Source organism: Pantoea sp. B_9 (assembly GCF_008632015.1).
Classification (GTDB): domain Bacteria; phylum Pseudomonadota; class Gammaproteobacteria; order Enterobacterales; family Enterobacteriaceae; genus Pantoea; species Pantoea dispersa.
The window spans coordinates 173,015-229,394 of record NZ_VWVL01000006.1 but is presented as its reverse complement, the minus strand read 5'-3'; the positions used below and the strand labels follow the sequence as shown (position 1 = coordinate 229,394).

Annotated in this window: 55 protein-coding genes and 1 other RNA gene (2 of these 56 cut by a window edge); 29 read left to right on the top strand and 27 right to left on the bottom strand. The window is 58.2% G+C overall.

Features of this window, described 5'->3' with window-relative positions; all coding sequences use genetic code 11:
- Together F3I21_RS18085 and F3I21_RS18080 are read left to right on the top strand one after the other, a co-directional pair.
- Window positions 1–2,871, top strand: partial view of a translocation/assembly module TamB domain-containing protein gene (locus tag F3I21_RS18085; RefSeq protein ID WP_150059481.1) — the 3' portion only. Its footprint begins 900 nt before the window's first position; only the last 2,871 of its 3,771 coding nucleotides appear in the window; the start codon falls outside the window, past its left edge; the stop codon is at window positions 2,869–2,871.
- Window positions 2,872–2,873: 2 nt separating this feature from the next.
- Window positions 2,874–3,227 (top strand): gamma-glutamylcyclotransferase, encoded by a 354-nt coding sequence (locus F3I21_RS18080; RefSeq protein WP_031280151.1) that lies wholly within the window; start codon window positions 2,874–2,876, stop codon window positions 3,225–3,227.
- An 80-nt stretch (window positions 3,228–3,307) separates the two neighbouring features.
- On the opposite strand, the gene ppa is transcribed toward F3I21_RS18080, so the two are convergent.
- The 3 genes from ppa to F3I21_RS18065 all read right to left on the bottom strand — a co-directional run bounded on the left by ppa (window position 3,308) and on the right by F3I21_RS18065 (window position 4,869).
- Window positions 3,308–3,838 carry an inorganic diphosphatase gene (gene ppa, locus F3I21_RS18075; RefSeq protein WP_021509737.1) on the bottom strand — a complete coding sequence of 177 codons (531 nt, stop codon included), beginning with the start codon at window positions 3,836–3,838 and terminating at the stop codon, window positions 3,308–3,310.
- 100 nt (window positions 3,839–3,938) lie between these two features.
- Complete coding sequence (locus tag F3I21_RS18070) at window positions 3,939–4,388, bottom strand: DUF441 domain-containing protein (RefSeq protein ID WP_021509736.1); 450 nt, start codon at window positions 4,386–4,388, stop codon at window positions 3,939–3,941.
- 67 nt (window positions 4,389–4,455) lie between these two features.
- Window positions 4,456–4,869, bottom strand: coding sequence for a lysozyme inhibitor LprI family protein (locus F3I21_RS18065; RefSeq protein ID WP_059012325.1), 414 nt, complete (start codon window positions 4,867–4,869; stop codon window positions 4,456–4,458).
- Between the two features lie 172 nt (window positions 4,870–5,041).
- Here F3I21_RS18065 and F3I21_RS18060 point away from each other — a divergent pair, with 172 nt between their 5' ends.
- Entirely contained in the window at window positions 5,042–6,601 is a 1,560-nt protein-coding gene (locus F3I21_RS18060; RefSeq protein WP_150059504.1) for a methyl-accepting chemotaxis protein, read from the top strand.
- 209 nt (window positions 6,602–6,810) lie between these two features.
- On the opposite strand, the gene fbp is transcribed toward F3I21_RS18060, so the two are convergent.
- Window positions 6,811–7,818 (bottom strand): class 1 fructose-bisphosphatase, encoded by a 1,008-nt coding sequence (fbp, locus tag F3I21_RS18055; RefSeq protein WP_021509731.1) that lies wholly within the window; start codon window positions 7,816–7,818, stop codon window positions 6,811–6,813.
- Between the two features lie 168 nt (window positions 7,819–7,986).
- On the opposite strand from fbp, the gene mpl reads away from it, so the two are divergent.
- Complete coding sequence (mpl, locus tag F3I21_RS18050; RefSeq protein WP_150059480.1) at window positions 7,987–9,342, top strand: UDP-N-acetylmuramate:L-alanyl-gamma-D-glutamyl-meso-diaminopimelate ligase; 1,356 nt, start codon at window positions 7,987–7,989, stop codon at window positions 9,340–9,342.
- A 248-nt stretch (window positions 9,343–9,590) separates the two neighbouring features.
- On the opposite strand, the gene yjgA is transcribed toward mpl, so the two are convergent.
- Window positions 9,591–10,133: a ribosome biogenesis factor YjgA gene (gene yjgA, locus F3I21_RS18045; RefSeq protein WP_058759857.1), complete on the bottom strand. Its 543-nt coding sequence runs from the start codon at window positions 10,131–10,133 to the stop codon at window positions 9,591–9,593.
- Between the two features lie 115 nt (window positions 10,134–10,248).
- Between yjgA and pmbA the strand changes: the two genes are divergently transcribed.
- The 11 genes from pmbA to F3I21_RS17990 all read left to right on the top strand — a co-directional run bounded on the left by pmbA (window position 10,249) and on the right by F3I21_RS17990 (window position 19,787).
- Entirely contained in the window at window positions 10,249–11,589 is a 1,341-nt protein-coding gene (gene pmbA / locus F3I21_RS18040) for a metalloprotease PmbA (RefSeq protein ID WP_150059479.1), read from the top strand.
- A gap of 72 nt (window positions 11,590–11,661) precedes the next feature.
- On the top strand, window positions 11,662–12,048 hold the full coding sequence (gene cybC / locus F3I21_RS18035; RefSeq protein ID WP_104093859.1) for a cytochrome b562: 387 nt from the start codon (window positions 11,662–11,664) through the stop codon (window positions 12,046–12,048).
- A 263-nt stretch (window positions 12,049–12,311) separates the two neighbouring features.
- Window positions 12,312–12,650, top strand: coding sequence for a glycine dehydrogenase (locus F3I21_RS18030; protein WP_010617110.1), 339 nt, complete (start codon window positions 12,312–12,314; stop codon window positions 12,648–12,650).
- Between the two features lie 19 nt (window positions 12,651–12,669).
- The gene (locus tag F3I21_RS18025; RefSeq protein ID WP_021509727.1) at window positions 12,670–13,026 is read left to right on the top strand and encodes an SFCGS family glycine-rich protein; all 357 of its coding nucleotides are present in this window, start codon (window positions 12,670–12,672) and stop codon (window positions 13,024–13,026) included.
- A 2-nt stretch (window positions 13,027–13,028) separates the two neighbouring features.
- Window positions 13,029–13,325, top strand: a complete 297-nt coding sequence (locus F3I21_RS18020) for a DUF4312 family protein (protein WP_021509726.1) — start codon at window positions 13,029–13,031, stop codon at window positions 13,323–13,325.
- 25 nt (window positions 13,326–13,350) lie between these two features.
- Entirely contained in the window at window positions 13,351–14,127 is a 777-nt protein-coding gene (locus F3I21_RS18015; protein ID WP_021509725.1) for a DUF4311 domain-containing protein, read from the top strand.
- Between the two features lie 12 nt (window positions 14,128–14,139).
- The gene (locus F3I21_RS18010; protein WP_021509724.1) at window positions 14,140–14,787 is read left to right on the top strand and encodes a DUF4310 family protein; all 648 of its coding nucleotides are present in this window, start codon (window positions 14,140–14,142) and stop codon (window positions 14,785–14,787) included.
- A 92-nt stretch (window positions 14,788–14,879) separates the two neighbouring features.
- A complete protein-coding gene (locus F3I21_RS18005) occupies window positions 14,880–16,013 on the top strand; it encodes an amidohydrolase/deacetylase family metallohydrolase (RefSeq protein WP_150059478.1) in 1,134 nt (377 codons plus the stop codon).
- Window positions 15,997–17,118: a DgaE family pyridoxal phosphate-dependent ammonia lyase gene (locus F3I21_RS18000; protein ID WP_132464113.1), complete on the top strand. Its 1,122-nt coding sequence runs from the start codon at window positions 15,997–15,999 to the stop codon at window positions 17,116–17,118. The genes F3I21_RS18005 and F3I21_RS18000 overlap by 17 nt, the downstream gene beginning before the upstream one ends.
- On the top strand, window positions 17,115–17,852 hold the full coding sequence (locus F3I21_RS17995) for a KDGP aldolase family protein (protein WP_150059477.1): 738 nt from the start codon (window positions 17,115–17,117) through the stop codon (window positions 17,850–17,852). Before F3I21_RS18000 ends, F3I21_RS17995 begins: the two co-directional genes overlap by 4 nt.
- Before the next feature lie 24 nt (window positions 17,853–17,876).
- Window positions 17,877–19,787 carry a transcription antiterminator gene (locus tag F3I21_RS17990; protein WP_021509720.1) on the top strand — a complete coding sequence of 637 codons (1,911 nt, stop codon included), beginning with the start codon at window positions 17,877–17,879 and terminating at the stop codon, window positions 19,785–19,787.
- 206 nt (window positions 19,788–19,993) lie between these two features.
- On the opposite strand, the gene F3I21_RS17985 is transcribed toward F3I21_RS17990, so the two are convergent.
- Window positions 19,994–20,893, bottom strand: a complete 900-nt coding sequence (locus F3I21_RS17985) for a LysR family transcriptional regulator (RefSeq protein ID WP_021509719.1) — start codon at window positions 20,891–20,893, stop codon at window positions 19,994–19,996.
- A 129-nt stretch (window positions 20,894–21,022) separates the two neighbouring features.
- On the opposite strand from F3I21_RS17985, the gene F3I21_RS17980 reads away from it, so the two are divergent.
- On the top strand, window positions 21,023–21,724 hold the full coding sequence (locus F3I21_RS17980; RefSeq protein WP_150059476.1) for a pirin family protein: 702 nt from the start codon (window positions 21,023–21,025) through the stop codon (window positions 21,722–21,724).
- Between the two features lie 30 nt (window positions 21,725–21,754).
- On the opposite strand, the gene dolP is transcribed toward F3I21_RS17980, so the two are convergent.
- Genes dolP through F3I21_RS17960 form a run of 4 tightly spaced genes read right to left on the bottom strand, consistent with a single transcriptional unit; the run spans window position 21,755 to window position 25,342 of the window.
- Window positions 21,755–22,327, bottom strand: a complete 573-nt coding sequence (gene dolP / locus F3I21_RS17975) for a division/outer membrane stress-associated lipid-binding lipoprotein (protein ID WP_021509717.1) — start codon at window positions 22,325–22,327, stop codon at window positions 21,755–21,757.
- Window positions 22,328–22,341: 14 nt separating this feature from the next.
- On the bottom strand, window positions 22,342–22,929 hold the full coding sequence (gene diaA, locus F3I21_RS17970; RefSeq protein ID WP_021509716.1) for a DnaA initiator-associating protein DiaA: 588 nt from the start codon (window positions 22,927–22,929) through the stop codon (window positions 22,342–22,344).
- 14 nt (window positions 22,930–22,943) lie between these two features.
- A complete protein-coding gene (locus F3I21_RS17965; RefSeq protein ID WP_021509715.1) occupies window positions 22,944–23,339 on the bottom strand; it encodes a YraN family protein in 396 nt (131 codons plus the stop codon).
- Window positions 23,297–25,342, bottom strand: a complete 2,046-nt coding sequence (locus F3I21_RS17960; protein WP_150059475.1) for a penicillin-binding protein activator — start codon at window positions 25,340–25,342, stop codon at window positions 23,297–23,299. Before F3I21_RS17960 ends, F3I21_RS17965 begins: the two co-directional genes overlap by 43 nt.
- 62 nt (window positions 25,343–25,404) lie before the next feature.
- Here F3I21_RS17960 and rsmI point away from each other — a divergent pair, with 62 nt between their 5' ends.
- From rsmI to mdtI, 4 genes are all read left to right on the top strand, one after another.
- Complete coding sequence (rsmI, locus tag F3I21_RS17955) at window positions 25,405–26,268, top strand: 16S rRNA (cytidine(1402)-2'-O)-methyltransferase (RefSeq protein ID WP_058759850.1); 864 nt, start codon at window positions 25,405–25,407, stop codon at window positions 26,266–26,268.
- A gap of 33 nt (window positions 26,269–26,301) precedes the next feature.
- Window positions 26,302–26,678: RNase P RNA component class A (rnpB, locus tag F3I21_RS17950), an RNA gene on the top strand.
- A gap of 557 nt (window positions 26,679–27,235) precedes the next feature.
- A complete protein-coding gene (gene mdtJ / locus F3I21_RS17945; RefSeq protein WP_223815719.1) occupies window positions 27,236–27,589 on the top strand; it encodes a multidrug/spermidine efflux SMR transporter subunit MdtJ in 354 nt (117 codons plus the stop codon).
- A complete protein-coding gene (mdtI, locus tag F3I21_RS17940; RefSeq protein ID WP_150059473.1) occupies window positions 27,576–27,905 on the top strand; it encodes a multidrug/spermidine efflux SMR transporter subunit MdtI in 330 nt (109 codons plus the stop codon). The genes mdtJ and mdtI overlap by 14 nt, the downstream gene beginning before the upstream one ends.
- A 70-nt stretch (window positions 27,906–27,975) precedes the next feature.
- On the opposite strand, the gene F3I21_RS17935 is transcribed toward mdtI, so the two are convergent.
- The 9 genes from F3I21_RS17935 to exuR all read right to left on the bottom strand — a co-directional run bounded on the left by F3I21_RS17935 (window position 27,976) and on the right by exuR (window position 33,344).
- Window positions 27,976–28,950 carry a glutathione S-transferase family protein gene (locus F3I21_RS17935; protein WP_150059472.1) on the bottom strand — a complete coding sequence of 325 codons (975 nt, stop codon included), beginning with the start codon at window positions 28,948–28,950 and terminating at the stop codon, window positions 27,976–27,978.
- Window positions 28,951–29,030: 80 nt separating this feature from the next.
- On the bottom strand, window positions 29,031–29,441 hold the full coding sequence (locus F3I21_RS17930) for a DoxX family protein (RefSeq protein ID WP_010618799.1): 411 nt from the start codon (window positions 29,439–29,441) through the stop codon (window positions 29,031–29,033).
- Between the two features lie 206 nt (window positions 29,442–29,647).
- Window positions 29,648–29,932 (bottom strand): YqjK-like family protein, encoded by a 285-nt coding sequence (locus F3I21_RS17925; RefSeq protein WP_010618800.1) that lies wholly within the window; start codon window positions 29,930–29,932, stop codon window positions 29,648–29,650.
- Window positions 29,929–30,324, bottom strand: a complete 396-nt coding sequence (locus tag F3I21_RS17920; RefSeq protein ID WP_021312955.1) for a phage holin family protein — start codon at window positions 30,322–30,324, stop codon at window positions 29,929–29,931. The genes F3I21_RS17925 and F3I21_RS17920 overlap by 4 nt, the downstream gene beginning before the upstream one ends.
- A 1-nt stretch (window position 30,325) precedes the next feature.
- Complete coding sequence (locus F3I21_RS17915; protein WP_021509708.1) at window positions 30,326–30,631, bottom strand: YqjD family protein; 306 nt, start codon at window positions 30,629–30,631, stop codon at window positions 30,326–30,328.
- Window positions 30,632–30,665: 34 nt separating this feature from the next.
- A complete protein-coding gene (locus tag F3I21_RS17910; RefSeq protein WP_031280146.1) occupies window positions 30,666–31,040 on the bottom strand; it encodes a DUF1090 domain-containing protein in 375 nt (124 codons plus the stop codon).
- A gap of 173 nt (window positions 31,041–31,213) precedes the next feature.
- Complete coding sequence (gene mzrA, locus F3I21_RS17905) at window positions 31,214–31,582, bottom strand: EnvZ/OmpR regulon moderator MzrA (RefSeq protein ID WP_031280145.1); 369 nt, start codon at window positions 31,580–31,582, stop codon at window positions 31,214–31,216.
- Window positions 31,582–32,256, bottom strand: coding sequence for a DedA family protein (locus tag F3I21_RS17900; protein ID WP_021509705.1), 675 nt, complete (start codon window positions 32,254–32,256; stop codon window positions 31,582–31,584). Before F3I21_RS17900 ends, mzrA begins: the two co-directional genes overlap by 1 nt.
- A gap of 335 nt (window positions 32,257–32,591) precedes the next feature.
- Entirely contained in the window at window positions 32,592–33,344 is a 753-nt protein-coding gene (gene exuR / locus F3I21_RS17895) for a transcriptional regulator ExuR (protein ID WP_058759846.1), read from the bottom strand.
- 298 nt (window positions 33,345–33,642) lie between these two features.
- On the opposite strand from exuR, the gene F3I21_RS17890 reads away from it, so the two are divergent.
- A complete protein-coding gene (locus tag F3I21_RS17890; RefSeq protein ID WP_150059471.1) occupies window positions 33,643–35,091 on the top strand; it encodes a tagaturonate reductase in 1,449 nt (482 codons plus the stop codon).
- A 4-nt stretch (window positions 35,092–35,095) separates the two neighbouring features.
- Window positions 35,096–36,586: a UxaA family hydrolase gene (locus F3I21_RS17885; RefSeq protein ID WP_150059470.1), complete on the top strand. Its 1,491-nt coding sequence runs from the start codon at window positions 35,096–35,098 to the stop codon at window positions 36,584–36,586.
- 46 nt (window positions 36,587–36,632) lie between these two features.
- Here F3I21_RS17885 and sstT read toward each other — a convergent pair whose 3' ends face one another.
- The 3 genes from sstT to F3I21_RS17870 all read right to left on the bottom strand — a co-directional run bounded on the left by sstT (window position 36,633) and on the right by F3I21_RS17870 (window position 40,310).
- The gene (gene sstT, locus F3I21_RS17880; protein ID WP_150059469.1) at window positions 36,633–37,868 is read right to left on the bottom strand and encodes a serine/threonine transporter SstT; all 1,236 of its coding nucleotides are present in this window, start codon (window positions 37,866–37,868) and stop codon (window positions 36,633–36,635) included.
- Between the two features lie 228 nt (window positions 37,869–38,096).
- Complete coding sequence (locus F3I21_RS17875) at window positions 38,097–39,068, bottom strand: TerC family protein (RefSeq protein ID WP_150059468.1); 972 nt, start codon at window positions 39,066–39,068, stop codon at window positions 38,097–38,099.
- A 255-nt stretch (window positions 39,069–39,323) separates the two neighbouring features.
- Complete coding sequence (locus tag F3I21_RS17870) at window positions 39,324–40,310, bottom strand: Gfo/Idh/MocA family protein (RefSeq protein ID WP_058776398.1); 987 nt, start codon at window positions 40,308–40,310, stop codon at window positions 39,324–39,326.
- A 137-nt stretch (window positions 40,311–40,447) separates the two neighbouring features.
- On the opposite strand from F3I21_RS17870, the gene F3I21_RS17865 reads away from it, so the two are divergent.
- Complete coding sequence (locus F3I21_RS17865; RefSeq protein ID WP_150059467.1) at window positions 40,448–42,136, top strand: chloride channel protein; 1,689 nt, start codon at window positions 40,448–40,450, stop codon at window positions 42,134–42,136.
- Here the strand turns inward: F3I21_RS17865 and F3I21_RS17860 are convergent.
- A complete protein-coding gene (locus tag F3I21_RS17860) occupies window positions 42,133–42,633 on the bottom strand; it encodes a M48 family metallopeptidase (protein WP_021509697.1) in 501 nt (166 codons plus the stop codon). The genes F3I21_RS17865 and F3I21_RS17860 overlap by 4 nt on opposite strands.
- Window positions 42,634–42,714: 81 nt before the next feature.
- On the opposite strand from F3I21_RS17860, the gene rlmG reads away from it, so the two are divergent.
- Complete coding sequence (rlmG, locus tag F3I21_RS17855) at window positions 42,715–43,833, top strand: 23S rRNA (guanine(1835)-N(2))-methyltransferase RlmG (protein ID WP_150059466.1); 1,119 nt, start codon at window positions 42,715–42,717, stop codon at window positions 43,831–43,833.
- On the opposite strand, the gene F3I21_RS17850 is transcribed toward rlmG, so the two are convergent.
- The 3 genes from F3I21_RS17850 to F3I21_RS17840 form a co-directional block, all read right to left on the bottom strand.
- Window positions 43,834–45,840, bottom strand: coding sequence for an NADPH-dependent 2,4-dienoyl-CoA reductase (locus F3I21_RS17850; protein ID WP_150059465.1), 2,007 nt, complete (start codon window positions 45,838–45,840; stop codon window positions 43,834–43,836).
- 318 nt (window positions 45,841–46,158) lie between these two features.
- Entirely contained in the window at window positions 46,159–46,782 is a 624-nt protein-coding gene (locus F3I21_RS17845) for a response regulator transcription factor (RefSeq protein WP_021509694.1), read from the bottom strand.
- Between the two features lie 99 nt (window positions 46,783–46,881).
- Window positions 46,882–50,556 carry an ATP-binding protein gene (locus F3I21_RS17840; RefSeq protein WP_150059464.1) on the bottom strand — a complete coding sequence of 1,225 codons (3,675 nt, stop codon included), beginning with the start codon at window positions 50,554–50,556 and terminating at the stop codon, window positions 46,882–46,884.
- A gap of 500 nt (window positions 50,557–51,056) precedes the next feature.
- Between F3I21_RS17840 and F3I21_RS17835 the strand changes: the two genes are divergently transcribed.
- The 4 genes from F3I21_RS17835 (at window position 51,057) to F3I21_RS17820 (ending at window position 55,131) form a co-directional block, all read left to right on the top strand.
- Window positions 51,057–51,758, top strand: a complete 702-nt coding sequence (locus F3I21_RS17835) for a response regulator transcription factor (protein ID WP_058759838.1) — start codon at window positions 51,057–51,059, stop codon at window positions 51,756–51,758.
- A gap of 169 nt (window positions 51,759–51,927) precedes the next feature.
- Window positions 51,928–52,959 carry an L-idonate 5-dehydrogenase gene (idnD, locus tag F3I21_RS17830; protein WP_058759837.1) on the top strand — a complete coding sequence of 344 codons (1,032 nt, stop codon included), beginning with the start codon at window positions 51,928–51,930 and terminating at the stop codon, window positions 52,957–52,959.
- A gap of 9 nt (window positions 52,960–52,968) precedes the next feature.
- Window positions 52,969–53,733, top strand: a complete 765-nt coding sequence (idnO, locus tag F3I21_RS17825; RefSeq protein ID WP_058759836.1) for a gluconate 5-dehydrogenase — start codon at window positions 52,969–52,971, stop codon at window positions 53,731–53,733.
- Window positions 53,734–53,811: 78 nt separating this feature from the next.
- On the top strand, window positions 53,812–55,131 hold the full coding sequence (locus F3I21_RS17820) for a gluconate:H+ symporter (RefSeq protein ID WP_058771315.1): 1,320 nt from the start codon (window positions 53,812–53,814) through the stop codon (window positions 55,129–55,131).
- Window positions 55,132–55,162: 31 nt separating this feature from the next.
- On the opposite strand, the gene F3I21_RS17815 is transcribed toward F3I21_RS17820, so the two are convergent.
- Window positions 55,163–55,873, bottom strand: coding sequence for a polyphenol oxidase family protein (locus F3I21_RS17815; protein WP_150059463.1), 711 nt, complete (start codon window positions 55,871–55,873; stop codon window positions 55,163–55,165).
- A 109-nt stretch (window positions 55,874–55,982) separates the two neighbouring features.
- Here F3I21_RS17815 and F3I21_RS17810 point away from each other — a divergent pair, with 109 nt between their 5' ends.
- Window positions 55,983–56,380, top strand: the beginning of a protein-coding gene (locus F3I21_RS17810; protein WP_150059503.1) for a 5'-nucleotidase, lipoprotein e(P4) family. The gene runs 412 nt beyond the window's last position; the window shows 398 of its 810 coding nt (coding positions 1–398); its start codon is at window positions 55,983–55,985; its stop codon lies off the right edge, out of view.

Genomic DNA, 56,380 nt, shown 5'->3' with positions numbered 1-56,380 from the left:
GGCGCGCTGAATCTCGATCCGATTAAAGGCGAGAAGATCAAACTGAACCTCGCCGGGGCGATGCGCGACGAGCTGAAGCTGGGCCTGAACCTCTCTGGGCCGGTGCGTGCCCAGCTGGACGCCGCCGCACAGCCGGCGGTTGCCGGTCTGCCGCTATCGCTCAAACTCACCAGCCCGCAGCTGCGCTGGCCGCTGACCGGTCCGGTGCAGTATCAGGCGGATAATCTCGACTACCAGTTCAGCGGTAAAGCCACCGACTACGTGATGTCGCTGCGCACTGCGGTGAAGGGCGAAGCGATGCCGCCGGCCACCATTACGCTGGACGGTAAAGGCAACGTGCAGCAGTTCAGCCTGGATAAACTGCGCGTGGCGGCGCTGCAGGGCAACATTGACCTCAGCGCGCTGGTGGACTGGAGCAAAGCCATCAGCTGGCGTAGCGAACTGACGCTGGCGGGCATCAATACAGCTAAACAGTATCCTGACTGGCCGGCGAAGCTCGACGGTAAAATCACCACGCGCGGTAGCCTGTACGGCGGTAGCTGGCAGCTCAGCGTGCCGCAGCTGGCGCTGAAGGGCAATGTGAAACAGAACGCGGTGAGCGCCGAAGGCTCGCTGACCGGCAACAGTTACAACCAGTGGAAAATCCCCGGCATTGACATCGCGCTGGGGCGCAACCATCTCGACGTGAAGGGCGAACTGGGCGACGCGCTAAATCTCGACGCCAGTGTCGATGCGCCGCATCTGGATAACGCGCTGCCGGGCCTCGGCGGCGTAGCCAAAGGCACTATAAAGGCGCGCGGTACGCTGCAGGCGCCCCAGCTGCTGGCCGATCTTACCGCCAGCGGCCTGCGCTGGCAGCAGTTGCAGATCCGCCGTGTTACGCTGCAGAGCGATGTGAAATCCAGCGATCAGGTCGCCGGTAAACTGCAGCTGCGCGTAGAGCAGCTACAGCAGGACGCGTTTAAGATCGGCCTGCTGACGCTCAACGCCGACGGTAACGAGAAGCAGCACCAGCTGAAACTCAACGTGCAGGGCGAGCCGGTCTCCGGCCAGCTGGCGCTCAACGGCAGCTTTGACCGCCAGACGCAGCGCTGGCAGGGCAATCTCAACAATACGCGTTTTGACACGCCGGTGGGCGAATGGCGCCTGACGCGCGCGATGACGATTGACTACCTGAACAGCAAACAGAGCGCCACCATCGGGCCGCACTGCTGGCAAAACCCTAACGCGCAGCTGTGCGTGCCAGAGCCGATCGAGGCCGGAGCCAGCGGCCATGCGCATGTGGTGCTGAACCGCTTCGATCTGGCGATGATCAAGCCGTTCCTCACCGATGCCACCCAGCTGAACGGCGTGTTCAGCGGTGATGCGCGCGTGAACTGGACCGCCGACGGCGCGCTGCCGACCGGCACGGTGTCGCTTAAAGGAAACGGCGTAAAAGTGGTGCAGGATGTGCAGGGGAATAACCTGCCGATCGCCTTCGACACGCTCAACCTGAATGCGGCGCTGCGTAACGGACGCGCGCAGCTCGACTGGCTGATTCACATCGTGAATAACGGTCAGCTGAGCGGCAACGTGCAGATCGCCGATCCGGAGAATCGCCGCCAGCTGTCAGGCAACATCGGCATCAGCAACATTTCACTGGCGATGCTCAACCCGGCGCTGATGCAGGGCGAGAAGATCAAAGGCAACCTCAACAGCAATCTGCGTCTCGGCGGCACGCTGCAGCAGCCGCAGATCTTTGGTCAGCTGGGGCTGAGCGATGTTGATGTGGATGGCAGCTTTATGCCGGTCGATCTCACCTCGGCTAATCTCAACCTGGTGTTTAACGGCATGAGTTCCACGCTCAACGGCCTGATCCAGACGCAGCAGGGTAACCTCAATCTGGGCGGCAACGCGGACTGGAGCCAGCTGGATAACTGGCGCGCGCGCGTTACTGCGCAGGGCAGCCGTATTCGCGTTACCGTTCCGCCGATGGTGCGGATGGACGTTTCGCCGGACCTGGCGTTTGAAGCCACACCGGCGGCGTTCAACCTTGACGGCAAGGTTGATATTCCGTGGGCGCGCATCACGGTGCAGGAAGTGCCGGAGAGCGCTACCGGCGTGTCGTCGGATGAGGTGATGCTGGATGAGAACCTCAAGCCGATTCAGCCGAAAACTGCCGCAATCCCAATCAACAGCAATCTGGTGATCCACGTCGGCAACGATGTGCGCCTCTCGGCCTTTGGCCTGAAAGCGCGCCTCAACGGCGATCTCAAACTGGTGCAGGATAAAACCGGCCTGGGCTTAAACGGACAAATCAATATTCCTTCCGGCCGTTTCCACGCGTATGGTCAGGATCTGATTGTGCGTAAAGGCGAGCTGCAGTTCGCCGGTCCGCCGGATCAGCCGTACGTCAACCTGGAGGCGATTCGTAACCCGGAAGCCACCGAGGATGATGTGACAGCCGGTCTGCGCGTCACCGGGCTGGCCGACGAGCCGAAGGTGGAGGTCTTCTCCGACCCGGCGATGTCGCAGCAGGAGGCGCTGTCTTACCTGTTACGCGGTCAGGGACTCAGCAGCGATGGCGACAGCAACGCCTTAACCTCGGCGCTGGTTGGACTGGGGGTTGCACAAAGTGGTCAGGTTATGGGTAAAATCGGCGAGACCTTCGGCGTCAGTAACCTTGCGCTTGATACCACCGGTGTCGGCGACAGCCAGCAGGTGCAGGTGAGTGGTTATGTGCTGCCGGGTCTGCAGGTAAAATACGGTGTTGGCATATTTGATTCACTGGCGACGCTCACTTTGCGTTATCGCCTGATGCCCAAACTCTATTTGGAAGCCGTGTCGGGTCTCGATCAGGCACTGGATTTGCTCTATCAGTTTGAGTTTTAGCAATGCGAATAATTGTCTACGGCAGTTTACGGCGCAAACAGGGAAATAGTCATTGGATGACCAATGCGCAATGGCTCGGCGACCATCAGATTGAAGGGTTTGCGCTCTACAATCTCGGTCACTATCCGGGCGTGGTTGAGGGGGACGGCACGGTGTACTGCGAAGTGTATCGCATCGATGCCAGCACCCTCGGCGAGCTGGATGCCTTGCGCAGCAAGAACGGCGAGTATAAGCGCCAGCTGATCCAGACGCCCTATGGCAGCGCCTGGCTGTACGTGTATCAGCGTTCGATTGCCGGTCGCACCCGCATCGCGAGTGGCGACTGGTTACGGCGCGATGACGCCGCAGAAGCGTAAATAAAAACACCGCCCAGTGGGCGGTGTTTTTTTATCTGCCGATCGCCGTATATAGCGATGCGACAGCGCTGACAGAAAACTTACTTCTTCTGTGCGCGCTCGAAAGAGGAGATGATTTCAGCTTTAGCCGCTTCCGCGTTGTCCCAGCCGTCAACCTTCACCCATTTGCCTTTTTCCAGATCTTTGTAGTGCTCGAAGAAGTGGGTGATCTGCGCTTTCAGCAGTTCTGGCAGGTCGTTCACATCTTTAATGTGATCGTACTCTTTGCTCAGCTTGGTGTGCGGAACCGCTACCAGTTTGGCATCTTCACCTGATTCGTCGGTCATCTTCAGCACGCCCACTGGACGGCAGCGGATCACTGAACCTGGCTGCAGCGGATACGGGGTTGGCACCAGTACGTCAACCGGGTCACCATCCAGAGACAGCGTGTGGTTGATGTAACCGTAGTTGCACGGATAGAACATGGCGGTAGACATGAAACGGTCTACAAACAGGGCGCCAGACTCTTTGTCCACTTCATATTTGATCGGATCGGCGTTGGCCGGGATCTCGATGACGACATAGATATCTTCTGGCAGATCTTTACCTGCAGGCACCTGGTTCAAACTCATCTGGCTTTCCTTCATTAGTCGTAAGTTGAGTGACGGCTATTATAGCCAACTGACTCTGAAAGTATGCCCCCTTTTTGGCGTTTCGGAATGGTCCAGCAGGCTACTTCGTGGTGACAAACAGCGACACAATCCCTGCGGCGATTAGCGGCCCGACCGGCACGCCGCGAAAGAACGCTACACCAATCACCGTGCCAATCAGCAACCCGCCAATCACCGACGGCTGCACGCTCATTAAACTGACGCCGCGACCGCCGAGCCAGGCAACAAATACGCCAACGATAATCGCCACAATGGATTGCCAGTTAGCAAAGGATTTCAGCAGCGACGAGGCCGGCAGCGTGCCGCTTGCCAGCGGTGCCATGACGGCCACGGTGAGAATAATGATACCAATCTGGATGCCTTGCTTTTCGACGTAGGGAAAGAACTGTGCCAGCGGCGTGAGCTTAATCACCAGCAGGATGAGAATCGAAATGGTAACGGCGCTGTTGTGGACGAAGTAGCTCAGGATGGCGAGGCAGATAAGAATGAGGGTCGAGGCGTAGGCAGCCATGGTTTCTCCGTGAATAATGGGCGCGCTGACCGTGGCCAGCGCTAAGCGTGTTTAACGCCCCCATTTATCAACAATCATCGGGATTGGCGCAACTGCCTTTGTTGATTGATTGCAGCATCAGCGCCTGGTTGCGCACCAGACTGACGCCCTGCGCGCCCACTGACAGCGCCGCCATGGAGCCCTGACTGCTGAGGAAATAGCTGCGGCTGGCATCGGTCCAGCTATCACGGTAGGCCAGCCAGGCGCGCTGCGCATTGCGCAGTTTGTCTTTGGGCTCACCGGTTAATTTCTTCATCAGCTGGCTATATTGCGCATTCATCTCTTTGTCCCACGCCTTATTGGCCGTGCTGTAGCACTGCGACATGCCGGTGGTGCTGGACTCTTTATTCAGGCATTGATTGAGCTGCTGATCGATAGGGTTTTGCTGTGCCATTGCCACGCTGGACGCGAACAGACAGGCAAGCGGAAGCCATTTTTTCATCGTTACATTCCTTGCTTTTAGCGCTACGAACTTCAGGAAATCTGAAGCGTAGATGATCGTAATCAGGTTGACCATCAATGAAGGATAAAGTTTCCCCCGGTCACTGCCGATAATCTCTCCGTTTTAGGGCTACTGGATTCTCCCTTTTTTAAAGCGCACGGGAATTATCATGATCACACAGCTATCTATACGCACGGCTTTACTCTCTCTTCTGGCCTTTATGACGCTGCTGCTGCTGGCAGTGAGCGGTATGGGCATCTACGCCATCAATTCCGGCAACCAGTCACTTGACGCCATCAACCGTATTCAGGGCATTGAACTTAACAGCCTGTATCAGAGCAACGCCGATCTGATGCGTGCCCGCGCCAGCGCCGCGCTGGCGGTGCGCAAAATCGAAATCGGCCTGCTGGACGAGGGCGCGACCGTTACCAAACAGGCGCAGGCGGATGTCGCCAGCTCGCAACGCCATCTGACCGCGTTTATTGATGCCGGTACCGTCACCGCGCAGGGCAAAAGTCTCGCCGATGCGGTTGCGGCCGCGTTCAGCGCGTATCAGAAAGGCGCCATGGCACCCATGATGGATGCGCTGCAAAAGCAGTATACCGATGAGTATTACCAGGTGCTGGAAGGCAACCTGTCGCAGCTGGCGGCTAACTATTCCAAGGCAGTGAACGACTTCAGCCTGTATGCCGACGAAGTCTCTGCCGCACGTCTGGCGGCAGCGGCGCACAATGAACTGCAGATGAAGATCATGATTGGCGTCGCCGTCGCGCTGACCCTGTTGCTGATTGCGCTGGCCTGGCTGCTGCTGCGTCGCGCGCTGCTGCGTCCGCTGGACGGAGCGATCCAGCATCTGGAGCAGATTGCAGCTGGCGATTTGTCGCGGCCGCTGCCTGCAGCGGCCAATAACGAAATCGGCCGTCTGAACCAGGCGCTGACGGGAATGCAGCTGGCGCTGCGCAACTCGGTCAGCCAGGTGCGTGAAGCCAGCCTGCAGATTGACGTCGGCAGCCGCGAGCTGTCCGCGGGCACGGTGCATCTGTCGCAGCGTACGGAAGAGTCGGCGGCCTCGCTGGAGCAGACTGCCGCCAGCATGGAGCAGCTCACGGCTACCGTCCGGCTTAACGCCAGCAACGCGCAGCAGGCCAATCAGCTGGCCAGTAGCGTGTCCGATACCGCCGATCGCGGCGCGGAAGTGGTGTGCTACGTGATGGAGAAGATGCGTGAGATCACCCACAGCTCCGATCGGATCGCCGATATTCTCAGCGTGATCGACGGTATTGCGTTCCAGACCAACATCCTGGCGCTCAACGCTTCGGTGGAAGCGGCGCGTGCCGGTGAGCAGGGGCGCGGTTTTGCCGTGGTTGCCAACGAAGTGCGCACCCTGGCCGGGCGCAGCGCCAGCGCCGCCAAAGAGATTCGTGAGTTGATCAGCGAATCACAGACGCGGGTCAAAGAGGGCAGCGACATGGCCACGCGCGCCGGCGAAACCATGGATGAGATCTCCAGCGAAGTGATGCGGGTGACTGCGCTGATGAAGGAGATCTCCATCGCCTCGGAAGAGCAGAGCCGCGGTATTGAACAGGTTAACCAGGCGGTAACGCAGATGGATGAAGCCGCACAGCAAAACGCTGCGCTGGTGGAGCAGGCCAGCGCCGCTACGCAGTCGCTGGAAGCGCAGTCGCAGCAGTTGCAGGCATCCATGGCGCAGTTCCGCGTGGCGACAGCATAATCAGGGTGGGGTCAGGGATGACCGGTAACGTTGCCTACGTTCGCCCTGATGGATGGCGACGCGGGAGAAGATAAAGCGGTAATTTACGCGGTGCGCATAAATGCGCACCCAACATAAACCGTGCCATCAACCTGTAGGGGCGCCATTAATGGCGACCGAAAATCATTTACTGACAGGCTTCACACGCAGGCATTTTAATGCCCGCTTACTTACGCCTGATGTTCGTCCGGGAACTCACGCATAAAGCGTTCAACGTCGTCGACCATCGCATCATTACCGCAGAAGAACGGGCAGCGCTGGTGCAGCGTTTCCGGCTGAATATCGAGGATACGGTTTTTACCGTCGCTGGCTTTACCGCCCGCCTGTTCGGCGAGGAAGGCCATCGGGTTGCACTCGTACAGCAGGCGCAGCTTACCTTTCGGGTGGCTGGCGGTGCTGGGATAGAGATAAATGCCGCCTTTCAGCAGGTTACGGTGGAAATCCGCCACCAGCGAACCGATGTAGCGCGAGGTGTAAGGGCGCTTCGTTGAAACATCTTCTTCCTGGCAGAACTTCAGATACTTTTTCACGCCCTGCGGGAAGCGGATGTAGTTCCCTTCGTTGATTGAGTAGGTGTAGCCTTTTTCCGGGAAGGTCATGCGTTCGTGGCTCAGGCAGAACACACCGAGCGACGGATCGTAAGTGAAGGCATGAACGCCCACGCCGGTGGTGTACACCATCATGGTTGAGGAACCGTACACCACGTAACCTGCGGCAACCTGCTTGTGGCCCGGTTGCATGAAATCGGCTTCAGTGATTGGCGTGCCTGGCTCACTAATACGATGATAAATCGAGAAAATGGTGCCGACGGAAACGTTAACGTCGATGTTCGAGGAACCATCCAGCGGGTCCATCAATACTACGTACTTACCGTTCTCCGAACCTTCAAAGATGACAAACTCATCTTCTTCTTCGGAAGCAATCCCCGCGACCACACCGCGCGCCTTCAGTGCCGCTTTCAGCTTTTCGTTAGCGAACAGATCCAGCTTCATCTGCTGCTCACCCTGCACGTTCTCTACGCCGCTGGCACCAAGAATATCCACCAGACCCGCTTTGTTGATGTCGCGGTGGATGATTTTTGCGCCCAGCTTGATGGAGGAAATCAGCGCCGTCAGTTCACCTGTGGCGTGAGGAAAGTCGTGTTGCTTCTCGACGATGAATTCGCCTAACGTTTTCATAACACATTCCCTGAATCTACGATGGAGTGGCAGCAGCTGTAACAAGCTACCAACGTATGCGTACGCAGTTTAGCCGATTGAACTTCAAAAACCATAGTCCTAATCCGTTTCTTCCCTCCGGACTCGGCGTTACACTGTGCGCCGAACTTTTGAGTAATGGATCTTTTTATGCGCATTCACATCCTTGGGATTTGTGGCACTTTTATGGGCGGACTGGCGATGCTGGCCCGCTCGCTCGGACACGAAGTGACCGGTTCAGATGCCAATGTCTATCCGCCGATGAGCACGCTGCTGCAACAGCAAGGCATTGAATTAACTGAAGGTTACGATGCCTCGCAGCTGGACCCGGCACCGGACCTGGTAATCATCGGGAACGCCATGACGCGCGGCAACCCGTGCGTGGAAGCGGTGCTGGAACGCAACATTCCTTACCTCTCCGGACCGCAATGGCTGCACGATTTCGTGCTGCGCGATCGCTGGGTGCTGGCGGTGGCCGGTACCCATGGCAAAACCACCACAGCCGGCATGGCAGCGTGGATTCTCGAGGCCTGCGGCCTGGAACCGGGCTTTATTATTGGTGGGGTGCCGGGTAATTTCGACGTATCGGCAAAATTAGGAAAAAGTCCATTCTTCGTCATTGAGGCGGATGAGTACGATTGCGCGTTTTTCGACAAGCGTTCCAAGTTTGTACATTACTGCCCGCGTACCCTGATCCTCAACAATCTTGAGTTCGATCATGCCGACATCTTCGACGATCTGCGGGCGATCCAGAAGCAGTTCCACCATCTGGTGCGCATCGTGCCGGGTCAGGGCAAGATCCTGCTGCCGGAACACGATCACAACATTAAGCAGGTGATGGCGATGGGCTGCTGGAGCGAGCAGGAGAGCGTGGGCGATAACGGTCGCTGGCAGGCGAAGAAGCTGGTGCCGGATGCCTCGCGCTGGGAAGCCTGGCTCGAAGGTGAGAAAGTGGCGGAAGTGAACTGGGCGCTGGTCGGCGAACACAACATGCACAACGGCCTGATGGCGATTGCCGCCGCACGTCACGTTGGCGTGAAGCCGTGCGATGCCGGAGAGGCGCTGAACAGCTTCATTAACGCGCGTCGTCGCCTCGAGCTACGCGGCGAAGTGAACGCGATTAAGGTGTATGACGATTTTGCCCATCACCCAACGGCGATTCTCGCTACGCTGGCGGCGCTGCGCAGTAAAGTCGGCGGCACCGCCCGCATTCTGGCGGTGCTTGAGCCGCGCTCTAATACCATGAAGATGGGCGTGAGCAAGAACGAACTCGCTCCTTCGTTAGGGCGTGCCGATGAGGTATTCCTGTTCCAGCCGCACCACATTCCATGGCAGGTCGCGGACGTTGCGGACGCCTGCATTCAGCCGGCACACTGGAGCGCGGACATTGATACGCTGGTGGAGATGGTGGCTAAAGCGGCGCAGCCGGGTGATTCGATTCTGGTGATGAGCAACGGCGGCTTTGGCGGCATTCATCAGAAACTGCTGGAGCGGTTAGGTAAGTAATGCGTGGCCGGTTCAGGCCGGCCCTGGTCCGAGAGGCGATCTGCCCTCATCCCAGCCTTCTCCCGCAAGCGGGAGAAGGAGCCGTCCGGTGCGGACGTCACATTCAGCGCTCGTCCTCCGCTACCTCAGCACAATGCTTTAGCTACCCCAACACTGCGCTTCAACTACCTCAGCACTGCGCTTTATATCCCCTCTCCCGCTTGCGGGAGAGGGTTAGGGTGAGGGCGGGGCAACCGTCCGCAGTGGACTTACGCTTCAGCCAGCTCGCGCAGGTACTGGAAAATCTGGCGGGCGGCTTTTGGCGGCTTACTGGCGGCTTTCTCTTTCTGAGCGTTGCGGATCATACTGCGCAGCTGCTGACGGTCGGCGTGCGGATAGAGATTCAGCACTTCCGCCACCGCGTCATCACCCTGCTCGATCAGCCGATCGCGCAGCTGCTCCAGCTTATGGAACAGTGCAACCTGCTGGTTGTGGCGGTTCTTCAGCTTATCCAGTGCCAGGCGGATTGGTTCTTCGTCGCGCTGACGCAGCATTTTACCAATCAGCTGCAGCTGGCGGCGGCGGCCTTCCTTCTTAATGCGCTGCGCCAGTTCAATGGCGTCACGCAGCTGTTCATCAAGCGGGATCTTATCCAGGGAGTTTTTCCCTAAATCCACTAACTCGGCGCCCAGGCGTTTCAGCTCCTCGGCGTCGCGTTTAATTTCACTTTTACTGACCCAGATAATCTCTTCGTCTTCTTCTTCCTGATTATCCGGCACATCGTCGAGCCAGTCTTCGGGCTGCTTCGTCATCTGTTGGCTCCCTAAAAAAAGAGGCTAATCCTACCAGTTTATCGGGCGACTGCGAAATTGTTCTCTGAGTCTGATAGACTCAATAAATTCATACTTAAGATTAGACGGCAGGTCGATGAACGTATCTACTCAGGTTGCAGAACAACGTAAAGTGTTGGAACAGGCTGTCGCGCAGGCGCTGGAACTGGCGCAAGCCAGCACCGACGGAGCAGAAGTGGCGGTCACCAAAACCACCGGAATCGGTGTCAGTACCCGCTACGGCGAAGTGGAAAACGTCGAATTCAACAGCGATGGCGCGCTTGGCATCACCGTCTATCACCAAAACCGCAAAGGCAGTGCTTCCTCGACCGATCTCAGCCCGGACGCGATTAAACGCACCGTGCAGGCGGCGATCGATATCGCGCGCTACACCTCGCCCGATCCCTGTGCTGCGCCGGCCGACCGCGATCTGCTGGCGTTTGAGGCGCCGGATCTCGATCTCTATCACCCGTGGGAGATCGACGCCGATCGCGCCATTGAGCTGGCCGCGCAGGCCGAGCAGGCCGCGCTGCAGGCTGATAAGCGCATCACCAATACCGAGGGGGGCAGCTTTAACAGCCACATCGGTATCAAAGTCTTTGGTAACAGTCACGGCATGCTGCAGAGCTACTGCTCGAGCCGGCATTCGCTGTCGAGCTGCGTCATTGCTGAGCACAACGGTGACATGGAGCGTGACTACGCCTACACCATCGGCCGCGCGATGGGCGATCTGCAAAGCGCCGACTGGGTGGGCGCGGAGTGCGCGCGCCGCGTGCTGGCTCGTCTTTCGCCACGTAAGCTGCCGACCATGAAAGCGCCGGTGCTGTTTGCGCCGGAAGTGGCCACCGGCCTGTTCGGCCATCTGGTGGGCATGATCAGCGGCAGCAGCGTTTACCGCAAATCCACCTTCCTGCTCGACGCGCTGGGCCAGCAGATTCTGCCGTCGTGGCTGACGATTGAAGAGAAGCCACACCTGCTGAAAGGGCTGGCCTCGACGCCGTTCGACAGCGAAGGCGTACGCACCGAAGCGCGCGAAATCGTGAAAGATGGCGTGCTGCAGAACTGGCTGCTGACCAGCTATTCGGCGCGTAAGCTCGGCCTGCAAAGCACCGGCCACGCGGGCGGCATTCATAACTGGCGCATCGCCGGTCAGGGCCACAGTTTTGACGATCTGGTGAAGCAGATGGGCCGCGGTTTGATCGTTACCGAGATGATGGGTTCCAGCGTCAGCGCCATGACCGGCGACTACTCGCGCGGTGCGGCGGGCTTCTGGGTTGAAAACGGTGAAATTCAATACCCTGTGAGCGAGATCACAATTGCGGGCAACCTCAAAGATATGTGGCTCAATATGGTAACGGTCGGTAACGACATTGAAACGCGCAGCAATATACAATGCGGATCGGTGCTGCTGCCGGAGATGAAAATCGCCGGACAATAAAGACATCGCTTGATGAAAGCAGCCCACAGCGGCTGCTTTTTTTTCGCCTGATAATAATTAAAGGAAAACGTTATGCGTAAGCATGTGATTGCTGTGTTGTCTTTGTCGTTGCTGTTCTCTTCAGCCAGCCTGTTCGCGGCTGACCTGGAGCAGGATATGGATACTCTGAAAGACGGGCTGAGTGTCGTTAAGAAAACCTCTGACGCGCAGGAAATGCACGCTGCACTGGGCAAGATGCGTGCCGCTGCGCAGGATGCAAAAAAATCCACGCCGGAAAAACTGGAAGGTCAGGGCGCTGACAGCGCACAGATCAAGGATTACCACGCCGGTCTGGACTCACTGATTGCCCAGATCGACGTTGTCGACCAGCTGGCGCAGGCTAACAAGCTGGACGAGGCGAAAACCGAAGCGAAGAAACTGGAAGATATCCGTAACGCCAACCATAAGAAATTCCGCTGATAAACCGGGCCAGCCTGCAGGCTGGCCTTATTCCTGCCGCGGCTTCGCGTCATTCCACCGTTTTTATCCCGCTTTTTACCTCATTTCACGCATTTCGTGAGCAATCTCGCATAGTTCGTGCATCGTGCGATCTGGCGCACAGTCGCCCGTGGGATTTCCACTTTGAGGTGGAAATGTTGCGTCTCCACACCGCCAGGCGGACAGCGTAATTTCTTCTCAACGCGAATTATCTGACATTGTCCGCTGTAAACAGGAGTAACAAGGTGAGGAGTGATGCTGTCCCGCTGAAACCGAGCACGCCGGAGGCAATTCAGGCGCTGGCGGATAAGGTGATGAATCAAATCGCGGCGCTGTATGCCGCGCACCACATTGCAGCTAATGCGGTGCAACAGCAAATGCTGGCCTCACATGTCCGCGCCATGGCGGCACGTTCTCTCACCGGAGAGGCGCTGCCGGACGTCGAAGCCGAACTGTTTGAGGACATCTCGCCTGAGACCATGGCGCTGGCGCAGCAGGTGGTGGATCTGTTTGGCAATTTGCCTGTCGAAGAAGCCTGGCTGCTGTCGGTGCATATCGAAGTGGCGAAATCGAACGAAGCATGAATTGAGAGAGGAACGGAATATGGTAACGGTAGTGATTGGCGATCGTCTGGGTAAAGGGCAGAAAGTGGCAGCTGGCGTGGAAAAAGCCGGCGGCCGGGCAGTAGTGGTGCCGGGCGTGGCGGCGGATATGAAACTGGGCGACGTGATGAAAGCGGAAAACGCTGATTTCGGCATCTCCTTCTGCGGCAGCGGCGGCGCCGGTGCCATCACCGCGCAGAACAAGTACGGCTACAAAGCCAAACACGGCATGCGTTCGGTTGACGAAGGGGTAACCGCCATCAACGAAGGCGCCACCGTGCTCGGTTTTGGCTTCATGGATAAAGAAGAGCTGGGTGAGCGTCTGGTTCAGGCCTGGAATAAAAAACACGGCAGCTAAGCATGAAACAACAGTATGAGACGCAGGTCACGGTGCAGGGCAAAGGCGACAGCAAAGCAAAAGCCTTCGCCGATGCGCTCAGCAAGGTGCAGCAGCAGGTGCTGCGCACCAGCCAGAAAATTCTGTTGCGCATTGAACCGCTCGATGTGCGGGTGCTGCGCGCGCAGGAGAGCGTGCGGAAGGAGAAATTTCTGTTCTTCTTCCTCGCGCGTGAACGGCGGAATTACAGCGTGGAGCTGGAAATTACCGTCAGCGTCACTGTGATCGACACCGAGAGCGTGACCTTCACAGCAACGTAAGAATAACGACAACAAGGGTAACATTATGTTTTTAATCATTTTGTTTAAGTCGTTGATCATAGGTGGATTAGTCGGCGTGGGCGTTGGAGCGGGCGCGGCGCGCATGTTCCACGCGCCTGTCACGCAGGGGATGGGTGCCTTCCGTACGCTGGGCGAGCTCAACTCCTGCGAGGGCGATCCGGCTTCGCACTTCTCCTTTGGTCTCGGCTTCTTCTTTAACGCCTGGGCATCCTCCGTTGCCGCGGGCTCCTTCACGCAGGATGTGGATCACCGCATTCTGCCGAACTGGGGAGCGGCCGCACTGATGGTAAAGAACCGCAACGTCGCGGAAACGCTGCATAACCCGAAACGCATGGCGATTGCCTGCGGCATCATCGGCATGATCGTGGTGGCCTTCCTGAACAGTACCGCTTCTGCCGTACCGGCTGCGCTGCAGGTGACTGCGGTAAAAGTGCTGGTGCCGGCGGCGAATCTGCTGGTGAACACGGTGATGCCGGTGATCTTCTGGCTGGCGGCGATAGATGCCGGTAAGAAATCGGGCTTCTGGGCAACCATTTTTGGTGGTCTGGCGCAGTTGATCATGGGTAACGCCGTGCCGGGTCTGGTGCTGGGCATTCTGATCGGTAAAGGCGTGGAAGAGAGCGGCTGGAACAAAGTCACCAAAGTGATGATGGCTGCGATTGTCCTGCTGTTTGTGCTGAGCGGCTTCTTCCGTGGCTTCGATGTGAAACTGCTGCAATCCTTCCAGCTCGGCATCCCTGGCTGGCTCGACATGATCCACAACAGCCTGAGCGGCAAATAAGGAGCCTTCAGCATGAACGAGAACGAAAACAAAGGGTTCTGGTACGCCGACTGGTCTTTCCCGCTGTTTGTCGGCCTGCTCTCCTCCGGCGTATTCGCCGGGACGCACATGTACTACCTGTACGGCATCGGTGCTTTTAACGAAGTGGCATTCGTTTCGATGCTGCGCTCCGGCATGGAAACCGGCGTGTACGGCGCGGTGGCGGCGTTTGGTGCCAGCTTCCTGTTTGCGCGCATCATTGAAGGCTCGCTGGTAGGGATTCTGGATATCGGCGGCGCGATTCAGACCGGCGTCGGCCTCGGTGTGCCAGCGCTGCTGCTGGGAGCCGGTATCGTGTTTCCGGTGGCGAACTTTGCCGCCTCGCTGGCAACCGGGCTGGTGATTGGCGTGGCGATTGGCTACGTGATTATCCTCGCGCGCAAATTCACCATCAACCAGAGCGATTCCACCTACGGCGCGGACGTAATGATGGGCGCCGGGAATGCCTCCGGTCGCTTCCTTGGTCCACTGATTATTCTGTCTGCCATGGCGGCGTCGATTCCGATCGGCCTCGGTTCGCTGGTCGGTGCGCTGCTGTTTTACCTGTGGAACAAGCCGATTACCGGCGGCGCAATTCTCGGTGCCATGGTGCTCGGCGCTATCTTCCCGGTTTCGCTGTAAGCGCGAAATGGCTGCACAATCCCGTAGCGGCGCGATTTATCGCGCAATAAATTGCGCCGCTACGGCATGTGCGCTCTGTAAATGGGGGTTTTATGTTTGATCTGATTCTGCGCCGCGCGCGTCTGTGTGATGAACAGCTGGTGGACATCGCGATTCACGCCGGCAAAATCGCGGCGGTCGGTAAGGTTGACGGCGCAGCGCAACAGGAGCGCGATCTCGGCGGCCGCTACTACGTCAGCGCGGGCTGGATTGACAGCCACGTACACTGCTATCCCAAATCACCGATTTACCACGACGAAGCCGACGCGATTGGCGTGGCGCAGGGGGTCACCACCGTGGTGGATGCGGGCAGCACCGGTGCCGATCACATCGACGACTTTTATCAGCTGACGCGCAGCGCGAAGACCGAAGTGCGCGCGCTGATCAACATCTCGCGCACCGGCATCGTCACGCAGAACGAACTGGCCGATATGGCGCAGATCGACGGCGAAGCGGTGGTGCAGGCGGTACAGCGTCGCCCGGACTTTATCGTCGGCCTGAAGGCACGCATGAGCAGCAGCGTGGTCGGCGACAACGGCATTCAGCCGCTGGTGCGCGCCAAAGCTATTCAGCAGGCGGCGGGCAATCTGCCGCTGATGGTGCACATCGGTAACAACCCGCCGGTGCTGGAGGAGATCGCCGCGCTGCTCACTTCCGGCGACATCATCACTCACTGCTTCAACGGCAAGCCGAACCGCATTCTGTCACCGCAGGGCGAGCTGAAAGCGGCGGTTAAGCAGGCGATCGCGCGCGGCGTGAAGCTGGATATCGGCCACGGCAGCGCCAGCTTCAGTTTTGCAGTGGCGCGCGAGGCGATTGCCCAGGGCATTCTGCCGGACACCATCAGCTCCGATATCTATTGTCGCAACCGCATCAACGGCCCGGTGCACAGCCTGGCGCACGTGATGTCGAAATTTTTCTCCATCGGCATGACGCTGCCGCAGGTGATCGCCTGCGTCACCGTTAATGCCGCAGCGGGTCTGCGTCTGGCCAGCAAAGGGCATCTGAGCGCCGGTTATGACGCCGATCTGACCATTTTTACCGTCAAAGAGGAAGCCCGCCCGTTCGTCGATGCTGAAGGCGAACGGGTCACGGGTGAGCAACATTTGCTGCCGCTGGCTGTGGTGATCGCAGGCCAGTGGCATCTGACTGAGGAAGGGAAAGCGCATCATGTCTTCGATTTATGAGAAATATGACCTGAAACAGGTGATCAACGCCTCCGGCCGTATGACCATTCTTGGCGTGTCGACGCCGTCCGCCGACGTGGTGGATACCGTCAGCTACGGCCTTAATCACTACTTTGAGATCAAAGATCTGGTCAATAAAACCGGTGCCTACATCGCGCGCCTGCTGGAAGTCGAAAACGCGGTGGTGGTGTCCTGCGCCTCGGCCGGTATTGCCCAGTGCGTAGCGGCGGTGATCGTCAAAGATAACGACTGGCTGCTGGATAACCTGCACGCCGCGCCGCTCAGCGTGCCGCACGACATTGTGGTGCCGAAAGGCCATAACGTGAACTACGGCGCGCCGGTGGGCAGCATGGTGGCGCTGGGCGGCGGACGCCTGATTGAGGCCGGCTACAGCAATGAGTGCTCGCCAGAACAGCTGGCGGCGGCCATCACGCCGACCACCGCGGCGCTGCTGTACGTCAAATCGCATCACTGTGTGCAGAAAAGCCATCTCAGCGTCGAACAGGCGGCAGTAGTCGCGCGCAAACACGGTATTCCGCTGATTGTCGATGCGGCGGCCGAAGAGGATTTGCAGTGCTATTACCAGATGGGGGCCGACCTGGTGATCTACAGCGGTGCCAAAGCGATTGAAGGGCCAACCAGCGGCCTGGTGATTGGCCGCAGCCAGTACGTCGAGTGGGTGAAACGCCAGAGCAACGGCATTGGCCGCGCGATGAAAGTCGGCAAAGAGGGCATTCTCGGTCTGACTCAGGCGATTGAAAACTACCTGCTGCAGAGCAAAACCAGCGGTGCCGACATGGTGGCGAAGATGACGCCCTTTATCGATAACCTCAACACGCTGAACGGCGTCAGCGCACGCGTGGTGTGGGATGCCGCCGGTCGTGATATCGCCCGCGCTGAGATCAAATTTGATGAAGTGGTGACGGGCTGGCCGACCGGCGAGCTGGTGCAGGCGCTGAAAAACGGCGACATCGCCATCTATTTCCGCGGCTATAAAGCCAACGAAGGCATTATCGAAGCGGATGTGCGCAGCGTCAGCGCGGAACAGCTGCACATCATCTTTAGCCGCATCCAGGCGCTGCTCAGCGGAGGAAAACGCGCATGAATCTTAACCCCAATTTCTATCAGGGCCGTCTGTGCCTCAACGTGCTGGCCGGTTCAAAGCAGAATGCGCAGGCGATCTGGCAGGCGGCAGAAGGGCATGTGCTGGTCGGCGTTTTGTCGAAAAACTACGCCTCGAATGAGGCCGCGATTGCCGATATGCGCGAGTACGCGGCGCTGATTGATAATGCGCTGTCGGTCGGGTTGGGCGCGGGCGACCCGAATCAGTCGGCGATGGTCAGTGAAATCTCGGCGGAACTGCAGCCGCAGCACGTTAATCAGGTCTTCACCGGCGTGGCCACCAGCCGCGCGCTGCTCGGACAGCCACACACTATCGTGAACGGTCTGGTTTCACCAACCGGCACGCCGGGCAAGGTGAAAATCTCCACCGGTCCGCGCAGTTCGCAGGCGGCGGACGGTATTGTGCCGATCGCCACGGCGATTACCATGCTGCAGGATATGGGCGGCAGTTCGGTGAAGTATTTCCCGATGGGCGGCCTGAACGCGGTGGAGGAGTATCGCGCGGTGGCGGACGCCTGTGCGCGCCATGATTTCTGGCTGGAGCCGACCGGCGGTATCGATCTCAATAATTTCGAAGAGATCGTGCGGATTGCTCTGGAGGCCGGGGTCAGTAAAGTCATCCCGCACGTTTACAGCTCGATTGTTGATAGCGCCAGCGGCGACACGCGCATTGACGATGTGCGTCAGCTTCTGGCAACGTGCAAGAAACTGCTGTAACAAATGAGTAACAGGTGAGGCTCCGTGAGATTTCCCAATCAGCGTTTAGCTCAACTCTTCGCGGCGCTGCAAAGCGAAACGCTGCCACAGGATGAGCTGGCGCGGCGTTTTTCCGTTTCAACGCGCACGGTGCGCACCGACATCACCGCGCTCAATGCGCTGCTGGAACAGCACGGCGCTCAGTTCGTGCTGGCGCGCGGCGCTGGCTATCAGCTAAAAATCGACGACGCGGTGCGCTTCGGCCGCCTGCAGCAGGAGAGTGCGGCACCGCTGCGGGTGCCGCGCACCTCGCAGGATCGGGTGCGCTATTTGCTGAGCCGCTTTCTCACCGCCGCGTATTCGCTCAAGCTGGAAGATCTGTCGGAAGAGTGGTTCGTCAGCCGCGCCACGCTGCAGAGCGACATGGCGGAAGTGCGCGAGTGGCTGGGCCGCTATCATCTCAACATCGAAACCAAGCCGCGCTACGGTATGAAACTGTTTGGCAGCGAGGCGGCGATTCGCACCTGCCTGACCGATCTGCTGTGGCAAATCGACCAGCAGACGCCGGACAGCCCGCTGCTGACGGTCGAGGCGCTGCACAGCGGCATGCTGGCGCAGCTGCAGCCGCTGCTGGCGCAGTGTTTCACGCAGCATGCCATCCGGCTGAGCGATGAAGGCGAGCGCTATCTGCTGATTTACTGCGCGGTGGCGGTGCGTCGCATCAGCGAAGGCTTCCCGCTCAGCGATCCCGGCGCGGAGGATGTCGGCGAGGAGATACGCGAGGCGGCGCACGATCTGGTTAATCTGATGCGTCCGCTGGTGGGCAAAGGCATCTCGCAGGCCGAAGAGAACTGGCTGCGCGTTAATATTGCGGCGCGGCAGATTCAGGCGCTGGCCCCCAGCACCATCAACGCCGATGACGCGGATGCGCTGGTGGATTACCTGCTTAACTACATCAACACCCATTACAACTACCGGCTGCAGCAGGATGAGCAGCTGCGCGCCGATCTGCTCACGCACATCAAAACCATGATCACCCGCGTGCGCTATCAAATCCACATTCCCAATCCGCTGCTGAGTAACATCAAGCAGCACTATCCGATGGCCTACGATGTAACGCTGGCGGCCGTCACCAGCTGGGGCAAATACACGCCGTATACCATCAGCGAAAACGAGATTGGCTTTCTGGTGCTGCACATCGGCGTCGGGCTGGAGCGACATTACGATGTCGGCTATCAGCGACACCCGCAGGTGTTGCTGGTTTGCGACAGCGGCAACTCCACGCTGCGCATGATCGAGGCGCTGCTGCTGCGCAAATACCCGCAGCTGGTGGTGACGGCGCGTCTGTCGCAGCGTGACTACGAAGTGCGTGCGCACATTGATGAAGATTTTGTTATTTCAACCGCGCGGCTCAGCGAGAAGAACAAGCCGGTAGTGATGATGTCGCCGTTCCCTACGGAGTTTCAGCTGGAACAGCTCGGCAAACTGGTGCTGGTGGATCGCACCCGGCCTTACATGCTGGAGAAGTACTTCGACGCGCAGCATTTCATGGTGCTTGACCGGCCGATGAGCCAGTCGGCGCTGTTCCGCCTGCTGTGCGATCGGCTTGAGGCGGAGGGCTATGTCGATGCTGATTTTTATCCTTCGGTCGAAGAGCGTGAAGCGATTGTCAGTACCATGCTGGGCGAAGGGATCGCGCTGCCACACTCGCTGGGATTACTGGCTAAAAAAACCGTGGTTTATACCGTGCTGGCACCGCACGGCGTGAGCTGGGGCGATGAGACGGCTTCGGTAATTTTTTTGCTGGCGATCAGTAAGAGCGAATACGAGGAGGCGATGGCGATTTACGATCTGTTTGTCACCTTCCTGCGCGAAAGGGCGGTGACAAGACTGCGCGACTGCGCTGATTTCGTCAGCTTTAAAGCGGTGGCGATGGATTGTCTGAGCCGGTTGTGATGGGGATGGGTGCGGTTTGTCCCTCACCCTAACCCTCTCCCGCAAGCGGGCGAGGGGACCGACCCAGCGGCGTGTGAGTTCAGGCGCTGATCCTCAGCGCCCGGTGAATTGACTGAATTCTGGCCCTCAAACCATGCCCGGACGGCTCCCTCTCCCGCGTGCGGGAGAGGGCTGGGGTGAGGGCGAAACGCCGCCAGCACCAGAAATCAGCCGCGTTTCGCCAGCAGTTTCGGAATCTCACGCAGGCACCAGGCTTTGGCTTCACCCATGCTATCGCGGCGCCACGCCATAATAATATCCACCTCACGGGTGTACTCGGCGCTGACAACACGCAGGCGGCCTTCGGCGATATCTTTCTCCACCATCGGATAGGGCATGGTCGCTACGCCGAGACCGGCCAGCAGCGCGCGGCGTTTATCATCCATGCTGCTTACCGTCAGGCGCTGCTGTTTGTCCAGCAGCTGCACCGTCAATACCGGACGTTCGCGCGCGGTGTCCGCCACAGCGATGCCGCGATACTTAACGCGCGTGACCTCGGACAGCGGCTCGGCTTCCTGATGAATCGGGTGATCCGGACTGGCAACATACACGCTCATAATGCTGTACAGCTTGCGTGTGTTGATCTCGGTGGAGGCGCGAAAATGCAAATCCGGCGCGATCACGATGTCGGCGCGGCCCTGCTCCAGTCGCTCCCACGCGCCCGCCAGCACTTCAGTGACCAGCGAAATCTGCGTATTGGCTTTCTCGGCCAGCTTCTCTACCAGCGGGAACAGCAGCTCGGTCGGGATCAGCGCTTCGGCCACGATGGTCAGATGGGTTTCCCAGCCGCGCGCCAGCGCTTCGGCATCGGTGGTGAGTTTATCGGCGGCTTCCAGCAGCACGCGGCCGCGTTCCAGCAGCATTCGCCCGACGTTGGTGAATTTCGTGCGATGGCCGGAGCGGTCAAACAGCACCACATCCAGCTCCTCTTCCAGCTTCTGCATGGTGTAGCTCAGCGCCGATGGCACGCGTCCCAGCTCGTCGGCCGCCGCGGCGAAGCTGCCGCGACGGTCAATAGCATCCATCACACGTAAAGCTTCCAGGGTTAACGCGCGCTCTTTAGCCATGCCGACTCTCTGTCAGTAAATTTGAATATGCCAGGCAGATTAACTGGCTAACAATCCGGCGTCCAGCCTTTTACCATTGACGTATAAAGCCTGTGGTGGATTCTCACCGCAGTGCGTCGGAGGTAAAGCATGATGACAACCCGCTGCGCGTCCGCATGTGGCCAGGCCGATTTCGGTTGGTTGCAGGCGCGCTATAGCTTCTCATTTGGCCACTATTTTGATCCCCAGCTGATGGGCTACGCCTCGCTGCGCGTGCTGAATCAGGAAGTGCTGGCACCTGGTGCGGCATTTCAGCCGCGCACCTATCCGCAGGTGGATGTGCTTAACCTGGTGCTGCAGGGTGAAGCCGAATACCGCGACAGCGAAGGCAATCACCTGGTGGCGCGCGAGGGCGAAGCGATGCTGCTGTCGGCCTGCCAGGGCGTCAATTACAGCGAACACAATATCAGCAAGGATCGCCCACTGACGCGCATGCAGCTATGGCTGGCCGCCTGTCCGGAACGGGAAAATCCGCTGCTGCAAAAACGCGCGCTGCCGCAGCAAACCCATGTGCTGATTGCGTCACCGGATGGCGCGGACGGCAGTTTGCAGCTGCGCCAGCAGGTGTGGGTACATCAGGTCACGCTGGCACCGGGCGAGCAGTACAGCCTGGCGCTGCACGGACCGCGCGCCTATTTGCAGTCGATTCACGGTGCGCTTGAGGTACGGGCCAGCAGTGCGCATCAGGAGCAGCTGCGCTGTGGCGATGGGGCGTTTGTCAGTGAAGAGGCGCAGATTACGCTGCAGGCGGAAACGCCGCTGCGTGCGCTGGTGATTGATATTCCGGTGTAAAAAAGGCGGCCCTGCTGGCCGCCTGTGGCATTATTTCAGAATGGTAAAGGCGGTGGTGACGTGCTTCACACCGCTGACACGGCTGGCGATATCCGCTGCTGCCTTCGCTTCTTCCTGCGTTACCAGACCCAGCAGGAACACTTCCCCGTTCTCAGTGGTGACTTTAACGTTGGACGATTTCACCTGATCGCTGCCCAGCAGCTGCGAGCGGATTTTGGTGGTGATCCACGTATCCGACGAAGACGTGCCGAGGCTCACTTTCTGCCCGGTGCGAATCTCGTTATACACCTCTGTCGCGCCATCAACGCCCATGGCGATCTGTTTCGCCCGGCTGGCGAGATCGGCTGACGGTGCCTGACCGGTCAGCAGTACTTTGCCCTGATACGCAGTCACGACCACGCGCGCCTGATTTTTGATCTGCTCATCTTTTGCCAGCGCGTTAGTGACGCGCAGCTCCAGCGTGCCGTCATCAACCTGCGTGCCCACGGTACGCGGGTCGGTGGCGGTTTTGGTGGCGACCGCAGCGCCGCCGGCGACAACCGCCACGCAGCCCTGCAGCAGCATGGCGGTTAACAGAATGGCGATAGCGTTCAATGCTTTCATTTGAGCTCCTTCAGTCATTCCTGGTGTGGGAACAAGGTGTTATCAATCAAATCGCACAGGCAGTTCAGCGTCAGCATATGCATCTCCTGAATGCGTGCGCTGCGATGTGACGGAATGCGAATTTCCACATCGTGCGGACCGAGCAGGCCCGCCAGCTCACCGCCGTCATGGCCGGTCAGCGCGACGATAGTCATATCGCGGGTAACCGCAGCTTCCACCGCTTTAACAATATCGCGGGTGTTGCCACGGGTGGAGATGGCCAGCAGAACGTCGCCGGCCTGTCCAAGCGCACGAACCTGCTTGGCATAAATTTCGTCGTGCAGACGGTCGTTACCGATTGCCGTCAGCATCACATTGTCCGCACTCAGCGCCAGCGCCGGCAGGCTGGGACGCTCAGTCTCAAAACGGTTAATCATGCTGGCGGCAAAATGCTGGGCGTTAGCCGCCGAAGCGCCGTTACCGCAGCTGAGGATTTTGTTGCCGTTAAGCAATGACTGCACCAGCGTCATCGCGGCGCGGGAAATCGCATCTGGCAGCGCTTCGGCTGCGGCGATTTGCGTCTGAATACTTTCGGTAAAACACGCTTTAATTCTGTCCTGCACAAGACCACCTGGTTCTATCCATCCGCACGAAAGGCATCGGCCAGCCACACCAGTTCGCGCCCGGTGATGGCGATGATGTCAAAACGGCAATTCACCGTATCAAAACTGCCGCCGCGTGCCAGCAACCACAGCGCAGCGGTACGCAGCAGCTTTTGTTGTTTCTGGCGCGTCACGCTGGCAGCCGCGCCGCCAAAACGTGCATCGCGCCGATAGCGCACTTCAACAAACACCCAGCAATCCGCGTCGCGCATAATCAGGTCGATTTCCCCGCTGCGGCAGCGCACATTGCTGGCTTCCCACTGCAGTCCGGCGCGCTCAAGGTAGCGACGCGCCTGCTGCTCCTGCTCAGCGCCGAGGCGCTGGCGGTTTACTGCACCGGAACGATTTGTCCCTGACGATACTGGTTCCATGCCAACTTCCTGTTGATCACGCAATCCGTGTCGGCGCTCAGCTTGCCGGTGTTGCCATCAATGGCGAAGCCCGGTACCTGACGCATCTGGTTAAACTGGTTCGCCAGCGTCCAGGCATCAATGCCCATCGCGTAGAGGCGTACCAGCGAATAGTCGTTGTTAAAACTGCGCGCCGCCTGCTGCATCAGGCCTGGATTGGCACCGGACAGCAGCGGAATATCGCTGAACTGCAGGCCATCCATCTCCAGCCGGAAGTCCGGACCGGCACCGGCCTGCGCACTGCGCGAGCTGGCATACAGGGCGATGTTATTGCGGCTGCTGGTGCGCATGGCAATCATCGGCTTAATCAGCTGCAGTTCGTCCTGAGTGGCAATAATGTAAACCGCATCAACGCTGCCGCTGCTGCTGGCGCTCTCAGGTGCCGGAGCGCTGGTCTGCGGTGCCGGAATCGTCAGACCGGCGACCGCCACGCCCTGCGGCTGGTCCGGCTGTACCGTCAATGGCGTGCCGCTCAGTGCAATACCGGCGCCGCTGTTGATGCCCTGTTTCAGCTCGCCCACACCGCCGAAACGCTGTTGCAGCACGGTTGCGCCGCCCAGCTTCTGCCACTCCTGCGCAAACGCTTTGCCCACGCGGTCGCCATAGCTGCTGCGCGGCATCAGCAGCAACGGCTGGCGTTTGCCCTGATCCCAGATATGGTGCGCGGCATCACGCGCTTCGTCTTCAGGAGAAAGCGCAAAATAGCAAATATTCGGATGGTTCTGGATCTGCTCTGGCTCGTTGAGCGCCAGCACGTTCAGCGGTGTCTGGCTGTTGGCGACCTGTTCCACGTTATTTTTCAGCAGCGGACCGACCACCAGGGTGGCACCATCCTGCTGCGCCTGCTGCATCACCTGAGCAATCGGCTGGCTGCTGGTGTCATACACTTTCACCTGGGCGCTGCTGGCAGGCTGCGCGACAGCTGGCTGTGCGGCGGGCTGCTGCGGCTGTACGCTGTCTGACGGCGTGATGGCCGCGGTCGCCGGACTGACTACCGCGTTGGCATCGCCATTGGCAGGCGTTGCCGTGCTGGCGGGCTGCTGCGTGGAGGCGCTGGCATCGCTGCTGGCCGGTGCGGCAGGTGCCGCCGGCGCAGTCAGCACACCGTTTTTCGCATCGTTAAAGCCTTTCTGGATGGCACTGGCGAACACCTGCGCCTGACCATTAAGCGGCAGCAGCAGCGCGATTGTGCTGGTCGAGGCTTTAGTGAAGTTCTGCACCTGGCTGAGCTGGGTCGGCAGGGTTTTCGCGCCGGGGTTTTGCGGATAGCGCGTCTGCCAGTCGCTAATGGCGGCTTTCAGCATCTGGGCATCCTGGCTGTTGGCGTGCCAGGTATTCAGCAGGTCGAGCCAGCCCTGCAGCGTATTTTCGTCGGCGTTGATCACCACGCTGTTGAGCTGATCCTGGGTAAGCTGGGTCAGCGCCTGCCAGGTGGCGTCAATATTGTTCTGGTGATCGGCGCCTTTCAGCAGCGGTTCCTGAGCAATATAGGCGCGCAGCAGCGCGAGCGACGGACGATTTTGCGCAGCAGCAATCTGCAGCGCGTAGTAGCGCACCTGCTGATCCTGCGACAGGTCAGCGGCTTTTATCTGTCCCAGCAGCTGCTGAGCACCGTTGAAATCCTGCCGGGCAATTTGCAGCTGGGCGCGCAGCAGCAGCAGTTCCTGCTGTTGCACGTCAGAGAGCTGCTGTGGCAGCTGACCGAGCTGATTTTGCGCCTGCGGATACTTTCCTTCCTTCAGCAGGGCACGGATGGCAAGTAATTGCCAGTCGGTCTTGCTATCATCGCTGCTTTGCTGCACCTGCTGCAGATAATAGTCAGAGCGGCCCGTGGCAGGACCCTGCACGTTTACGCTTGAAGTTTGCTGCGGTCCCTGGCCGCTACAGGCGGCCAGAATCAGGCCCGCGAGCAAAACAGGGACCAGGCGTCCTGCTTTATGACGTACGACTTTCGAAGGAAGCATACTGTATCCAGTGATGTTTTTTTCAAGATGCTCAATATTAAATCGGCAATTCGGATGAAACAATGAAACAACTCGATCGGGCAGAGATTTCTGCCAGCACGCTCTATATCGTTCCTACCCCGATCGGTAACCTGGGTGATATCACGCAGCGTGCGCTGACGGTGCTTGCGAGCGTCGATCTGGTCGCTGCGGAAGATACACGTCATACCGGGCTGTTGCTACAACATTTCGCCATCAATGCGCGACTGTTCGCACTTCACGACCACAACGAACAGCAGAAGGCCGACGTGCTGTTAGCGAAGCTGCAGGAGGGCCAGAGCATTGCGCTGGTTTCCGATGCGGGCACGCCGTTAATCAACGATCCGGGCTACCATCTGGTGCGTCGTTGCCGCGAGGCCGGGGTGCGTGTGGTGCCGTTGCCCGGTGCCTGCGCGGCGATCACAGCATTGAGCGCGGCGGGATTACCGTCCGATCGTTTCTGTTACGAAGGGTTTCTGCCGGCCAAAAGTAAAGGGCGTTGCGATGCGCTGCGTGCACTGAGTGACGAGCCGCGCACGCTGATTTTCTACGAATCGACCCATCGCGTGCTGGATACGCTACAGGATATGGTCAGCGTATGGGGCGCGGCGCGCTACGTGGTGCTGGCACGAGAGCTGACCAAAACCTGGGAGTCATTGTACGGTGCGCCGGTCGGTGAATTGCTGGCGTGGGTGCAGGCGGATGAGAATCGCCGCAAGGGCGAGATGGTGCTGATTGTCGAAGGCCATAAAGCGGATGAAGAGACGCTGCCGGCAGAGGCGCTGCGCACGCTGGCGCTGCTGCAGGCTGAGCTGCCGCTGAAAAAGGCGGCGGCGCTGACGGCGGAAATTCATGGAGTTAAGAAAAACGCCCTGTACAAGTACGCGCTGGAGCAGCAAGAGGCGTGACAAACGCGGGCGGATCGCCTATTATCCCGCGCCGAAGCTGACCAGACAGTCGCCGCTTTGTCGTCGTCCCTTTCGGGGGAGACGGGCAGAGGGGAGGAAAGTCCGGGCTCCATAGGGCAGGGTGCCAGGTAACGCCTGGGGGGCGCAAGCCTACGACCAGTGCAACAGAGAGCAAACCGCCGATGGCCCAGTAATGGGATCAGGTAAGGGTGAAAGGGTGCGGTAAGAGCGCACCGCGCGGCTGGCAACAGTCCGTGGCACGGTAAACTCCACCCGGAGCAAGGCCAAATAGGGGTTCACATGGTACGGCCCGTACTGAACCCGGGTAGGCTGCTTGAGCCAGTGAGCGATTGCTGGCCTAGATGAATGACTGTCCACGACAGAACCCGGCTTATCGGTCAGTTTCGACTTTTTTAATGAGCGCCCGCAGGTGAGAATCTGCGGGCGTTTTGTTTTTGGGGGTGTGGTGCGTGCTGTCCCTCATCCTAACCTTCTCCCGCAAGCGGGAGAAGGGACCGATTGTGCGTGTGACGAGTTGAGTATTAGGCCTCCAACACCGCACTCAACTATTCCCTCTCCCCGTGGGAGAGGGTTAGGGTGAGGGCAGAAAACCGCACGAAGCCAGATAAAACCACACAAAACCCCCCTTTCCCTGCGTAAAGAAACGCAAATCCGCAAAAATATTCTTTTCTCTGTGCCAGAATAGGCGCGTGTTCAACTACTGAGGACAATTTTTCATCCACACCGGGAAAAGCAACAACGTGGATAAGTTGTAAAATCATGGATAACCATTTCGTTACACTTTACGTATTAACCTCTTCACCCACCTGCGTTTTCTCCTGCTCACTGAGCGATCGGCACTGGCGCTTCGCGCTGTAGTTTTTTCTCTCCTTCCTGGCTTTTTATCTTTTTCAGCTATCACGCTGCTGTTTGCGCGTGGATGGCGTTTATTTCTCACAGGAGAGAAATCATGCTGTACTGGATTTTATTAGCGTTAGCGATTGCTGCCGAAATTACGGGCACCGTGTCAATGAAATGGGCCAGCGTTAATGGCGGCAGCGCCGGCTATATTTTTATGCTGTTGATGATCGCTCTGTCATACATCTTCCTCACCTTTGCCGTTAAACGTATTGCCCTTGGCGTGGCTTATGCCATGTGGGAAGGCGTGGGTATTCTGTTTATCACCCTGTTCAGCGTGATGCTGTTTGACGAGGCGCTGTCGGTGATGAAGGCGGCGGGTTTGATCACGCTGATCGCGGGTATCGCGCTGATCAAAGCGGGGACATTCAGCCGTAAGGAGCTGCGTCATGACCTCGCTTAACGTCGTGCATCTGGCCTGGCTGGCGCTGGCCATCGTGCTGGAAATTGTGGCGAACATCGCGCTGAAATACGCCAACGGCTTCCGTCGTCCGCTGTATGGCGTGGTATCGCTGGTGGCTGTCCTGGCGGCATTTAGCGCCCTGTCGCAGGCAGTGAAGGGGATCGATCTCTCGGTGGCCTACGCCTTGTGGGGCGGTTTCGGTCTGGTGGCTACCGTAGCGGCAGGCTGGATTCTGTTCGGGCAACGCCTGAACACCCGCGGCTGGCTGGGCGTGGCACTGCTGCTGGCCGGGATGGTGTTGATTAAATTTGCCTGAGGCAGCGCGATACTGCCTGCCTTCCTTTCCCAATGGCGGGAGAGAAGGGCAGGCATGCGTAAGCCAGCCGTTAACCGCGGCCGTGCGGCTCATCCCAGTCAAAAGCCGGTCCCAGCGAAATAACGCCGTTCGGATTGATGGTCTTGTGGCTGCAGTAGTAGTGATGGCGGATGTGCGGCAGGTTCACCGTATCGGCAATGCCCGGCATCTGATAAATATCGCGCAGGAAGCCGTTCAGGTTACGGTAATCGCTGATGCGATGACGATCGCACTTAAAGTGGGTCACGTAGACCGGGTCAAAGCGCACCAGCGTGGTCCACAGGCGCAGATCGGCTTCGGTGAGGCGATCGCCGGTCAGATAGCGATGCTGACCCAGAATCTGCTCCAGCCGTGCCAGAGAATGGAACAGCGCGGTTACGGCTTCATCATAGGCCGACTGTGACGTGGCAAATCCGCTTTTGTAGACGCCATTATTGACGGTATTATAAATCCAGCCGTTGAGTTCGTCGATCTTGTCACGCAGCTCGGGCGGGTAGTAATCGCCGGCGCGAGCGCCCTGCGCGTCGAAGGCGCTGTTGAACATACGGATGATATCGGCGGATTCATTACTGACAATCGTGTGCTGCTTTTTATCCCACAACACCGGCACGGTCACGCGCCCGCTGTACTGCGGATCGGCATGCAGATAGAGCTGATAGAGGAATTCGTTTTGATACAGCGAATCGCCGGTCGCGGCGGGGAAGTCATCGTCGAAGGTCCAGCCGTTCTCCAGCATCAGCGGGTGCACCACTGACACCGAAATCATCTCTTCTAACCCCTTCAGCTGACGCATCAGCAGGGTGCGATGCGCCCACGGGCAGGCCAGCGAAACGTATAAATGGTAACGATCGCGCTCGGCGGCAAAGCCGGCTTTCCCGGTTGGCCCGGCGCTGCCGTCTGCTGTGATCCAGTTACGCCAGACTGCTTCTGTGCGTTTGAAGCGGCCACCGGTTGACTTCGTATCGTACCAGGTGTCATGCCAGACACCGTCAATCAGTTGTCCCATAAGCCCTCCATAAAAAAACGGGGCGAGGAAAATCCCCGCCCCTGCTATTCAGTATATGTGCTGTTGCACGGCTTGTGTGCTTAGCGTGCGGTTGCTGGCATAAAGCGCTGACGAATCAGGCGGTCAATGCTGTAGGCGCCCGGACCCACCAGACCCAGCACCAGGAAACCACCGGCGATGGACAGGTTTTTCATGAACATCAGCTGGTTAACGCCTTCCGCAAAGTTACTGTGGAACAGGAACGCGGTCAGCAGCGTGAAGCCGGCGGTGAACAGCGCGGTGAAGCGCGTCAGGAAACCGAACAGAATCGCCAGACCACCGCCCAGTTCCAGCAGAATCACCAGCGGCAGCAGGAAGCCGGGCACGCCCATCGCCTGCATGTACTGTGCGGTGCCCGCATAAGCGGTGATTTTGCCCCAGCCGGCAGTAATAAACAGGATGGTCATTAATACGCGTGCCAGCAGCAGGCCTGAGTCTTCGAATTTTTTCATCATTTACTCCAACAAGGTTTTTGGCGCAGGTTGTTGGCCTGCCGGGTTATTTTCCCGCTAAACCGCGTTAAACAGTTCGTCGGGCTGATGGAGGGAGATGATAGTCGCGCGCAGCAATAGTTGTAAGCGAGATAAACTGTCGATGTTATTCAGGAATTCTGAAGGAGGAAAACCGAACCTTTTCGATCCGGTTTAAAGTGAGGAAGTTAGCGTGGCGGCATCGCCGATTTGATCATGCGCCAGGTGCTCCACAGGCCGAGTCCGCGTTTGGCCCAGCGCATGATGCGGTTGGGGCTGCGGATCGACCAGATGGCGAGCGCGCTGCTGCCAATCGCCAGATAGCGGCGCAGGCTGAGAAACGTCAGCCAGCCGCGATCGTACTGCGCGGTGCTTTCCAGCCAGTCGCGGCGGGCAGCGCTGAGATCCAGCCGCTGCTGCTGTACCTGATTAAGCAATTCATGAATGCGTGCTTCACGTTCACGCTGACTCATGAGCGATGCTCCTCGAGTAAGGTGCGATCGGTGTCCAGCTCTTTGCGCGTATGGCGCAACAGCGTGGACTGCCGGGATTTACGCAACGTCCATAAACCAAAAATCAGCGCCAGCGCAAATAGCACGCCGGTGGTGATGGCAATCGCCATCAGCCGGTACTGCGCATCCACCGCCCAGATAATCAGCACCATCAGGCTCATCAATCCGAAAGCGGTAAACAGCATGGTCAGACCTATCATGATCAGCATTTGGATCAGATTGGCCTTTTCCTCTTCCAGCTCGGCAACGGCCAGCCGCACGCGTGTCTCGACCATGCCAACCAGCGTTGTCACCACGCGCTGACCTACATTGAAGACCCCTTTGCCTGGGCCGTGGCTCTGATTCTCGCTCATATCAACGACGTGAAATCAGGATGCCGATCAGCACGCCGACTGCTGCGCCGATACCCACGCCGTGCCACGGATTTTCACGCACGTAGACGTCCGCTTTTTCCGCCGCTTCACGCGTGGTCTGCGCGATGCGTTCGCCGGATTCGCCCAGCCGCTCGCGTGAACTCTCAATGGCACCGCGTGCTTTGTGACGCAGTTTATCCAGCTCGCTTTTCGACTTGTCAGCCGAGCTGCTCAGCACTTCTTCCAGGGTGTCGGCAAGGTTTTTCAGTTCCGCACGCAGATGTTCAGATGTGGTGTCTTTAGCCATGGTGTTCTCCATTACATCATTTATTTAAGTCCGATTAATAAGGCTCGGCCTGCAGCTTTTTCAGCTCCTGGCGTGCCTCTTCCAGCTTCCGTTCGCGCTTACCAATCTTCTCCTGGTCTTTGCCTTCCTGGCGATCCTGCTGCAGTTCGTGCTCGCGCTCAGCCACTTTATGCTGCTGGGCTTCAATGCGTTCAGCGTGGGCGGATTTCAGTTTCTCGTCAGTGCAGTTGGCGCGGACTTCAGTCAGCGCGCGTTCCAGTCCGGTGACCCGGCGCTGGTTGTCGTGCTGTTTCGCCATCTCAATTTCGCGCTGAATATCCTGCTGTTTTTGCTGACACAGCGATTCCGCTGCCAGCAGTGAACCCGAGAGAGAGAAAAGAATCGCACCCAGCAGTAGTTGTTGTTTCATCAGGTTTTTACCTTCCATTGTTGACGACCTGTCGCAAACCGGACAGGAGGGGCATCCCAGCTTGTCGTCTGCTCGCGCTTACTTAAGAATAGACAGCAGACGAAAAAATTCAAAAAACACGCGGGGATAGCGAGGATTGAGGTGCCGCCGGGCGGTGAACCCGACGGCGGGGATCAGCTATAGGTGGGGCGATTAGCGTCCACCACCTGCTGTGACGCCTGCGGACCCGCTGCCACGACAAAGCCCTGTGGCAGCAGGCGGCGCAGTACTTTCTGCGCGGCCAGGCTCTGCTCTTCATTCTCAAAATGAATAACCAGCGCATCGCCTGCCGAGGTAATGCTTTTAATCCGCACGCCCTGCGCCGAAAGCTGCTGGTAGAGATAAAAGCCGTCCGGCAGATTGGTGCCGCTGTGTGCCACGCGGATCTTCACCACCGTTTCATGCTGCATCAGTTTGGGCACAATGCCGATAGCCAGCAGCGCCAGCACGCCAGCGCACAGCCAGGGGAGTAAACGCCTGGGGAAATTACGCAACCCTGTCATTACTGTGACTTCCCGTTCTGACCCGCCTGACGTTTACGCCACAGCACTACCAGTGAACCCACCAGACCGATGACCAGCAGCACCAGCGGCAGCAGCATCAGGCAGAACATCAGCTCATCTTCATAGCGGCGGAAAATGGGTGTTTTCCCCAGCGCAAAGCCGAGCACGGTAAGAATCAGCACCCACAGGAAGCCGCTCATCCAGTTAAAGAACTGGAAGCGGGCATTGCTCAGGCCAGAGAGGCCGGCAATGGTTGGCAGCAGGGTACGGACAAAAGCGATAAAGCGGCCAATCAGCAGCGCAGACAAGCCGTGGCGATGGAACAGACTGTGGGCGCGCTGATGATACTGCGCGGGCAGATGGGAGAGCCATTTCTGCACCGTCGGCGTATTACCAAGCCAGCGGCCCTGAATGTAACTGACCCAGCAGCCGAGGCTGGCGCCGGTGGTCAGCACCAGCAGGGTGAGCGGGAAGCTCATGGTGCCTTTCGCGATCAGCACGCCGACCAGAATCAGCAGACTATCACCGGGCAGAAACGCGGCGGGCAGCAGGCCATTTTCGAGAAACAGAATCATGAACAACACGCCATAAATCGCCCACACCAGCGTGGGGTCGGAGAGCATTTCGTAATCCTGCTGCCACAGGGCATGCAGCAATGCTTGCAAAATATCCATCAATCATTCCTGAACATCATTGTTAAACGTGCCCGTGAGGGGCTTAGGCGCAGGCGGGTTAAGTTATACATTTTAGGTATGCCACCTGAGCAGGATTTCCGGATCCATCCAGAATTGATTGTTAAATCAGCGACTTTTTATAGCCCTGTCGCAAAGGGTAAGAAAAGGGCGATAACTGTAACAAAAATCGCGGGATTCAGACAGTGTAAAGTCGCGGTCGCACAGGAGTTTTACCTTTTGACGCAGATGGTCAAAAGGAGCTTTACACGAGCTGACACTATTGCAGATTAACTGACTTTTTAGCCTGAAAATGCAGCGTTTCTGCCATTGCGGCTTCAGGGCAGGATCACCGGATTTTCTGCGAACATGTAGCGGTCGACGTTGAATTCGAAATCATCGGCGGTGGCGTCGAACAGCATCTGTTTAGTATTTTCCAGATGCTGCCACATCGCCAGTTTGCTGGCGGCGGGATCTTTGCGCATTAGCGCTTTTAAAATCTGATCGTGATCGTCGCACCAACTGGTGATATGGCGTGCGTCAATGTGCTCGTGCAGCTTGAGCCAGTAAGGATTATGCAGCCGGTGCCGCCACATTTTCTCTACGATAGCAGCCAGCGCGCTGTTTTGGGTGGCCTGCGCAATGCGCACGTGAAACTCCATATCCCATGTCGAATCGCGCGCGTGATCTTCCTGCCGGGCTTTTTCCTGAATCGCCAGCAGCGCCACGATGTCCTGTGGACGGATCTGCGTGGCGGCAAATTCGGCGACATTGCTCTCAATCAGCTGGCGCGCCTGCAGCAGTTCAAAGGGGCCATAGCTGGCAAACTCCAGCTGATCGGCGGCGCTGTCGCGCGGTTGTGGCTGGTCGCTGATCACATGAATGCCGGACCCTTTGCGCACCTCGACGTAGCCTTCCACCTCCAGCATGATGATCGCTTCCCGCACCACGGTGCGGCTCACCTGGTGCGCCTCCGCAATCATCCGCTCTGCCGGTAACTTTGCCCCCACGGCATAACTGCCCGCTTCGATGCGCTGCTTGAGTTCGCTGGCGAGTTGCTGGTAGAGGCGGCGGGATTCGTTCAGGTCCATGATTTTTCGGTTCTGTGAAAGACGGTAAGTTGTTATACCACTTACCCTGCGATGTCGCAAAGCGCTGAAGCTGTTATACCATCTGGTAAGTTAAGAACCTGTGCGCCTGCTCAGGTTTTATCTTTAATTAATAGAATATACATATATTTAAGTTGATGGAAATAAGCGGCACGCCGGCTTTCGCCGTAGGGCAATGATGGATAATGTGACGCAGTTGGCAAACAAATCTCCCTGTCGCTGAAATTGGTATGATAACTTTTGCGCATTAGCTGACCGATTTCATCTTCAAGGAAGCGACATGTTGCGACTCAACCGCCGCGATTTCCCCGGCGCACGCTATAGCGAACGCGTGATCCAGTTCGGCGAAGGCAACTTTTTGCGTGCCTTTATCGACTGGCAGCTCGACTGGCTCAATGAACATCAGGGCACCGATGCCGGCGTGGTGGTGGTGCGACCGCGCAACCGGATGCAGACGGAGACGCTCAATCAGCAGGATGGCCTCTACACCACGCTGCTGCGCGGCCTGAATGAAGCGGGGCAACCGCTCAGTGAAACCCGGCTGATCCGCAGCCTTAATCGTGAAATCCAGCCTTATCAGCAGTTCGATGAATTCCTGGCTCTGGCACGCGCGCCGCAGATGCGTTTTGTGTTCTCCAACACCACCGAGGCCGGCATCGCGTATGCCGAACAGGATCGGCTGGAGGATCAACCCGCGTCGTCGTTTCCCGGCAAACTGACGCAGCTTTTGTGGGCGCGTTATCAGCACTTTGCCGGTGCCGCCGATAAAGGCTGGCTGATCGTGCCGTGTGAGCTGATCGACCATAACGGCGATACGCTGCGCGCGTTAGTGCTGCGTTACTGCCAGCAGTGGCGGCTGCCAGCGGCCTTTATGCAGTGGGTGACGCAGCACTGCGCCTTTTACAACACGCTGGTGGATCGCATTGTCAGCGGCTATCCGCCGGATGGCGCACAGATTGCAGCCCAACTGGGCTATGACGACCGCTATCTGGTGGCCGGGGAGCGCTATTACCAGCTGGTGCTTCAGGGACCGAATGCGCTGATGCATGAGCTGCAGCTGACGGCGCTGGCGCCTGCCGTCAGGCGGGTGGATGACATCACGCCGTACAAAGCGCAGAAGGTGGCGATCCTCAACGGGGCGCATACTGCGCTGGTGCCGGTGGCGTTTCAGGCCGGGCTGGCGAGCGTGGGTGAGGCCATGAACGATGCGCAGCTGGCCGCTTTTGTCGATGCGCTGCTGCGCGAAGAGGTGATTCCGACGCTGGATTTGCCGCGCGCCGAGCTGCACGCCTTTGCCGATGCGGTGCAGCGCCGCTTTCGCAATCCGTTTATTCACCATGCGCTGCTGGCGATTGCGCTCAACGGCATGACCAAATTCCGCACGCGCCTGCTGCCGGCGCTGTTGCAGGCGCAGCAGCAGGGTGGCGACTGGCCGCCGCGCCTCATCTTTGCCTTTGCCGCGCTGCTGGCGTTTTATCGCGGCCAGCAGGATGACCGGCAGTGGCCACTGCAGGATGACGCGTACTGGCTGCAGCGTTTTGCCCGACTGTGGCCGGCGGTCCTCACCGATCAACTCACCCCGCAGCAGCTGGTGAGCGACGTACTGAGCGACGCGCAGCACTGGGGCGAAGATTTAACCCAGCGGCCCGGTCTGGTTACGGCGGTCAGCCAGCAGCTGCACAACATTCTCGTCCACGGCATGCGGACGGCCCTTAGCCAACTGAGATAACGCGATGCAACAGGCAATCAAAATACATTCACGCGACAACGTCGCCGTCGCGCTGCAGGATCTGGCGGCCGGCACCCAGGTTATCGTCGCAGAACAGCGGATTACGCTGCAGCAGGATATCGGGCGCGGCCACAAGTTTGCGCTGCAACCGCTCAACAGTGGCGAGCAGGTGATTAAGTATGGGTTGCCGATTGCCCATGCCACTCAGCCGATCGCCGTCGGCGAGCTGATTCACTCCAGCAACGCGCGCACCAATCTGAGCGATGTCGATGACTATCACTATCAGCCGGAACACCTTACGCTGCCACCGCAGGCGGCGGATCGTGAGGTACAGATCTATCGTCGCGCCACGGGTGAGGTTGGCATTCGTAACGAGCTGTGGATTTTGCCGACCGTCGGCTGCGTGAACGGCATCGCCCGGCAGATTGTGTCACGCTTCCTCCGGGAGAGTGACGACGCGGCCGGCATCGACGGCGTGCACCTGTTCAGCCATCCCTTCGGCTGTTCACAGCTGGGGCAGGATCACGAAAATACCCGCACCATGCTGCAAAATATGGTGCGTCATCCCAATGCCGGCGCGGTGCTGGTGATTGGACTCGGCTGCGAAAACAATCAGGTCGATATCTTTCGCGACACGCTGGGCGGCTTTGACAGCGAACGTGTGCAGTTTATGGAGTGTCAGCAGCAGGATGATGAAGTGGAAGCCGGCCTGCAGCGGTTGCATGCGCTGTACAACGTGATGCGTCACGACCGTCGCCAGCCGGGCAAACTGAGCGAGCTGAAGTTTGGTCTCGAATGCGGTGGCTCGGACGGCTTTTCCGGCATCACCGCCAATCCGCTGCTCGGCTGTTTCTCTGACCAGATGATCGCCAACGGCGGCACCACGGTGCTGACCGAAGTGCCGGAGATGTTTGGTGCCGAGCGCATCCTGATGAGCCGCTGCCGTGATGCGGCGATTTTCGACAAAACGGTGGCGATGATTAACGACTTCAAGCGCTACTTTATCGATCATCAGCAGCCGATTTATGAAAATCCATCGCCGGGCAACAAGGCGGGCGGCATCACCACGCTGGAGGAGAAGTCGCTGGGCTGTACGCAAAAAGCCGGGCAGAGTCAGGTGGTGGATGTGCTGAAATACGGTGAGCGGCTGCGCACGCCGGGGCTCAATTTGCTCAGCGCGCCCGGTAACGATGCGGTCGCCACCAGCGCGCTGGCCGGAGCCGGCTGCCATATGGTGCTGTTTACCACCGGACGCGGCACGCCGTATGGCGGCTTTGTGCCCACCGTGAAAATCGCCACCAATACGCCGCTGGCGGAGAAAAAGCCGCACTGGATTGATTTCAATGCCGGACGACTGCTGGAGGGTACCAGCATGGAGACGCTGCTGGCGGAGTTTGTTGAGACTATTGTGGCGATTGCGAACGGCCAGCCGGCGCGCAATGAAGCTAATGATTTCCGCGAGCTGGCAATCTTTAAGAGTGGCGTGACGCTTTAAAGCGGCAGCGGTTAAAGCGCGGCACCGGTGGGTGCCGCGGCACGGGTTAACCGGCGGTACGCGGCTGACGTTCCGCTTCTGCCTGACATACGGCGGCGGTAAACAGAATGTCGGTCGAGGAGTTGAGTGCGGTTTCGGCGGAATCCTGCAGTACGCCGATGATAAAACCGACCGCAACCACCTGCATCGCCAGATCGTTAGGAATGCCAAACATGTTGCAGGCAACCGGAATCAGCAGCAGTGAACCGCCCGCCACGCCGGACGCGCCACAGGCACACAGCGAGGCGACAAGGCTCAGCAGAATAGCGGTGGGCACGTCCACGGCAATACCCAGCGTGTGCACCGCAGCCAGCGTCAGTACGGTAATGGTGATTGACGCGCCCGCCATGCTGATGGTCGCGCCGAGCGGAATCGATACCGAATAAGTGTCTTCATCCAGATTCAGGCGTTTGGCCAGCGCCATGTTGACCGGAATATTCGCGGCCGAGCTGCGGGTAAAGAACGCCGTTACGCCGCTTTCGCGCAGGCAGGTAAACACCAGCGGATAAGGATTGCGACGGATTTTCTGAAATACCAGCATCGGGTTGACCACCAGCGCCATAATCAGCATGCAGCCAATCAGCAACGTCAGCAGGTGGGCATATTGCCACAGCGCGCCGAAGCCGGTTGAGGCCAGAATCGATGCCACCAGGCCAAAAATGCCCAGCGGCGCGCAGCGAATCACACAGCGCACCACCCAGGTCGCGGCATTCGACGCGTCATTCAGGAAGGCTTTACTGCTCGGGCTGGCATGACGAAACGCCAGGCCAAGACCAATCGCCCACACCAGAATGCCAATGTAGTTGGCGTTCATCAGCGCTTCAATCGGATTAGCGACCATGCTCATCAGCAGGCCTTGCAGCACTTCGGTGATGCCGGACGGCGGGGTAATTTCGGTCGCGCCGACGTCCATCGACAGCGTCTGCGGGAACAAATGGCTGAAAATCACCGCGACCACCGCCGCGAAGAAGGTACTGAGCAGGTACAGCATGATGATCGGGCGAATATTGGTTTTTTGCCCCTGCTGATGGTTGGCAATGGAAGAGATCACCAGCACCAGTACCAGCAGCGGTGCCACGGCTTTCAGCGCGCGCACGAACAGTTCACCCAGCAGGCCCACGGCCAGCGCGGCATCGCGTGAAAGCCACGCCAGCGCCACGCCGGCAATCAGGCCGATCATGATTTGTTTTACCAGGCTTCCTGAGAACAGCGCACCCAGCGGTCGAAGAAGATTATTTAGCATATTACGGTCTTTTTATCGCGGTATGAGTGTTGTGCGCGGTTGCTCCGCGCCAAACGGTTTGCCCGGCGGAGTATAAGGAAAAGAGCTGACGAGAAAAGAGATAATTCTGCCGGTGCGCGCCAGATCGGTTTTTTGATCTGCTGATGACAGGAAGTGTGACAGAGATATGAAACGCGAAGGTTGGCGCTGGCGAAACAAAGCAGGGGCGATTAGCGCCCCTGCAGAAGATTATCGTGAGATGCCTTTCTGGTCGTTTCTGTGGTTTACCCAGGCGTTAATTAGCAGCGTACCGCCGAGAATTACGCCGACCACCGTCAGCGAGATCGCCACCGGAATGTGATAGAACTCGACGATCAGCATCTTGATACCGATAAACACCAGCACGATCGCCAGACCGTACTTCAGCATCGAGAAGCGATCTGCCACGTTGGCCAGCAGGAAGTACATAGCGCGCAGGCCAAGGATGGCGAACAGGTTAGAGGTCAGCACGATGAACGGGTCGGTAGTGACGGCAAAAATAGCCGGAATACTGTCGACAGCGAAAATTACATCGCTCAGCTCCACCATAATCAGCACCAGCAGCAGCGGTGTGGCAAACAGCACGCCGTTTTTGCGGGTGAAGAACTTTTCGCCATGCAGTTCATCGGCCATGCGCAGATGCTTACGCAGCCAGCGCACCACCGGCTTATCGCCGACGGCAGCGTCATCGCCCTCTTTAGCGAAGGCCATTTTGATGCCGGTGAACAGCAGGAATGCGCCGAAGATGTAGAGGATCCAGCTGAACTGTGTGACCAGCCAGCTGCCGGCAAAGATCATGATGGTACGCAGCACAATCGCGCCCAGCACGCCGTAAATCAGCACGCGGCGCTGAAGATTAGACGGAATGGCGAAGTAGCTGAACAGCATCAGCCAGACGAAGACGTTATCGACCGCCAGCGCTTTTTCCAGTACGTAACCCGTCAGGAAAGCCAGGGTTTGCGCGGTTGCCACTTCGCGCCCGGCGCTGCCGTCGAGATACCACCAGAACGCGGCGGCAAACAGCAGAGAAACGGAGATCCATACCAGCGACCAGACGGCAGCCTGTTTGAATGACATGGTTTGTGCGCCGCGTCGTCCCTGTAAGAAGAGATCGATCGCCAGCATGATGAGCACGACGACAGCGAAGCTGCCCCAGAGTAACGGTGTGCCTACAGAGTGCATAGTCGTATCCTGTCCTGAAAATGAAAAAACGGCTGAGTCAGAAGACGTCAGCCGCTTTATAGAGCTGCAAGCAAACCTCGCCTTCCGGCAAGGTCTCACTTACAACACAGAATCAATTCCGGGTTGCCTGACGACCGGATGCGCTACGCATCGTAATGACGATCGGTCAGCTTACAAGTTACTCCCCTTTGCTGCGGCCAACATACGTGCAACCGCGAGCAGATTCAATGGGGGAACTGTAATATTTTGCAATATTTACACTTCTTTCCGATCCGCCGGAAACACCACGCCGGTCTGGCGACGAATCTCTGTCAGCAACCGGGCGGTAATGCGTGACACCTCCAGCGCAGGGTGCTCCACCTGGCGCGTTTCCACCAGCCGGGCAAAGGTCTCTGCTTCATACAGCATAGTATTGATGTGCTGTGGCTGCGTCAGGTTCTGGCTCTCGCCGCCGCGCGGAATCAGGCGCAGCTGCTGGCACTCGGAAATTTTCTCTATCACCAGCGAGCCGGCTTCGCCCTGGATTTCGCTGGGAATCAGGGAATCACTGACTTTCGAGTGCAGCAGCGTGACGTCGAAATCGCCGTAGTCCAGCACTACCACGCCGTGCGCATCGACGCCGCTTGCCAGCAGCGAGGCCTCAGCTTTCACCTGCTGCGGTGCGCCCCACAGGGTAACGGCAGCCGCGAGACAGTAGTAGCCAATATCCATGATCGAACCGTTGGACCAGCGCGGGTTAAAGGTATTCGGGTTCTCACCGTCGAGATAGCGCTGATAGCGTGACGAGTACTGACAGTAGTTGAACAGCGCTTTGCGCAGCGTGCCCAGCTGCGGCAGCGCCTGTTGCAGGCGCAGGAACGTCGGCAGACTGGCGGTTTTGAACGCCTCAAACAGCACCACCTGATGCTGACGCGCACAGGCAATCATCGCCTCAGCTTCACGCAGGTTAGAGGCCAGCGGTTTTTCGCAGATGACGTGTTTGCCGTGCGACATGAACAGCAGTGCCTGCTCACAGTGCAGCGCATTGGGGCTGGCGATATACACCGCGTCGATTTCCGCACTTGCCGCCAGCGCCTCCAGTGAGGTAAAGGTCAGCGGACAGGGATAATCCGCGACAAAGGCGTCGGCCTGCTGCTGACTGCGTGAATAGACGGCGCTCAGTTTCATTTTGCCGCTCTCGTGCGCGGCGTCGATAAACTGGCGGGTGATCCAGTTGGTTCCCACAATGGCAAAACGTATCACGGCTGGCTCTCCTGCACTCTGAAAGCGGCAGAGTAGCATGTTCCCTGGCGGCGCAGGCAGGCGAAATTTGATCCTGCGATCCGCATTCCAATATGATGATGCTAAACCCTTTTTTAACCGACATGCGGGGACGCCGGGTGAGCGGAAGCAAACACGCACTGAACTGGACCACACTGCTGATCGCCATTCCGGTGGGCCTGGTGGCCTCGCTGGTCACGCTGGCGTTTCGCGGCATCATCGATCTCATCAATCATCTGCTGTTTCATAGCGACAGCGAAATCACGGTCGCGATGCACGTCTGGCCGTGGATCTTCTGGCCGCTGCTGGTGGGTGCGGGCGGGCTGCTGGCCGGCTGGTTCCTGCGCTACGCGGTGGCGATTGAGCAGCAGGAGACGGTGAAAACCGATTACCTTGAAGTGATTAACGCGCGGCTGGATGCGGTGCCCACCAAAACCTCGCTGTTTCGCGCGCTGTCGTCGATTGCCAGTATCGGCAGCGGGGCGTCGATTGGTAAAGAGGGGCCGATGGTGCAGCTGTCGGCGCTGAGCGGCAGCCTGCTGGGGCGCTGGCTACCAGCGTCCCTCAATATGCGCAACAGTGACATCGTCGCGATGGCGGCCGCCGCCGGTCTGTCGTCGGTGTATCACGCCCCGCTGGCGTCGGCGATTTTTGTCGCGGAAATTGCGTTTGGTATCTCTGCGCTACAGCGGCTGATTCCGCTGATTATCGCCTCGGCTGTGGCGGTAATGACCACGTGGTCACTGGGCTTTCGCAGCGCACTCTATCCGCTCTCCGACACGCTGTTTCAAATGGATCTCACCAGCCTGCTGATGACGGTAATCATTGGGTTTGCTGCGGGCGTGGCAGGCTGGCTGTTAATCAAGCTGATTGCGCGCAGCAAAGCGTTGTTCAGCCGCGTGCGCTCGCTGCCGCTCAGGCTGGGCGCAGGCGGCTTTGCGGTTGGCTTACTGGCGCTGATCTCCACTGATATCCTCGGTAACGGCTATGAAGTGATCGTGAAAATCATTGAAGGCAACTATCTGCTGGCCGGTTTACTCGGCCTGCTGGTGCTGAAAATGCTGGCGACCACGCTATCGGTCGGATCCAACGCGGTAGGCGGCCTGTTCACGCCCTCATTATTGATTGGTGCGTTGCTCGGCGTGGCGCTGGCGCAGACTGGCGTGCTGCTGCATCTGCCGGTGGGCAATACGCTGCTGTATGCGGCGGTGGGCATGGCGGCGGTGCTGGCGGCGGTCAGTCAGGCGCCGCTGATGGCGATGCTGATGGTGCTGGAGATGACGCTCAACAGCAGCTTGCTGTTCCCATTGATGATCGCCTCGGTGCTGGCGTCAATGCTGGTCTACCGGCTGCAGTCCGCCAGCACCTATCCGGTGGTAAGCCATCACCTTAATCGCTCAGAAGCGAAATATGATTTTGATAATATGCGGGTTGATCAGCTGATCATCCCCGGCGCGGCGCTGCAGCCGGCGGAATCGGTCGGGCAGGCGCTGGCGGTGAGTTCGCTCAAGCGCGAGCGCTACGTCTACGTCATTAATCAGGCCGGTCAGTTTCTTGGCGTAGTATCAATTCATGACATTTCGCGCAAAGTGCTGGCACATGAGATCACGCTGGATTCGCCGGTCAGCAGCGTGATGGATGATAATTTCCCCTGCATTTACCAGCACCAGAGCATGCGTGAAGGCTGGGAGGCGTTTGCGCGCGTGACGCTGGAGCGTTTACCGGTGCTGAATAATGCGCAGGAGCGTCGCTTCCTCGGCGCATTGACCAAAACCAGTCTGATCCAGAAAGCGCAGGAGTTTCTTTAGGCCGCGTTGCCGCGCAGCGCCTGTTCGGTCATCCACAGGCGCGCGTCGAACTCCAGCTGGTGGTAGTCCGGTTCCATGTGGCAGCACAGCTGATAAAAGGCTTTGCTGTGATCTTTCTCTTTCAGGTGCGCCAGTTCGTGCACCACGATCATGCGCAGAAAGGGTTCCGGCGCGAGGCGGAAAAAGGTCGAGATGCGAATTTCGGCCTTGGCTTTCAGGTTACCGCCCTGTACGCGGGAAATGGCGGTATGCAGGCCAAGTGCATGCTTCATCACTTTGATTTTATTATCCCAGATGACCTTGCTGACCGGCGGCGCGCTGCGCATATAGCGGTTTTTCAGCGCCTGCGTGTAGTCATAAAGCGCCCGGTCGCTGACGACGTCGTGCGTATCGGGATAACGCTGCTGCAAAAAGGCGGCTAATCGCTGATTATCAATCAGCACTTGCACCTGTTCGAGGATGTTTTCAGGGTAACCCTGCAGATAGATTAATGACATTGGGATTCCCGACGAAAGACAGTATACTGCGCCCCCTTTTCAGGGCGAAAATCGCGCAAAGTGTACCACGCCGGAGATTCCATGAGCCAACTTGAACTGACCGATCGCACGCTGACGCTTCAGCGCTTCCCGCCGATGCGCGAAGAGAGCCCGCTACAGGCGTGGGACGCCGCAGATGAATATTTGCTGCAGCAGGCGCTGCCGGCAGGCCCGGTGCTGGTATTCAATGACAGCTTTGGCGCGCTGACCTGCGGGCTGAACGATCGGGAAATCTGGCACGTCAGCGACTCGTGGCTCAGCCAGCAGGCCGCCCGGCAGAATCTGCGTCTCAACGGTCTGGATGAAGCATCGGTACACTTTCTTGATAGCCTGGCGCCGTTGCCGGCTGCCCCGGCGGCGGTACTGATTAAGCTGCCCAAAGCGCTGGCGCTGCTTGAGCACCAGCTGCGCGCGCTGCGGACGGTCGTCACGCCGGATACCCTGATTCTGGCGGCCGGCAAAGCCAAAGATATCCATAATTCCACGCTGCAGCTGTTTGAACGCATTCTCGGTGAGAGCAAAACCTCGCTGGCGTGGAAAAAAGCGCGTCTGATTTACAGCCATTTCAGCGCTCCGGCACTGGCGGACGTGCCGGCGACCACCGTGTGGCCGCTCGACGAGACGCCGTATCACATCCACAATCACGCCAATGTGTTCGCCCGCGCGGCGCTGGATATTGGCGCGCGCTTCTTTCTGCAACATCTGCCGCACAATATTGAAGGCGAAATCGTCGATCTCGGCTGCGGAAACGGCGTGATCGGCCTGCAGGCGCTGGAACAGAATCCGCAGGCCGAGGTGCTGTTCGTCGATGAATCTTACATGGCGGTGGCTTCCAGCCAGCTTAACGTTGAGCTGAACCGGCCACAGGATCTGGCACGCTGCCAGTTTCGGGTTAACAACGTGCTGAGCGGTTTTCCGTCGGACCGATTGCATGCGGTGCTGTGCAATCCGCCGTTCCATCAGCAGCACGCGGTGACCGACCACCTGGCATGGCAGATGCTACGTGACGCCAAACGCTGCCTGCAGTATGGCGGCGAGCTGCGCATCGTCGGCAACCGCCACCTTGGCTATCATCAGAAAATGAAGAAGCTGTTTGGCAACTGCGAGCTGGTGGCCTCTAACGCCAAATTTGTGGTGCTGCGTTCGGTCAAGCTGCGTTAATCACAGGCTGAGCGCCAGCTCAGTGGCCTGAGCAATGGCGCGCCGTGCATCCAGCTCCTGCGCGACGTCGGCACCGCCGATCAGCCGCACGGCTTTGCCGCGTGCGGCCAGCGCCTGCGCCAGCGTACGCAGCGGTTCCTGACCGGCGCAAATCACGATGTTATCTACCGCCAGCGTCAGCGCTTCCCCCTGATGGCGCAGGTGCAGCCCGTCATTATCAATCTTCAGATACTCCACATCGCCCCACATCTGCACGCCGTGCGCCTGCAGGCTGGCGCGATGGATCCAGCCGGTGGTTTTCGCCAGCCCGGCGCCCGGCTTGCCGGATTTACGCTGCAGCAGCCAGATCTGGCGATCGGCAGGAGTCGGCTGTGGACGCACTAAACCGCCGCGCGCCTGCAGGCTGCGATCGATGCCCCAGCTTTGGTAGAAGTCTTCCTCGCGATCGGCGTGCTGCAGCAGAAACTCCGCGGTGTCGAAACCAATACCGCCGGCACCGATAATCGCCACGCGCTGGCCAACCGGTTTTTTGTCGCGTATCACCTCGAGATAGCTCACTACGCTGGGGTGATCGATGCCCGGAATCGCCAGCTGGCGCGGTGTGATGCCGGTCGCGATGATAACTTCATCCGCCTGTTCCAGTTCGTCGGCGCTGACGCGATGATTCAGGCACAGCTCAACGCCTGCGGCTGCCAGCTGATGGCGGAAATAGCGCAGCGTTTCGCTGAACTCCGCCTTGCCGGGGATCTGGCGGGCAATATTGAACTGGCCGCCTATCTGCGCATCGGCTTCGTACAAAGTGACGCGATGGCCGCGCTGCGCCGCCTGCAGCGCGAACGCCATACCGGCCGGACCGGCACCCACCACCGCCAGCCGTTTTGGCTGCGCGGCGGCGATGACCGGCATCAGCGTTTCATGACAGGCGCGCGGATTGACCAGGCAGGAAGTGACCTTACCGGCAAAGATTTGATCGAGACAGGCCTGATTACAGGCGATGCAGGTATTGATGGCGTCGGGCTGGCCCGCCTGCGCTTTGCTGACAAACGCGGCATCGGCAAGAAATGGCCGCGCCATCGACACCATGTCGGCAATACCGTCGCGCACAATCTCTTCCGCCACCTGAGGATGATTAATACGGTTGGTAGCGATAACCGGTACGCTGACGTGCTGGCGCAGATGCTGCGTGACCCAGGCGAAACCGGCACGCGGTACGCAGGTGGCAATGGTGGGAATGCGGGCTTCATGCCAGCCAATGCCGCTGTTGAACAGCGTCACGCCGCGCTGCTCCAGCGCCGTGGCAAGCTGCAGCGTCTCCTGCAGCGAGCTGCCGTTATTCACCAGGTCGAGCATCGACAGGCGAAAAATAATAATAAAGGCATCACCGACAGCGGCGCGCACCGCCTGCGTCACTTCCAGTGCAAAGCGCTGCCGCCGCGCCACATCACCGCCCCAGCCGTCGTCGCGCTGATTGGTATGGGCGACCAGGAACTGATTAATCAGGTAGCCTTCCGAACCCATGATTTCGACGCCGTCGTAACCGGCCAGCTGCGCCAGCCGGGCGCAGCGCGCGAAATCCGCGATGGTTTGTTCAATCTGCGCTTCGCTCAGTGCCTGCGGTGTAAACGGGTTGATGGGCGCCTGTAACGCCGAGGGCGCCACCAGATCGCGCTGATAGCTGTAACGTCCGGCGTGCAGGATCTGCAGCGCAATTTTGCCCCCCTGAGCATGTACCGCATCGGTTATCTGGCGGTGCCAGCCGCACTGGGTTTCGTCTGTGAGCATGGCTCCGCCCTGCGCCACCACACCCTGCGCATTGGGCGCGATGCCGCCGGTCACAATCAGCGCAACGCCTTCCCGGGCGCGCTCGGCATAGAAGGCAGCGAGGCGCTGAGCGCCATCGGCATGCTCTTCCAGACCGGTGTGCATTGAGCCCATCAGGAAACGGTTTTTCAGTTGCGTAAAGCCCAGATCCAGCGGGGCAAACAGATGCGGATAACGCTCAGTCATGATCACTTACTCAGTGAGTGGTCGGATGAGTGAACTCTAGCGGGAAAAGTGCGGGCTGGAAATTTGCGGCGCTCAGCCTGTGAGAAACATCAAAAAAAAGCAGGGCGGCAAGTCGCAGACGAAAGTATCGGACCACTTTCGCCAGGCACGGGAAGAAACCTGCGCGCCCTGTAATGGCATGAAGATTGGGCTAATAAATTAGCTCTGTGGTTATAAATTCCTGTATGACTCAATCTCTATAACAATCCCGGGTGAGGACGAGGTGATGATGCCATGCCTCAGTCGAATTAATCCGCAAGACTGGTCTTGATTTTGGCTTCAGCAGGCACCGTTTCGCCGTGCCAGTTCGATAATATCGACCAGATTCTTTGATTCGAGCTTTTGAAAAATTTTAGTTTTATAAGTACTGATGGTTTTGTTATTTAATCCTAATTCACAGGCAATGATTTTATTGGATTTTCCCTGCGCCAGCTGACGTAAAATAAGCGTTTCCCGCTCGGTCAGGCGCGACAGCATATCCTGTTCATTAACATAGCGCTGGCGCCGGTCAAGAATATCGCCGGGCAGATAATTTACATTATTAAATACGCAGCCAATGGCGGCGATCAGCGTCTGAATCGGATCGTATTTCGACACGAAACCGTTAGCGCCCTGACTAAGCGATTGTATAAGCAGGTGATTGTTACTGCTCTGACTGAGCAGAATGACTTTCATCCAGGTTTTAGATTTTACGATATCGCGTAAAAAGGCGATGCCATTTTTCTCTTTGAAATCAGGATCTAAAATCAGGATGTCGATGTGCTGATGAATAACATCGTCAATACCATCATTAATTGTGTTTGCTGTAGTGACACAATTAAAGCCATTCATTAATAATAAAGCCTGCACCCCAGCCGCAACAAGGCGATGCTCATCAACGATGAGAATTTTTGCATTAAACATAGATCTCCCTTTTACGACACCGACATGATGGCGCTGGCGGACATTATGTCTGGCGGCTTATCCCGGCGAACCGAGAAATGTCTTGATAAGATTATGTTTTTATAAAACCTGCTGATTTTTCAGCCGATATTGTTCAAAGATAATTAATGTTTCATTGACGGTGTTTATCTCGCACGCGATGGCGGCAATCAGCTGCGCGACATCGTGTCCTTCCTGCTGGTGTTTCTCCAGCTTGCGCCCCAGCTCCATCAGCGCGCTGGCATTAAGAATGCTGGCACCGCCTTTCAGCTTATGGCCAAGCTGTGACAGCGCGTGAGCATCAGTGGTTTGCTGCAGTGCCGCCAGCAATTCATCGTGGCTGGTGCGAATACTTTCCAGCAGGGTGATGCAGCTGGCAGGATCGCGCTCAGCCAGTTGCATCAGCAGCGGCGCAAAAGTCGGAACCGCCACAGGGGCCGGCAGCGCGGCGACGGCGGTATCAGCAACAGGTTGCCCGGTCACGGCTGCTGCCTCGCTGTCAGGCGCGTTTGGCGTGCGGCGCGGACAGTGGGTGATTTGCGCCAGCAACGTATCCAGATTCAGCGGCTTGAACAGACAGTCGTTCATGCCAGCCTGCAGGCAGCGCTGCATGATGTGCTGCTCGGCGGAGGCGGTCAGGCCGTATAGCGTGATCGGCGGCAGATGATGGTGGCGTTCATGCTGGCGCAGCGCCTGGGCAAATTCAAACCCGTTCATGCCGGGCATATTGCAGTCGGTAATAATCAGGTCAAAGCGCAGCGGATCCTGCTGCCACAGCTTCAGCGCTTCGACGGCGCTTTCGCTCACCACCACCTGATGGCCCGCCAGCTCCAGCTGTTTACCCAGCAGCAGGCGATTAGGCGCATGATCATCAATCACCAGCACCGACAGCTTGTCGGTGACCAGCGGCTGTGACAAATGCGGTTGGGTTTGATCGCGCGGTTCGCCGGCCGGCGCGCGGAAGTAGAAGGAGAACACCGATCCTTCACCTGGCGTACTCTCCACAATCAGTTCGCCATCCAGCAGCTCTGCCAGATTGCGGCAGATGCTCAGGCCAAGACCGGTGCCAATCTGCTGCTGCTGACGTTCACCGACCTGGACAAACGGCTCAAAGATAGCCTGCTGCTGCTCCTCAGTCATGCCGCAGCCGTCATCGCTCACTTCTATGACGAACTCACAACCTTCCTCTTCCTGGCCAATCCCCTGCATCAGCACCACGGTTACGCTGCCGCGATCGGTAAATTTAATGGTGTTACTCAACAGGTTAGACAGGATCTGGTTGATCATCAGCGGATCGGTCTGTACCCAGTAGGCCGCGATGTCCATTTCTACGCGCAGATCGATCCCTTTGCTTTCGGCCTTGTTGCGAAACAGCGTCACCGCCTGATCGATCACATCCGGCAGGTAGACGGTTTCCGGCGTGGGTTGATACTGACCAGATTCGATCTTCGACAGATCGAGGATATCACCGATCAGCGACAGCAGCGCGCGCGCCGAGCTGTAGGCGACGCGAATATTCTCTGACAGCGTCTCACACGGCTGCGAGCGGGTTTCCAGCTCCAGCAAACCAATGATGGCGTGCAGCGGCGTGCGGATCTCATGGCTCATGCTGGCGAGAAACTCACTTTTGGAGCGGTTGGCTTTGTCTGCGGTGTCCTTGGCCAGCTGCAGCTCCTGCAACAGCGCGTTACGTTCGGTGACATCGACCCAGCCGCCGATCACCCCGGCAACTTCCCCCAGCCGATCGCGAAACGGCAGCGTCCAGTGGTACAGATGGAAGGCCTGCTGGCCAAACATCAGCTGGACGTCGCGCATTACCGCTTCACCATCCTGCAGCGTCTGCTGGTAACCATCTTCAATGGTATGAATGCTGGCGTTATTGGTGTTGAATACGTCCGACAGTCGTTTGCCGATTACCTCGTCGCGTTTGATGTGCAAAAAGCGCAGATAGGCATTGTTACAGTCCACCAGCCGCGTTTGCTTATCGCGGATGTACATTGCCACCGGCGAGTCATTAAACAGCGTGTGGGTAAAATTGAGCTGATTTTTCAGCGCATTCTCTGCCTGCATTCGCTGCTGAATCACTTTGCGCAGATGGTGGTTCCACAGCAGGATCAACAGAATCAATCCCAGCGATACCGAAACAATCAGCAGAATCGTTTGCTTATAGTTCTGCCACGAGCCGCTGAGAAACGGCGGTTCCGCCTGACGCCACTGCGCCATCAGCTTAAACAGCGTTTCCGGCGGGATGGCCAGCAGCGCTTTATCGAGAATGCTGACCAGCGTCTCATTGCCTGGCTCTACGCGCATCACAAAGCGCGCGGGATCGGCGCCCAGCGTACCCTCGACGATCAGCCCGCTGCCAAAATGGTTGCGCAGATGGTAGTCGGCAAAAATTTTCGGCACGATCACCGCATCGACCTTGCGCGCCAGCAGCTGGCGCAGCGCATCCAGCGGACGATCGGTATCGCTGACCGACAGGTGCGGATAGTGCTCCTGCAGCCAGCTTTTCATTAGCGGATTTTTTAGCATCAGCGCCGAACCAAACGGAAAGGTGTCGCGCGCCATAATGTTTCCCGGCTGCTGATTGCGGATGATCACCCAATGCGAAACCAGCCACGGACGCGTAATCAGAGCCGGTTGTGCTTCGAACTGTGGTTCCAGAATTTCCAGCGGAAACAGCTTTGGCAAAGGACGTCCGCCGGGGTGTTCATGGCTGGCGTGCGCCACAAAATTCAGGCCGGTCTGGCTGGTAATCAGCTCCAGCACGTCCGGTGCCATGCCGCGAAACTGCTCTGCCGGCGTCCGGCTACTGAGCGGTGCCTGCGCCAGCGGCAAGGTGGTCTCGATGTGAATGTTGTTTTGCAGCCACTGCTCTTCGTCGGCGGTCAGCGCCAGCGGATTACGTTGCAGTACATGATGGGGATCGAGCTGCCAGCGTTTGGCAATCTGCATGCGGATAGACAGCGGAATCTGCGGCAGCGCCTGGTTGATGGCGTCGGCCAGCGCAGGATATAGCGGACTGATGCCGAAACCGACGTTAAGCGGAATTGTATGCTCGTCGGCCAGAATAGTGAGCGCGTTGGCAAACAGATAGCGATTCAGGTGCGTCAGCGTCGCCGCATTTCCCCAGACGCGCGCCGTCTGACCATAAACGGTGGCGGCGACGGCATCATAGTAGCCCGGGAAACGCACCAGCTGCGCGTTTTCGTACGTCTCTTCCAGATACTGGCGCTGCAGCGGCGTGCCTGACCAGGCAATTTGCTCGGGCATGCCGTTATTGAGAAAAAGGTCGCTGTCGGTCTTCAGCCCCATCACGCTGTAATCCAGCATCCACGGGGCGCTGGCCAGCAGCGGCTGCGACGGTGACGACGGCTGGGCGACGTAAATCGCCAGCATATGCATTTCGCCTTTCAGCACCGCCTGCTGCGCGGCGCTATGACTGGGGAAGTGATAAAGCTCAATGCTGGTCTCCAGCATGCTTTGAATCAGCGACAGGTAGTCGGCGCTCAGGCCTTCGAAGCGGCGCGTATCGGTATCCATATATATCGGTGGCTGTGATTTACCGGCCACTGCGACTTTAATCACTTTATTTCGAAAGGCAGAAGAGATGGGCTCAGCCAGCTGCAGAGCGGGCTGTGCGGTATCGTAACGCGCTAAAAGCTGCAAAGGTTTGACCTGCGCCTGCAGCGCGCCGCAAAAAAAAATAAACAGGACCACGCCCGCCAGACGGATGAAATTAACAGGATTAAACACCGTGCGTTCCTGAAGAAAATAAAGTCATTAATGCCGATAAGGGAAAAGGAGTATAAAGAGATTTTTCCCGCCTGCCTGATCTAATGCCGCATTAAGGATATTTTGCGACCATTCTCGAATGTTTAACTTATTATTAACATTCTCGGTTTTTTTTAGATATTGCTTTTACTTTGATTTCAAAAATTTCAACGGTTTATCCATAAAATGACCTTTCAAGACAATTCTTATGTGGTCCATTCGCAGAGTTACGTCAGAATTTTCGCAGTTTTTCCGGGGCCGCTAACCGCTGCTGTCCATTCATCCGGTAAAACTACCTTTTAATTAGCGGTAATAAGTTAAACGCGTAAGCAAAATTCTAATTTTTGTTAACCTGGTGACGTTTGGTTTAAACCGTTGCAGGCGATTTTCCCGGCAGCGGTCAGCGCATACTTTCAGGTCATTTTCACTGGTGTGGTTATCAGTACTGGACAAAATTGAGACTGTAATAAAGGAATAAAAGAATGGTATATGCACATAATAAACAGGTGCGTGTCGCTGTCCTTGATGATCACCCGATGGTTCGTACCGTTTTCGAGTTATGCCTGAAACACGAACCCGATATTCATCTGGTCGGGACCTGGTCTTCAAGTAATGAACTGTTTAGTCAGCTGCGCAGCACCACGGTGGATGTGCTGGTGCTGGACTTTTTGCTGGGCGAGCGTGAACTGGATGGCCTGGCCCTGGTGAAACAGCTGCGAAATCACTATCCGCAGCAAAAGATTTTGATCTCATCGTCCATGGAGAGTCCGGCGATTGTCAAAATGGTGCTGAGCGCCGGCGTTAAAGGCTTTATTGGAAAGAGCCACAATATGCAGGAGATCGTCCAGGCAATTCGTCAGGTGGCGCAGGGGCGGCTATTCCTGTCGCAGGAAGTGGCGTACGAGGTGGAAAACCTCTACGTGATGAATGAAGACGCCATCAACGAAAACCTCGATCTCTCCAGCAAAGGCAATATGTATGAGAAGGTCAAAACCCTCAGCCCGCGCGAAGTAGAAGTGGTGCGCTGTTTTCTGGATGGGCTCAGCGTGTCGCAAATTGCCGTGAAGTTTAAACGCAGCCGCAAAACCGTCAGCGGACAAAAGCAGTCGGCGCTGAAAAAGCTCGGCCTGCGCTCAGATTCGGAATTGTTCAAATACAGCCACGACCTGATGTCGGGCAGCTAATCCCTGTTTAAGGCGGTCAGGGATGGCCGCCGTCTGCTTTTCCGACTCTCTGCATCACGTTCCCGGTAACAGCCGTTTTGTAACATCGCTTTGAGTGATGTTCGTCACAGTTTCGCCGGCCGTATCCCGCTGTGATAGCCCCCATTGCTACAGCACTGAAGGGGCTACGATGAACATTGAAACGCAATCCTGCGTCATTACCGGCAAAAAACAGGTCAGCGTCGCACAGCAGCAGGTGCAGTGGGACGGCACCGGCACGCTGGTGCGCATCACGCGCGGCGGCATCTGCGGGTCCGATCTGCATTACTATCAGGAAGGTAAAGTCGGCAGCTTCGAAGTGAAGATGCCGATGATCCTCGGTCATGAAGTGATCGGCTACGTGGTGGAGAGCGACGATCCGCAGCTCCAGCCCAATCAAAAAGTGGCGGTCAATCCCTCAAAGCCGTGCGGCAGCTGTAAATACTGCCTGCGCGAGCAGCAAAATCAGTGCACCTCAATGCGCTTTTTCGGCAGCGCCATGTATCTGCCGCACGTGGATGGCGGCTTCACGCAATACAAGGTGGTCGATAGCGCGCAGTGCGTGCCGTTTCCGCAGGAGGCCGATGACAGCGTAATGGTGTTTGCTGAACCGCTGGCTGTGTGCATCCACGCCACGCAGCAGGCGGGCGATCTGAGCGGCAAAACCGTGTTCATTTCCGGCGTCGGGCCGATTGGCTGTCTGATTGCCGCCGCTGCCAAAGCCCGCGGAGCCGCGGAGATTATTTGCAGCGATATCAGCGAACGCTCGCTCAGCCTGGCGCAGCAGATGGGCGCGACCGGGGTGATCCACGCTGCTGACGGTGATTTCACGCCTTACCTTGCAGATAAAGGCTTCTTCGATGTCGCTTTCGAGGCTTCCGGCCATCCGTCTTCGCTGCAGCGCTGTCTCGACGTGGTATGCGCCAAAGGCACGCTGGTACAGGTTGGCATGGGCGGCACGATTCCGGATTTCCCGCTGATGACGCTGATCGCCAAAGAGATCAATCTGGTCGGTTCTTTCCGTTTCACCCACGAATTCAACACGGCGGTTGACTGGCTGGCACGCGGCGTGGTCAATCCGCTGCCGCTGTTCAGCGGAGAATATGACTTACAGGATATCGACGCGGCGCTGCAGTTTGCCGGAGATAAAACCCGGGCGGCGAAAGTCCAGTTAACGTTTTAAGGAGTCAGTATGAGTCAGCTATTTTCCCTGGCGGGCAAGCGTGTGCTGCTCACCGGTTCGGCGCGCGGCATCGGTTTTCTGCTGGCGCGCGGTCTGGCGGAGGCGGGTGCGGAAGTGATCATCAACGCCACTACCGAGGGCGGCGCAGAGCAGGGCGCGGCGAAGCTGCGCGAGCTGGGTTATCACGCACGGGCGAAGGCCTTTGACGTCACGCAGTCGGCGCAGGTTCAGCAGGCGGTGGAGGAGATTGAAAGTCAGTGGGGCGCGATTGATATCCTGGTGAACAATGCCGGCATTCAGCGCCGCCGGCCGTTTCTCGAGTTTCCTGAGCAGGACTGGAACGACGTGATTGCCGTCAACCAGACAGCGGTGTTTCTGGTGTCACAAACCGTGGCGAAAAGAATGGTGCAGCGTCAGCGCGGAAAAATCATCAACATCGGCTCGATGCAGAGCGAACTGGGCCGCGACACCATCACGCCGTATGCCGCCTCCAAGGGCGCGGTCACCATGCTGACGCGCGGCATGTGCGTGGAGCTGGCGCGCCACAATATTCAGGTTAACGCCATTGCGCCGGGCTATTTCGTCACCGAGATGACCCAGACGCTGGCTGACGATCCGGCCTTCACCGGCTGGCTGACCAAACGTACGCCGGCTGCGCGCTGGGGCAAGCCGGAAGAGCTGATTGGCGCGGCGGTGTTCCTGGCATCGGGCGCATCTGATTTCGTCAATGGCCATCTGCTGTTTGTTGATGGCGGTATGCGCGTCGCCGTGTAATGCCGTGCGCGGCTGGCGTAATTGCCGGCGCGCGCCTAAACCTTAAACACCCCTCTGTCTTCCTAAGGATAATAAAAAATGCCAATAACCATAATTGTGCTGGGTGTGATACTGCTGCTGGTTCTGATGATTGTCTTCAAGGTCAACGGCTTCATTGCGTTGGTGTTTGTCTCGGCGGTGGTAGGTATCGCCGAAGGCATGACGCCGCTCAATGTGATGGCCTCGATTCAGAAAGGCATTGGTTCCACGCTCGGCGGCCTGGCGATGATCCTCGGCTTTGGTGCCATGCTCGGGCGGCTGGTGTCCGATACCGGCGCTGCCCAGCGGGTGGCCACCACGCTGATTGCCGCGTTCGGTAAACAGCGGCTGCAGTGGGCGCTGGTGGTCACCGGACTGATCGTCGGTCTGGCGATGTTCTATGAAGTCGGTTTTGTACTGTTGCTCCCGCTGGTGTTCACCATCGTTGCGGCAGCCGGACTGCCGCTGCTGTACGTCGGCGTGCCAATGGTGGCAGCTCTGTCGGTGACGCACTGCTTCCTGCCGCCGCATCCCGGCCCAACCGCCATTGCCACCATCTTTGGTGCCAATCTCGGCACCACGCTGCTGTACGGCTTGATCATTACCATCCCGACGGTGATCATTGCTGGCCCGATTTTTTCAAAATTTCTCAAAAGCTTCGAAAAGTCGCCGCCGGAAGGGCTGTATAACCCTAAAATCTTCACTGAAGAGGAGATGCCGGGCTTCTTTATCAGCATCTTTGCCGCGGTGATTCCGGTGGTGCTGATGGCGATTGCGGCAGTCTGCGAACTGACGATGCCGAAAGAGAATGCGCTGCGCCAGTTCTTTGAATTTATCGGCAACCCGGCGGTGGCGCTGTTTATCGCCGTGGTAATTGCAGTGTTCACCCTCGGTCTGCGTAACGGGCGCAAAATGGAGCAGGTGATGGATATGTGTGGCGATTCGATTGCCGCCATCGCCATGATCGTCTTTATCATTGCCGGCGGCGGCGCCTTTAAGCAGGTGCTGGTGGATAGCGGTGTCGGTAATTACATCGCCGATCTGATGAAAGGATCGTCGCTGTCACCGCTGCTGATGTGCTGGACGGTGGCGGCAATGCTGCGCATCGCGCTGGGATCGGCCACGGTCGCGGCGATCACCACCGCCGGCATCGTGACGCCGATCATTGCCGCTACCCATACCGATCCGGCGCTGATGGTGCTGGCGGTTGGTTCAGGCAGCGTGATCGCTTCGCACGTGAACGATCCGGGTTTCTGGCTGTTCAAAGGCTATTTCAACCTGAGCGTGGTTGAAACCCTGAAAACCTGGACGGTAATGGAAACGCTGATCTCCATCCTCGGCCTCGCCGGTGTGCTGGCGCTTAACGCCATCATTCACTAAGGCCTGCGCTTCACAGGGAGGTGAAGCGTGCTTACGCGCGGCGGCGAATCCACGAGAAACGTGACTGATAGCCGCTGTCAAAATGGGTGTTATAGCGATAGCTCGAACCCGCCTCCGCCATGCAATAAGTACACACCGCCACGCGATCAATCTGCGCCGCCGGGATGCCGCGCTGTAACAGCAGGCTCTGCGCCAGCTGAGGCAAATCAAACCATACTCCCTGATGATGCGCCTGTGCCTGAGGTCGGATCGCCTGCGGATTATGCGGCTGTTGCTGTGACCAGCTTAGCGCCGGCAGGTCCGGGCGCTGCTGCATCTGTGCGATGCGATCAACGCCCAGCTCGTAGCAGCACGGGCCGATCGCCGGACCGATCGCCACCAGCAGGGATGCCGGCGTCGCGCCACCCGCCAGCAGCCGATCGAGGGCACTGCTCAGCACGCCGCCGAGCGTACCCTGCAAGCCGGCATGCACCGCCGCCACCTGATGCGTTTTCACATCGGCAAACAGCACCGGCAGACAGTCAGCGGTGTAAACCGCAACCGGCTGATGATCGTCACTGATCACCCCATCGGATTCACAACTTTTCGGCGGCCGGTTCTGCCCGGCCAGCACCACTTTTGCGCTGTGCCGCTGCTGTCCGTACGCCGCAGCGGCCGGTGCCGGCTGACCGGCAGGCTGAAAGGCATACTCCAGCCAGCGTTGACTCTCCAGCAGCGCCGAGCGCGGCCCGCGATTATCCATAAGTGTCTCCTGTGACCTGACCCCGGTTTTCCTCTGCCCACAGCTTACGTTAACTGCTACATTTTTAAAGCTTTACAAAAACTGACCATAATCACTTAAGGACGACATGATGAAAAACACCTCCTGGCTGGCCGCGGCGGGCCTGATTGCCCTGACGCTCACCGGCTGTGCCCAACCGCAAAAACAGCTGGCTCAGCAGCAACTTGGTCAGCAGTCGGTGCTGGCAGTCAACTGGTTCCAGCAGTCTGGCGAGTATCAGGCGCTGAGCTGGCAGGCGTTCAACACGGCACGCATGGCGTTTGATAACGCTCCTTCGCTCACCGGCAAACCCAAAGCGGTGATTGTTGATCTGGATGAAACCATGATCGATAACAGCGCCTACAGCGCGTGGCAGGCAAAAAATGGCCAGCCGTTCTCCGGGAAAACCTGGTCAGCGTGGACGCAGGCGCGCCAGGCGACCGCAGTGCCCGGTGCCGTCGAATTTGCCAACTACGTGAATAGCCACGG

Excerpts from the sequence above, each read along its gene's own strand:
- F3I21_RS18080 (WP_031280151.1), top strand. The coding sequence starts at position 2,874 with ATGCGAATAATTGTCTACGGCAGTTTACGGCGCAAACAGGGAAATAGT.
- ppa (WP_021509737.1), bottom strand. The coding sequence starts at position 3,838 with ATGAGTTTGAACCAGGTGCCTGCAGGTAAAGATCTGCCAGAAGATATC.
- F3I21_RS18070 (WP_021509736.1), bottom strand. The coding sequence starts at position 4,388 with ATGGCTGCCTACGCCTCGACCCTCATTCTTATCTGCCTCGCCATCCTG.
- F3I21_RS18065 (WP_059012325.1), bottom strand. The coding sequence starts at position 4,869 with ATGAAAAAATGGCTTCCGCTTGCCTGTCTGTTCGCGTCCAGCGTGGCA.
- fbp (WP_021509731.1), bottom strand. The coding sequence starts at position 7,818 with ATGAAAACGTTAGGCGAATTCATCGTCGAGAAGCAACACGACTTTCCT.
- mpl (WP_150059480.1), top strand. The coding sequence starts at position 7,987 with ATGCGCATTCACATCCTTGGGATTTGTGGCACTTTTATGGGCGGACTG.
- yjgA (WP_058759857.1), bottom strand. The coding sequence starts at position 10,133 with ATGACGAAGCAGCCCGAAGACTGGCTCGACGATGTGCCGGATAATCAG.
- pmbA (WP_150059479.1), top strand. The coding sequence starts at position 10,249 with ATGAACGTATCTACTCAGGTTGCAGAACAACGTAAAGTGTTGGAACAG.
- cybC (WP_104093859.1), top strand. The coding sequence starts at position 11,662 with ATGCGTAAGCATGTGATTGCTGTGTTGTCTTTGTCGTTGCTGTTCTCT.
- F3I21_RS18025 (WP_021509727.1), top strand. The coding sequence starts at position 12,670 with ATGGTAACGGTAGTGATTGGCGATCGTCTGGGTAAAGGGCAGAAAGTG.
- F3I21_RS18020 (WP_021509726.1), top strand. The coding sequence starts at position 13,029 with ATGAAACAACAGTATGAGACGCAGGTCACGGTGCAGGGCAAAGGCGAC.
- F3I21_RS18015 (WP_021509725.1), top strand. The coding sequence starts at position 13,351 with ATGTTTTTAATCATTTTGTTTAAGTCGTTGATCATAGGTGGATTAGTC.
- F3I21_RS18010 (WP_021509724.1), top strand. The coding sequence starts at position 14,140 with ATGAACGAGAACGAAAACAAAGGGTTCTGGTACGCCGACTGGTCTTTC.
- F3I21_RS18005 (WP_150059478.1), top strand. The coding sequence starts at position 14,880 with ATGTTTGATCTGATTCTGCGCCGCGCGCGTCTGTGTGATGAACAGCTG.
- F3I21_RS18000 (WP_132464113.1), top strand. The coding sequence starts at position 15,997 with ATGTCTTCGATTTATGAGAAATATGACCTGAAACAGGTGATCAACGCC.
- F3I21_RS17995 (WP_150059477.1), top strand. The coding sequence starts at position 17,115 with ATGAATCTTAACCCCAATTTCTATCAGGGCCGTCTGTGCCTCAACGTG.
- F3I21_RS17985 (WP_021509719.1), bottom strand. The coding sequence starts at position 20,893 with ATGGCTAAAGAGCGCGCGTTAACCCTGGAAGCTTTACGTGTGATGGAT.
- F3I21_RS17980 (WP_150059476.1), top strand. The coding sequence starts at position 21,023 with ATGATGACAACCCGCTGCGCGTCCGCATGTGGCCAGGCCGATTTCGGT.
- dolP (WP_021509717.1), bottom strand. The coding sequence starts at position 22,327 with ATGAAAGCATTGAACGCTATCGCCATTCTGTTAACCGCCATGCTGCTG.
- F3I21_RS17965 (WP_021509715.1), bottom strand. The coding sequence starts at position 23,339 with ATGGAACCAGTATCGTCAGGGACAAATCGTTCCGGTGCAGTAAACCGC.
- F3I21_RS17960 (WP_150059475.1), bottom strand. The coding sequence starts at position 25,342 with ATGCTTCCTTCGAAAGTCGTACGTCATAAAGCAGGACGCCTGGTCCCT.
- rsmI (WP_058759850.1), top strand. The coding sequence starts at position 25,405 with ATGAAACAACTCGATCGGGCAGAGATTTCTGCCAGCACGCTCTATATC.
- mdtI (WP_150059473.1), top strand. The coding sequence starts at position 27,576 with ATGACCTCGCTTAACGTCGTGCATCTGGCCTGGCTGGCGCTGGCCATC.
- F3I21_RS17935 (WP_150059472.1), bottom strand. The coding sequence starts at position 28,950 with ATGGGACAACTGATTGACGGTGTCTGGCATGACACCTGGTACGATACG.
- F3I21_RS17930 (WP_010618799.1), bottom strand. The coding sequence starts at position 29,441 with ATGAAAAAATTCGAAGACTCAGGCCTGCTGCTGGCACGCGTATTAATG.
- F3I21_RS17925 (WP_010618800.1), bottom strand. The coding sequence starts at position 29,932 with ATGAGTCAGCGTGAACGTGAAGCACGCATTCATGAATTGCTTAATCAG.
- F3I21_RS17920 (WP_021312955.1), bottom strand. The coding sequence starts at position 30,324 with ATGAGCGAGAATCAGAGCCACGGCCCAGGCAAAGGGGTCTTCAATGTA.
- F3I21_RS17915 (WP_021509708.1), bottom strand. The coding sequence starts at position 30,631 with ATGGCTAAAGACACCACATCTGAACATCTGCGTGCGGAACTGAAAAAC.
- F3I21_RS17910 (WP_031280146.1), bottom strand. The coding sequence starts at position 31,040 with ATGAAACAACAACTACTGCTGGGTGCGATTCTTTTCTCTCTCTCGGGT.
- mzrA (WP_031280145.1), bottom strand. The coding sequence starts at position 31,582 with ATGACAGGGTTGCGTAATTTCCCCAGGCGTTTACTCCCCTGGCTGTGC.
- F3I21_RS17900 (WP_021509705.1), bottom strand. The coding sequence starts at position 32,256 with ATGGATATTTTGCAAGCATTGCTGCATGCCCTGTGGCAGCAGGATTAC.
- exuR (WP_058759846.1), bottom strand. The coding sequence starts at position 33,344 with ATGGACCTGAACGAATCCCGCCGCCTCTACCAGCAACTCGCCAGCGAA.
- F3I21_RS17890 (WP_150059471.1), top strand. The coding sequence starts at position 33,643 with ATGTTGCGACTCAACCGCCGCGATTTCCCCGGCGCACGCTATAGCGAA.
- F3I21_RS17885 (WP_150059470.1), top strand. The coding sequence starts at position 35,096 with ATGCAACAGGCAATCAAAATACATTCACGCGACAACGTCGCCGTCGCG.
- sstT (WP_150059469.1), bottom strand. The coding sequence starts at position 37,868 with ATGCTAAATAATCTTCTTCGACCGCTGGGTGCGCTGTTCTCAGGAAGC.
- F3I21_RS17875 (WP_150059468.1), bottom strand. The coding sequence starts at position 39,068 with ATGCACTCTGTAGGCACACCGTTACTCTGGGGCAGCTTCGCTGTCGTC.
- F3I21_RS17860 (WP_021509697.1), bottom strand. The coding sequence starts at position 42,633 with ATGTCATTAATCTATCTGCAGGGTTACCCTGAAAACATCCTCGAACAG.
- rlmG (WP_150059466.1), top strand. The coding sequence starts at position 42,715 with ATGAGCCAACTTGAACTGACCGATCGCACGCTGACGCTTCAGCGCTTC.
- F3I21_RS17850 (WP_150059465.1), bottom strand. The coding sequence starts at position 45,840 with ATGACTGAGCGTTATCCGCATCTGTTTGCCCCGCTGGATCTGGGCTTT.
- F3I21_RS17845 (WP_021509694.1), bottom strand. The coding sequence starts at position 46,782 with ATGTTTAATGCAAAAATTCTCATCGTTGATGAGCATCGCCTTGTTGCG.
- F3I21_RS17835 (WP_058759838.1), top strand. The coding sequence starts at position 51,057 with ATGGTATATGCACATAATAAACAGGTGCGTGTCGCTGTCCTTGATGAT.
- idnD (WP_058759837.1), top strand. The coding sequence starts at position 51,928 with ATGAACATTGAAACGCAATCCTGCGTCATTACCGGCAAAAAACAGGTC.
- idnO (WP_058759836.1), top strand. The coding sequence starts at position 52,969 with ATGAGTCAGCTATTTTCCCTGGCGGGCAAGCGTGTGCTGCTCACCGGT.
- F3I21_RS17820 (WP_058771315.1), top strand. The coding sequence starts at position 53,812 with ATGCCAATAACCATAATTGTGCTGGGTGTGATACTGCTGCTGGTTCTG.
- F3I21_RS17815 (WP_150059463.1), bottom strand. The coding sequence starts at position 55,873 with ATGGATAATCGCGGGCCGCGCTCGGCGCTGCTGGAGAGTCAACGCTGG.